Below are 57,236 nucleotides of genomic sequence, written 5' to 3'. Positions count from 1 at the left end.
ATTCTCCCGGATGGCGCGGAGCGTTACCAGATCCTCGAACAGTTCGGTATCCGAACGCGCCCGGCGTATGCGGTCCATGCAGACCTCGGCGGGCGCATCGATCAGCAGAGTCAGGTGGGGGTGTATCGCCCTGGCGTTGATCGACTCTATCCAGTCCAGTTCGCCGGGCATCTCCCGCCACTGGTAGGCGAAGGACGAGAGAAAGTAACGGTCGCACAGCACGGGGATTCCCCGTTGAATGTTGGACTCGATTTCCGACTTGACGTGGTCGATCCGGTCGGCGGCGAACAGCAGCGCGTGACAGATGCCGTCGAGTTCCACCCGGCGTTGAAGGGCTTCTTTCAGCAGCCTGCCTATGGGGCGGTTCGTAGGTTCCCCCGTGGTATGGACGGGACATCCGTAACGCGTTTCCATCCACTGGTGAAGCTGCTTCAACTGGGTCGTCTTGCCCGCGCCGTCGATCCCTTCGATCACGATGAATGGCGCGCCGGCGTCCCCGCCGTCGCCGCGGACCTCCTTCCCCGTCATGAATACCCCCATGGACGGAGCAGGTCCCGCCATCCCCGCGCTTCTTCCAGTACGTCCTCGTCCGCTTTATCGTATCGTTTCAGCGTCTCTCTCAGTCCGGTGCTGAACAGCACGCCGACGGCCCCGACGCCCAGGAACAGCAGGCCGACGCCGCTGGCCAGGCTGAAGGCCATGGCAACGGACCCGCAAAACAACAGCATGAAGGCGTACCGCGGGTTGTCTACGACCAGGAATACGCCCGACCGGACGATCTGCCTTACCGGGGTTTTACTCCGCTGCATGAGCGGGAGGACGTAAACGGCCGTCATGCAGACGAAGACGATCAGCCACATCATCACGCCGCCCAGGATCGCGCCCACCCAGGGCCATGCGTCTATGAGCCGTACGTAGAAAAGCACATTGGCCGCAAGGAGCAACAGGACGCCTGCGTACAGTCCGCAGATGCTGAAGTTCCGGCCGAGGTCCTCCCGCGTGTGGGAGAAGAAATCCCGTATGCCGGTTTCTTCGTAGGCGGCGATCCGTCCGGTGACGCGGAACAGTCCGGCGAAGGCGAGAGGAAGGGTAACCAGCGGCAGGGCAAGCAACAGCCACAGGATGTTGATCACGATCAGCGTTCCCAGGTAATCATAGGTATTCCAGAACCACTTTCTGAACAGTCCGGGTTCCTTGTCCGGCATAAACGGCGTACCCCGTTACGCGGCTTCCGGCCGGCCGCCGCGGCTTGCGAAGCCCGAATCCGCGAGTCGGCCCGGTCGAGTGCCGCGGTTCGCGAAGCCCGATTCCAAAGGCCGGCTCGGACTGCCACAATGGTTCGCGAAGCCCGATTCCAAAGGCCGGCTCGGACTGCCACAATGGTTCGCGAAGCCCGATTCCAAAGGCCGGCTCGGACTGCTCGACAACGCCTGCATGGTACAGGCTCACCCCTGAAATCGCAACTGTTTTCTTGGTGACAAAAATCCTTGACTTGACTGGCGGACCACGCTATATTGCCGCAATCTACAATCGGTAGTCGAAAGGGTTCCACATCAGACATTGGATCGAAATGACAGCCGTTAACTCCTCCCGGTCATCCCGTTTCAACTATTGGTGGAAGCAGAGCGATCTGTTTACCTGGTGGCCTTTTTATGGGACGAGGCGGCATGTCATGCGAAGCGGCGCCTGATTGAAGTAGATTCATCACTTCGTTGATTTGACCGGCCTCTACCCTTACAAGGTAGCGGCCTTTTTTGTTTTATATGGTGAATCAACGAAGGCCGCACAGGGTTGGGGATGCACCATAACCGAACCACGGAGAACGGGATCTGACGATGCGTGTTACCCATATCCATCTCGAAGCCATCGAATACCAGACCGAGGGCGGCGTTTCGGTCAAGCGTTACGCCCAGCACCTCTCGCCGGACGAAGCCATCGAGCCCGTGGTCGACGGCCTCGATTCGCATCCGGGCGCCTTGTTCGCGTCGGGTTATGAATATCCCGGAAGGTATACCCGGTGGGACATGGGGTTCGTCGATCCGCCGATCCGGATCGAATCCCGGAAGAACTCGTTTCATGTCCTGGCCTTGAATGCGCGGGGTAAGGTGTTGCTGCCTGCGATTCATGGGCAGATCGAAGGGTTGCGGGTAACGGATACCCTTTCCCGCCAGGAAGACCGCATCAGCGGCGAAGTGCTTCTGCCCGACGCGTATTTCCCGGAAGAACAGCGCAGCAGACAACCCTCCATATTTTCGATCCTGCGCGGAATCATCGGTCTGTTCTCCTGTCCGGACGAGCACCATCTCGGCCTTTACGGCGCCTTCGGTTACGATCTTGCGTTTCAATTCGAACCGATGGACTACCGCCTGCGCCGGCCGGCGGACCAGCGGGACCTGGTGCTGTACCTGCCCGACCGGCTGGTGACCATCGATCACAATCGCGAGGTGGCCATCCGGTACGATTACGAGTTCGAAACGGGCGGCGAATCCACGCAGGACCTGCCCCGGGAGGGCGCCGTTCAACCCTATCGGGGAGGTCGCGCCGCGACGGGCAGGGAATTCGAGAAGGGCGCGTATGGGGATGTCGTCCGCAAGGCGCACGAATACTTCAGGAGAGGCGATTTGTTCGAGGTCGTGCCCAGCCAGACCTTTTACGAATCATGCCCCGACCCGCCTTCCGAGATCTTCCGGCGCCTCAGGGAGCGGAACCCCGCGCCGTACGCCACGCTCGTAAACCTGGGACAGCGGGAATACCTGGTCGGCGCTTCACCCGAGATGTTCGTCCGGGGTGAGGGCATCCGCATCGAGACCTGTCCTATTGCAGGCACGGTAAGCCGGGGGAACGACGCGCTGAGCGACGCCGACCAGATCCTCAAGCTGCTGAGTTCGGAGAAAGAGGACTCGGAACTGACCATGTGTACGGACGTGGACCGGAACGACAAGTCGCGGGTATGCGTGCCCGGAAGCGTCCGCGTCATCGGCCGTCGGCAGATCGAGATGTACTCGAGGGTGATACACACGGTCGATCACGTGGAAGGCATTCTGCGGCCGGAGTATGATGCCCTGGACGCCTTCCTCTCCCACGCCTGGGCGGTCACCGTTACGGGCGCGCCGAAAATCTGGGCCATGCGGTTCATCGAAAATCACGAAAGGTCCTGCCGCGCGTGGTACGGCGGGGCGATAGGCTTCCTGGGGTTCGACGGGAACATGAACACGGGCCTGACGCTTCGGACCATTCGCATTAAGGACGGTATTGCCGAGGTAAGAGCCGGAAGCACGCTGCTGATGGACTCCAGTCCCGAGGACGAGGAGCGCGAGACCGAACTCAAGGCCATGGCGTTCATCGATGCGATCAGGCGTCCCCGCGGATCAGGAGGGGGGACACAGCATCCCGGTTCCGCGGAAGACTCGGGTGTGGGGAAACGGGTGTTTCTGGTGGACTACGAAGATTCATTCGTGCATACCCTGGCCAACTATCTTCGTCAGACCGGCGCCGACGTATTGACGGTCAGAACCGGGTTCTCGCGGTCCCGCCTGACGGACCTCATGGATGCCTACGATCCGGACCTGGTGTTTCTGTCGCCCGGCCCCGGCCAACCGTCGGATTTCGACGTGGCGCTGGCCATCGACGCCGCGCTGGAACGGTCGCTGCCGGTATTCGGCGTCTGCCTCGGGCTCCAGGGCATCGTAGAGTATTTCGGCGGAACGCTGGGAGAACTGCCCTATCCCGTGCACGGGAAAGAATCACGCGTGATCGTTAGGGGCGGGCGGGCCGGGGCACTATTCGAAGGGTTTCCCCCTTCATTCACCGTGGGCCGGTATCATTCGCTGTACGCCGAGCGGGAACGACTGCCGCTGGATCTTTCGGTCACGGCAGAATCGGACGACGGGATCGTCATGGCCGTCGAGCACCGCACGCTGCCGGTGGCGGCGGTCCAGTTTCATCCCGAGTCCATTATGACGCTCAAAGACAGAATCGGCCTTCGTCTCATCGGCAACCTCTTCAGGAAACTGGTTCCCGTGGCTGATAAGGTAGACGCCGGCCGGGAGGGCAACCCGTGAACCGGCCTGATGTCACCCGACGGGGTTAAGGAATTCATGGTTCAACAAGCGATAGCTAAAGCCATCGAGGGCGTTTCGCTGACCGAGGCGGAAGCGATGGAGGTCATGGAAGGCATCATGTCCGGCGACGCGACGCCGGCGCAGATCGGCGCCTTGCTGGTCGCCTTTCGTCTGAAGGGCGAGACGATCGAGGAAGTCACCGGCTTCGCCCGGGTCATGCGCGCCAGGGCCACGCGGATCGACTGCCGCGCCTACCCCATCGTGGACACCTGCGGTACGGGAGGCGACGGGAAGCATACCTTCAACATATCGACGGCGGCGGCCTTCGTGGCCGCGGCCGGTGGCGCCTTCATCGCCAAGCACGGCGGCCGCGCGGCATCCAGCAAGGCGGGCAGCGCCGACGTTCTGACGGCCCTTGGCGTGAATATCGAGATACCGCCCGAACAAGTGTCGGCTTGCATCGATGAAATAGGCATCGGTTTCATGTTCGCCCCCGCCCTCCATTCGGCCATGCGTTTCGCCAGCGGGCCGCGCAGGGAACTCGGCGTGCGGACGGTGCTCAACCTCCTGGGACCGCTGACCAATCCGGCCGGTACGACGGCGCAGGTCATGGGCGTGTACGACGGAAGCGTCGTCCAGACCGCGGCGCACGTACTGAACAACCTGGGGGCGGAGCGCGCCTTCGTGGTGCACAGCGCGGACGGACTGGACGAAATCACGATCACGGCGTCCACCCACGTGGCGGAAGTCCGGGACGGCACGGTCAGGACCTACGATGTCGCGCCGGAAGACTTCGGCCTGCCACGGGCTTCCATCGAGGATTTGAAAGGCGGCGAGGTAGATGAGAACGCGGCGATCATCCGGACCGTCCTGGCCGGAGAAGAGGGTCCCCGCAGGGACATCGTCCTGCTCAATGCCGCCGCGGCGATCGTTGCCGGCGGCCGGGCGGAGGATTTCGACGAAGGTATCGCCAGGGCGGCCCGGGCGATCGACTCCGGCGCGGCCCTGGAAAAGCTCGACGCGTTGATCAGGATGACCAACGAATAGGCAACCGGAACTCGACTGGAGTGAGGAGTGCGACAGGTAAGCGTGGCAGCCATGGATATTCTGAACCAGATCGTAGCGCACAAGATACGTGAGGTCGAGGACCGCAAGAGCCGCAATCCGTTGCCCCTTGTCGAGCCCGGGCGCCGCGTGGACCTTCGGCCCTTCGACCAGGCGTTGAAGCAGGGGGACGGTATCGGAGTCATCGCCGAATTCAAAAAGGCTTCGCCGTCTAAAGGCGCGATACGTCCCGATGCGATCCCCGATGAGATCGGGCCGGTATACGCGGCTCACGGAGCCTCGGCCATTTCGGTGTTGACGGACACGCGGTTCTTCCAGGGGTGCGACGAGGACCTGGTGGCGCTTCGCCGGAGCGTGCCGGTGCCGGTGTTGCGCAAGGAATTCATTGTGGACGAATACCAGGTCCACGAAACCGCGTCCATGGGCGCGGACGCCCTGCTGCTGATCGTTGCGGTCCTGGACGACGCCCGCCTGAAAGCCCTGCAGCAGACCGCGGCGGCATACGGCCTGCACTGCCTGGTGGAAGTACACGACGAGCGGGAGCTGGACCGGGCCCTGGAAGCCGGAAGCCGCATCATCGGCGTCAACAACCGGGACCTGAAGGATTTCACGGTTTCGCTGGATACTTCACTGGGCCTGAGACCGCGCATTCCCGATGGGATCGTCACCGTCGGCGAGAGCGGGATCTACACACGGGAGGACGTCCTGCTCCTGCAGCAGGCGGGATTCGACGCCGTACTCGTGGGCGAGTCCCTGATGGCGGCGGACGGGATTGGTCACCAACTGGACGCCCTGCTGGGCCGGGTGCCTGCGCGAACAGGACGCGGGGCCTGAGTGATCTCTCTGCGGATAGAACTATGAACACGGTCAAGATCAAGATTTGCGGCATCACGAACGAAGCGGACGCCGCCACAGCGGTCGATGCGGGCGCGGACGCCCTGGGATTCATTTTCTACGCAGGCAGCCCCCGATACGTGGAGCCGGAGCGGGCCGCGGCAATCGTGGACGGCCTGCCGCCTTTCGTCGTCCCGGTAGGCGTACTCGTGAACGCGACGGTCGACGAGGTTGACGAAGTCTGCGGGTACACGGGCGTCCAGGTCGCACAGCTTCATGGCGACGAATCGCCGGGCTTTTGCAGCAAACTGGACCGTCCCGTCATCAAGGCCCTTCGCGTCAGGGACGAATCCTGGAAGTCCGATGCCGCGGCCTATGCCGTCGGCGCGGTGTTGCTCGATACTTTCGCCGAAGACCGGTACGGCGGTACGGGCGTTCCATTCGACTGGCGCCTCGTGGAAGGCAGTCCCCACCGCATCATACTGAGCGGCGGACTGAATCCGCGGAACGTGGCGGATGCCGTGCGGAGCGTGCGGCCCTACGCCGTGGACACGGGAAGCGGCGTGGAACGGGAACCGGGCCTCAAGGACCACGGAAAGATCCGGGCCTTTGTGGAGGCCGCGAGGGGCGCGACATGATCACGCGAAACGAAGCCAGCCCCCCCGGGCTTGCTATTTCCGGTTCGACCCGCGTGGTAGGCGTATGCGGCAGGGGCATCGGGTACACCCTTTCGCCGGCCATGCACAACGCCGCCTTTCGGCATTGCGGACTGGACTACGTGTATGTAACCTTCGAAATCGCGGCGACCGCCGTTCGGCAGGCGGTGGACGGGATCCGGGGACTCGGGCTGGCGGGCGTCAACGTGACCAAGCCGCTCAAGACCGACGTGCTGCCCTTCCTGGACGAGGTGTCCGACGAGGCCCGGAGGATCGGTTCGGTCAATACCATCGTCAATCGTTCGGGCCGGCTCGCCGGCGCTTCGACGGACGGCGCCGGAATGCTGCGGGCGCTTGAGGACAAGGGGATCGACATCAGGGATTCGAAGGTGCTGATCCTGGGCGCGGGCGGTGCGGCCCGCGCGGCCTGCGATCTGGCGAAGCAGGCGGGCGCCGGTTCGATTGCCATAGCCGCGCGCAACGCGTCACGGGCCCGTGACACCGCACAACTGGGAGACGCTTCGGTGGTCTCCCTGTCGTCGCACGAACTGGGTCCGGCGCTCGGGAACGCCGACCTGGTCATCAACGCGATCCCCACGGACCTGACCCTGGATGGGGACTGGTTCAAAGCGGACCAGTTCGTCTACGACACGCGTTACGACCAGGAGGAAACCGCGTTGATCCGGTGCGCCCGGTCCCGGGGCGCGGGGGCGTCGAACGGTATCGATATGCTGCTGTTTCAGGGTGCGGCGTCCTTTGAAATCTGGACTGGCCGGCCGGCGCCGGTCGAGGTGATGAGAAGCGCCCTGGAAGATCAGTTGCTGTGCCGGGCAGGCCGGGAAGAAACCGGTCATACGGGGCAACCGGTATAACGATAGAGCGGAGGCCCAGAGGCCGCCCACCCGGATACACCGGCCGGCGGCGTTGAAAAGCGTGACGGTCCGGCGCTGATCGGACCGGGAACCCCGAAATCTGGAGACGGCATGTTACGATACCTGACCGCAGGAGAATCTCACGGACCGGCAATATCCGCGATCCTCGAAGGACTGCCCGCGGGGGTTCCGGTCGCGGCGGACGAGATCAACCGCGACCTGAAACGGCGCCAGGGCGGATATGGGCGGGGCCGCAGAATGCAGATCGAGACCGATACGATCGAAATCCGGGGCGGCGTGCGCCACGGAAAGACCATGGGCGGCCCGGTTTCCCTGGTAGTGCAGAACCAGGACTGGAAGAACTGGACGGACGTGATGTCGATCGAGGAGGCCGATGGACCGGTAAGGCGCCAGGTGACACGGCCCCGGCCGGGACATGCCGACCTGGCGGGCGGACTGAAATACGACCGCCGCGACCTGCGGGACATCCTGGAGCGGGCCAGCGCCCGGGAGACGACCATGCGGGTGGCGGTCGGCGCGATCGCCCGGTCGTTGCTGTCGGAGTTCGGTATCCATGTGCTCAGCCACGTCGTCCGTATCGGACAGGTGGACGCGGACGTGAGCGGACTTTCCAACGAAGAAATCCGGGATAGGGCCGAGGCGTCGCCCGTGCGCTGCGCCGATGCGGACGCCGCGCAGAAGATGATCGGAGAAATCGACCGGGCGAAGTCCCTCAAGGACACGATCGGCGGCGTCTTCGAGGTCAAGGTGTTGAGTGTGCCCCCCGGTCTGGGCAGCCACGTGCAGTGGGACCGCAAGCTCGACGGACGACTGGCCCAGGCGGTCATGAGCATCCAGGCCGTGAAGGGCGTAGAGATCGGATTGGGCTTCGGGGTGACCCGGGTCCTCGGTTCCGAGGTCCATGACGAGATCTTCTACGGCGGCGACCGATTCTGCCGAAAGACGAACCGGGCCGGCGGCATCGAGGGCGGCATGACCGAAGGCGAGGAAATCGTCGTCCGCGGCGCCCTCAAGCCCATCGCGACCCTGATGCGCACCATCATGTCGGTGGATATCGAGACCAAGGAAGCCTTCGATTCCGCCAAGGAGCGTTCGGACGTCTGCACCGTACCCGCGGCCGGCGTGATCGGCGAAGCGGTGGTGGCCTTCGTCATCGCCGACGCCATGCAGGAGAAATTCGGCGGTGACAGTCTGGAGGAGATGAAGCGGAACTACCTGGGCTACAAGGACCAGTTGGCCCGTTACTAGTGGATCATCCAGATCTCTACCGAAAGCGCGCGCGACCGTCGGACTACACGGACTGAGGTGCGCATGACAGGCAGGTTAGACGTGGGGAAAACAGAACGGAAGAAAGCGGGCGGTATCGTCCTGATCGGCTTCATGGGCACCGGGAAGACGGCGGTGGGCCGACGGCTGGCAGGCGTACTCGGCGTGCCCTTCGTGGATACCGACACCCTGATCGAGGAGAAGACCGCGACGAGTATTCCGACGCTCTTCAAGACGCGGGGCGAGACCGGCTTCCGGGCGATCGAGAAAGAGGTCATTCACGGCCTCGCCGATGGGGAGCGCCGGGTGATCGCCACGGGCGGGGGAGCAGTACTCGATCCGGACAACTTCGATATGCTCAAATCCCTCGGCTCGGTCATTCACCTGAGCGCGCGGGCGTCGACGATCCTGGCACGCACGAAAGGCGACGCCGGGGTGCGGCCCCTTCTGGCCGGTGACGATCCGCTGGAGCGGATCCGGTCGCTTCAACGGGAGCGCGCGCCGGCCTACGCCCGGGCTGACCACGAAGTAGATACGTCACGTCATACGCTAGACGAGACCGTGGAGATGGTCATGGCATGGACCGGAAACAGCGAGCGCGTGATCCGGGTGGACCTGGAGACCGACAGCTACGATATCGTGATCGGGCCCGAGTGTCTCGACCGCCTGGGCTCCCTGATGAGATCGTTCGACCTGACCGATCGCGCGCTGGTCGTAACCCATCCGGGTATCTCGGAACGCTATGGAGAACGGACGACGGACTCCCTGCGGTCGGCCGGCTTCGAACCGGACCTGGTCGAGGTGCCGGAAGGCGAGGCGCAGAAATCGCTGCAGTGGGCCGAGAAGCTCTACGACGCGATGCTGTCCCACCGCATGGACCGCCGTTCCCCCGTCGTCGCGCTGGGCGGCGGGGTGATCGGGGACCTGACCGGCTTCGCCGCGGCCACCTTCCTGCGCGGCATACCGTTCATACAGGCGCCTACTTCCCTCCTGGCCCAGGTGGACGCCAGCGTGGGCGGCAAGGTCGCCGTGGACCACCGGCGCGGGAAGAACCTGATCGGCGCGTTCTACCAGCCCCTGCTCGTACTGGCCAGCCTGGATACGCTCGACAGCCTGCCGGACCGGGAACTGCGCGCGGGCATGGCGGAAGTGATCAAGTATGGGGTCATTGCAGACGCCGGTCTTTTCGTCTATATTGAGGGTCGCCTTGACGAGATACTCGGGCGGGACCACGGCGCCCTGGCGCACCTGGTGGCCCGTTCCTGCGAGATCAAGGCGGAAGTAGTCGCCGCTGACGAGCGCGAACTGGGGCGGCGGGCCATACTCAACTTCGGCCATACCATGGGCCATGCCATCGAGACGCAGACCGGCATGCTGCACGGGGAGGCCATTGCGATCGGCATGGTCTACGCGGCCCGCGTGGCGGAACGCATGGACATGCTGGACGGCAGGAGCGTCCGACGCCTCGCCGACCTTGTCAGGCGAGTGGGGCTGCCCATCCGTTGCGACGGACTGGACGTCTCCGGGACCATCGAAACCATGAAGTTCGACAAGAAGTCGGTCGGGGGCCGCCTGCGTTTCATCCTGCCGAACCGGATAGGGGAGGTGGCCATCCGCGACGATGTACCCGAAGAATACATCCGGTCTGTCCTGACCTCGGGAACCTGAACCAAGGCGTTTTCACGCGAAATCGATCCGGAATCATGAAAATACTCGTGCTGCACGGTCCGAATCTGAACATGCTGGGCGTCCGGGAGCCGGAGGTCTACGGTACCGATACGCTGGATGACATCAACCGGTCCCTCCGGTCGGCCGCGGCGGGACGGGGAGTCGAGTTGCGCATTCTTCAGTCCAATCACGAAGGCGTGCTGGTGGACGAGATTCAGCAGGCCCTCGGGTGGGCGGACGGGATCCTGATCAACCCCGGCGCGTACACGCACACGAGCATCGCCCTGCGCGATGCGATCGTCGCCGTGGGCCTGCCCGTCGTGGAGGTCCATATGTCCGATATCCACGCCCGGGAAAGTTTCCGGCACCATTCCTATATCGAACCGGTGGCGATCGGTCAGATTTGCGGACACGGCAGCGACAGCTATCGGCTGGGCCTGGAAGCCCTGGTGAATCACGTCGCGAATGGGAGCAAAGCGTGACAGCAACCGTACTGCCCGACGAAAGAGGGCATTTCGGAATCTTCGGCGGCCGCTACGTCCCGGAAACGCTGATGACGGCCCTCGACGAACTCCTCGAGGTGTATGAAACCGCGAAGGGAGACCCGGAATTCGAGGCTGAATTCCGCTACTACCTGGGAGATTACGTGGGCCGGCCTTCCCCGCTGTACTACGCGGAACGGCTGACGGAGACCCTCGGCGGCGCGCGGGTTTATCTCAAGCGGGAAGATCTGAACCACACGGGCGCCCACAAGATCAACAACACCATCGGCCAGATCCTGTTGACCCGGCGCATGAAGAAACCCCGGATCATCGCCGAGACCGGGGCCGGGCAGCACGGCGTGGCCACGGCGACCGTGGCCGCCCGTTTCGGGTTGGAATGCGACGTCTACATGGGGACCGAGGACATGGAACGCCAGGCGCTGAACGTATTCCGCATGCGCCTCATGGGGAGCCGGGTCATCGGCGTCGACGCGGGAAGCCGCACGCTCAAGGACGCGCTGAACGAGGCCCTGCGCGACTGGGCGACGAATGTACGTCATACCCACTACATCATCGGGTCGGTGGCGGGGCCTCATCCCTTCCCCATGATGGTACGTGATTTCCAGTCGGTCATCGGCCGCGAAGCCCGCGAGCAGATCCTCGAAAAAGAAGGCCGGCTGCCGGACGTGCTCGTCGCCTGTGTGGGGGGCGGCAGCAACGCCATAGGACTCTTTCATCCCTTTCTCGACGACGACGTCCGACTGGTCGGCGTGGAAGGCGCGGGGCACGGGCTCGATACGGGCATGCACGCCGCGACGCTCGGCGTGGGATCGCCGGGTGTATTGCACGGCGCCATGAGCTACACGGGACAGGACGCGAATGGCCAGATCCAGGTCGCTCACTCCATTTCCGCGGGACTGGACTACCCCGGGGTGGGACCCGAGCACAGCTACCTGAAAGACGCCGGCCGGGCGGAATACGTCAGCGTCACCGACGACGAGGCGCTGGAGGCCTTCGAGCTGCTGTCCAGGGTCGAAGGCATCATACCCGCCCTGGAAAGCGCCCACGCCATCGGCCATATCGCCCGGATCGCCCCGGAGATGGGCCGGGAGCAGGTCATTGTCGCCGGGCTGTCGGGCCGCGGGGACAAGGACGTCCAGCAAGTCTGCGGATTCATGGACCCTGAGAGCATGGAGCGTTGAATGAACCGCATTGAGGAGACCTTCGCGTCGCTCAAGTCCGCGGATCGCAAGGCACTGATTCCGTACGTCATGGCGGGGGACCCCGACCTGGAAACGACCGCCGCGCTGGTCGTGGAAATGGACCGCCGGGGCGCCGACCTGGTCGAACTGGGCGTTCCCTTCTCGGATCCTATCGCGGACGGTCCCACGATTCAGCGGGCCGCGCTAAGAGCCCTGGACCACGGCACGACCCTTCGGGACATCGTCGATACGGTCGGATCCATTCGGGAGCGGTCCGCCATACCGATCGTCCTGATGACCTATTACAACCCGGTGCTCGCGTACGGGATCGAGGCCCTCTGCCGGGATGCGGCCCGCGCGGGCGTGGACGGTCTGATCGTGCCCGACCTGCCGCCGGAAGAAGGCGCCGAACTGTCCGACGCCTGCCGGCGGCACGGACTCACCGTCGTCTTCCTGGTGGCGCCCACGAGCACGGCGACACGGATCGAACTGGTGAACCGGCATACCACGGGATTCGTCTACTGCGTCTCCCTGACCGGCGTCACGGGCGCCCGGGGAAAACTTGCGGACGGGGTGAACGAGTTCATGGCGCAGGTGCGGTCCCGCACGGACCGGCCCCTTGGACTGGGGTTCGGCATATCGTCGCCGGAACAGGCCGATGAGGCCTCCCGGCTGGCCGACGGGGTCATCGTGGGCAGCGCCATCATCAACGTGATGGAAGAACACGCCGGCGGACCGGACTTGCTCCGGCTCGTGGGCGAATACGTGGCTTCACTGAGAGCCGGCATAGACGGCAAGACCCCGGTGACCGCACCGGAGTAACCGCGGCGGGTACGAATTACATCTGTCGCCCGAGATCACAGGAAATGACGATGACAGAGATTTCAGTCAAACCGGGAGATGCGTGTGGGAGTCCAGGAGACCGTCCCGGTCTTCGCGACTCCCACGTATTTCATCCACCGTTTCATGCTTTCGTCGGGTAATGTTCAGCATGTTCCATCCCGGGAGAAACTATGGTACGAGGCATTCGTGGCGCGATAACCGCTGAATCGAACACCTCCGAAGCTATTTGCGAGGCATCGCGCCGGTTGCTTACAACGATCGTCGAACGAAACCGCATCGAATTGGAACAGATCATCAGCGTGTTTTTTTCATCGACGAAGGATCTCGACGCGCAGACCCCCGCTTACGGCGTGCGCCAGATGGGTTGGTCCGCGATTCCCCTGTTCTGCACGCAGGAGATGGAGGTTCCCGGAAGTCTTCCCGGGTGCATACGGGTGCTGGTTCATGTAAACACGGAAAAACCGCAGGGTGAAATACGGCATGTGTACCTGGACGGCGCCGTCGTGCTCCGGCCGGACATTGTCGAGGGAGGTTGAAATGGTGGTTGTAATGAAACTCGGGGCTACGGAAGAACAGAAGGAACATGTCCGGGAAACCATCCGGACCTTCGGCTGTAAACCACGGGATATACAGGGCGACGAAATGTCCATTATCTGCGTCATCGGCAATACCCTGAGTCTTTCACCGGAACAGTTTGAAATTCTGGACGGAGTGGACCGGGTCCAGCGTATCCAGCGGCCCTACAAGCTGGTGAGCCGGGAGGTACAGCCGCACAAGACCAGGTTTCAGGTGGGCAATGTTACCGTCGGCGGCGACGGCATCACCATCATCGCCGGTCCTTGTTCCGTGGAATCCTACGACCAGTTTCTGACCGCGGCGCAGCACGCGCGGGCGGCGGGGGCCCACATCATACGGGGCGGAGCGTTCAAGCCGAGGACTTCCCCGTACAGTTTTCAGGGCCTCGGGAAGGAAGGTCTCGAGATCATGGCCCGGGTCAGCGAGGAAACGGGTCTGCCGACCATCTCGGAGGTGATGGAACCGGAGACGGAACCCATGGTGTCGGAGTACGTGGACATGCTGCAGATCGGCGCCAGGAACATGCAGAACTACCCGCTGCTGAATGCGGTGGGACAGAGTTCCAGGCCCGTCATGCTCAAGCGGGGCATGTCCGCCACGCTCGAGGAGATGCTGCTGGCGGCCGAGTACATCCTGGCGGCGGGGAACCACAACGTCGTCCTGTGCGAACGGGGCATACGGACGTTTGAAACGTGGACGCGGAATACGCTCGACATCTCGGCCGTGCCCGTGTTGCAGAAATACACCCATCTGCCCGTGTTCATCGACCCGAGCCACGGGACCGGCAACGCGGATTTCGTGGGACCGGCGTCCCGGGCGGCCGTGGCGGTCGGCGCCGACGGGCTCATGATCGAAATGCATCCGACCCCGGAGCGCGCGCTATCCGACGGGGACCAGTCCCTGACGCCGGAAGCGCTGACCTCCCTGATTCCGGAACTGCAGGCGGTCGCGGCGGCAGTGAACCGTACCATCGGCTGAGTTGGGTTATGCGAATCACCATCATCGGCGTGGGCCTGCTGGGCGGATCTTTCGGCATGGCGGTCCGGAAGGCGGGAGCGGCGGACCACGTCGCGGGCGTCGACCTCGATCGGGCCACGCTGGACCGGGCCCGGGCCCGCGGCGCTATTGACGTGGGGTACCTCGAACCGGCCGAGGGCGTGGCCGGGGCCGATATGGTCGTCCTCGCCACGCCCGTGCGATCCATCTTGGAGATGCTGCCCGTCCTGGCACCGATACTCGGCCGCGAGACGATCCTCTTCGACCTGGGCAGCACGAAGGAAGCCATCGTCTCCACCGTCGCGGGTCTGGCCGGCATCAGGCGGTACGTCGGCGGCCATCCCATGGCGGGTACCGAGCACTCCGGCATCGAACACGCCGATGAGGGGTTGTTGCGGGGGGCGACTTTCGCCCTGGTTCCGCCGCCTGCGGTGGACGAAGGGGCCGTCGATCTGCTCACGGGCCTGGTTCGCCGGATCGGAGCCCGCCCCGTCGTCATTTCCGCCGAACGCCACGACCGGATCGTCTCCATCACCAGCCATCTTCCCTACCTGTTGTCCGTCGTGCTGGCCCTCGCCGCGGAAGACATGGCGCGTGGGGAAAGCCGGACGGGGGAGTTTACCGCGTCAGGATTCCGGGACACCACCCGCCTGGCCGCGTCCAACGTGCGCGTGATGGCCGACATCTGCCTGACCAACAGGGGACCCTTGCTGAACGCCGTTGGGGAAGCCAGGCGGTTGCTGGACGACCTGGCGGCGCAGATCGAACAGGGAAACGAAACGGAACTGGTGAGGATGTTGACGGATGCGAAGGACGGCCGGACCTCGGTGTCCGGCGAAAGGAGAACGGATTGAAGAAGTACAGGACCGGCTTCCAGGGTGAACTGGGAGCCTTTAGCGAGATGGCGGTGCTCGAGTATTTCGGCGACGGGGCGGAACCCGTGCCCCACGGGTGGTTCGACGACGTTTTCCGGGCCGTGGAGCAGGGCCGCTGCGACTACGGGATGCTGCCCATCGAAAACACGCTGGCGGGCAGCATTCACGTCAACTACGACCTGATGCAGGAGCACGATCTGCAGATTGTCGGCGAGATCGTACTTCGCATCGTCCACAACCTGATGGCGAAACCGGGTGTCCGGCGGGAGGAACTCCGGCGGGTGCAGTCCCATACCAAGGCGCTGGAGCAGTGCGTGCGGTTTTTTCGGGAGCATCCTTCGTTGAAACCCGAAACCGTGTACGATACCGGCGGCGCGGCCAAGATGCTCTGCGAGGGAGCGGCCCGGGACGTCGGTGTCATCGCGAGCACCCGGGCGGCAGAGCGCTACGGCCTGGAAATCCTGGAGAACGGGATTGAGGACAACACCCAGAACTATACCCGTTTCCTGGTCCTGGGGCGGGAAGCGGAACCATCGGAAGGCGAGCGCTTGAAGACATCTATCGTCTTCTCGGTTCCCCACGAGCCCGGCATGCTGTTCAAGGCCATGAGCGTCTTTGCGTTGCGGGACATCTCCATCAACAAGATCGAATCGCGGCCCCTGGTCGGATCCCCCTGGGAATACCTGTTCTACCTGGATTTCGAGGGGCACGCGGAGAGCCTGCTCTGCAGCCGGGCGCTCAACCATCTCCGGGAGATTACGACCAACTTCAAGCTGCTGGGATCCTACGCCGAAGGCAGGATTGCGGATCGGGGCTGAGAGGACCGCGTCATCCGCGGTCGGGCGCTTCTGGAGAGTCGGCCTGCCTGAGTTCCAGTTTGGGCTCGACGAAGAGCGTCTTTTCCCGGGTGAAGACGACCTGTCCGGGCGCGCCGTTCTTCATCTTCCTGACGTAACGGCGTTCCGTGTAGTCCACTGGCACCGTGGTGGACCCCCGGCCCTTGCTGAAGTACGCGGTGAGGCACGCCGCCTCATAAAGGGTCTTCCGGCTCGGCATCTGGGTTTTGTCCACCCGTCGCAGAATCACGTGGGAACCGCCGAGGTCCCGCGCGTGGAGCCAGATGTCGTCCGGCGCCGCCGCTTTGGTGAGCGCTTCGTTTTCCCGGCTGTTTCGGCCCACGAGCAGCAGGTGTCCGCCGGAGGTCAGGTACCTCCTAGGGTGAACGTCCACCCTGGCCTTCTTGCGCGATCGCTTTGCGGTGTCGGGTTTGCGGGGCGCCTTGACCAGGTCCAGCTTGATACAGGCTCTGTGGGCCTGCTCCAGCGTTTTCTCGTCCGTGCCGCGCTCCAGCATATCGCGGATGCCCGAAACGTCTTCCAGGCGTTTTCGCGCCCGGGCGATCCGCTGGGCCACCGCCTTCCGACCGTCTCTGGCCTTTCGCGCCTGCCGGAAGTACCACCGGGCGTTTTCAGATGGCGACAGGGCGGGCTTCAGCGGTATGGCGATTTCCTCCCGGCTCCCGCTGAAATAGTCTTCGACAATGGCTTCCGTCAAGCCCGCTTTCAGCCGGCCCATGTGAGACGTGATCAAGTCGCCGTACCTGCGGTATTCCTCCTCCCGCTCCACGTGTTCCTGGTCGCGCGCCAGGTTTCCCGTCAATCGTTCCAGGCGCCGTATTTCGTCCCGCAAGGCGCGCTGGACCTTCATCTCAAGCTGCTTCCTCGCATCTTCCGCCATCCGCTCTTCGTAAAACCGAACCGCGGCGGCACTGATGGATTCGTGGCATTCGACCTGTTCCTCCGGCAGGGAGTGGATCGGGACCGCTGAGAGTAACCGGGCCCGGCCATCCGGCGATCTTCCGAGGCAGGGCGTCCAGTCCTTGGACTGGACACGGCGGACGAGATCCCGCAGGCTGCGCCAGATCCGGCCGACGCGGGCGTCCGCGTCCGAATCGGCAAGGTCCGACGGTTCCGCCAGGCCCCCATGGGCCAGGACCTCCAGGGCCATTTCCCTGGAAAGCCCCGCAAACGTGCCGGCCAGATGCCGCGCCAGATCTTCCGGAGTCGACAGGCGGCCCGTTCCTTCCAGCAGTTCCCGCGTGGCTTCGCTCAGCGGCGTTTTCTTCATGGGCGGCGGAGACGCGTAGGTCTCGCCCGGAACCAGTTCTCTGCCGGTCCCCCGGATACGCCTCAGGGTCTCCAGGATAACCCGGTCCGGTTCGGTAAGGAACACCAGGATGCCCCGGTTTCCGATGAGTTCGGCGATCAGGCGGTAGCGGCGGGGACCGGCCGAAGACCGGCCCAGGCAGCGTAGGTCCACCACCCGTTCGAAGGGCGCCGCCCCGATCTTCTCCAGCTTACCGGGGATGAGGTGATCACGCAGTACGGTGAGCAGAGCGGACGAAGCCGCGCTCTTTTTCGCGGGATCCGACAAATGTACCCGGGTGAAACCCGGTTGGACCGAGAGAGACAGCAACCGTCTGCCTGACCCGTTCTTCAACACGAAGCCTATTTCCATGGGCGCGTATTGGTCAATGGCCACAATACGCGCACCTTCCAGGTCCCTGCATTCATCTATCACGGCCTGCAACGCCAGGGCGTCCATGACGTTCAATCCCCTGTCCGGTGTCCGGTGCGGTTGTTACGTGTGCAAAGGCGTTCTTCGACGCGGAGTTATCCTGGTTCCCCCTTTTTCATAATATAACCGGACCGGTGCGTCAAGCGTCGTGAATCTTCGATTCGGCGCACCGAAAAGTAGAGAAACCACCTCCGGGCGTCCGCCAATATCTTATTGACAAATCGTTGTTTAGCGTGTACTTTCATGGTTCTTGAAAATGGGCTGAAACGGGGATCCAGGGGCTTCGAATGATATGCAGCATGACCGGCTACGGCGCCGGAGAATCGGACCTTGCCGGCGTCCGCACCGTCGTCGAACTGCGTTCAGTTAACGGCCGATACTGCGACATAGCGGTAAGGTTGCCCAGGTCTCTGGGGTCGCTCGAGGGCCGCGTGCGTGCCTATGTGCAGGAACACGTGACCCGGGGCAACGTTTCCGTGTCCGTTCGGTGCGACGATGGCGATACGGGCGCGCATGCGGTGCGAATCGACGTGGAGGCCGGGAAGAAGTACTGCGACGCGCTGAGGGAACTCAAGGAGCAACTTGGCGTTTCGGGCGATGTGTCCCTCGATATGGTCGCCGCTTATCCGGGCCTGGTGACGCCGGAAAACGAAGAAGTCGATCCGTCCGAGCGCTGGACGGGGATGGAAGCCGCCCTGGTGAAAGCGCTGGCCGCTTTCAAGGAGATGAAGAGGAGCGAGGGCAGGGCCCTCGAAACAGACTTGCGTATCCGGGTCGAAGCCATACTGGCCATACTGCGCGCGATCGAGGACCGGGCGCCGGACCGGGTGGTCGAGTACCGGGAACGCTTGAACAACCGGCTCGTCGACCTGCTGGATGAACGTCAGCTCGATCCGCAGCGGGTGGCCATGGAAATAACCCTGTTTGCGGAGCGCATCGACGTGACCGAGGAATGCGTCCGCCTGAGAACCCACTGCGATGCGTTTATGGAAGCGCTCGAGGCCGACGGGAGTGCGGGAAGACGTCTCAACTTCCTGATACAGGAGATGAACCGGGAGATCAACACCATCGGGTCGAAGGGGAATGACACGGAAATCAGTCATTCCGTCATCCAGGCCAAGGAAGAACTCGAGAAGGTTCGTGAACAGGTGCAGAATATTGAGTGATTTCGTTCCACTCTCCCGTTCGGCTTCCAAGGGGTTCTGCCTGGTCCTGTCCGCGCCGTCAGGCACGGGGAAAACCACGATTGGCGAGTTGCTCACCTCCGGAGATTCGACCATCGTCAGGTCGATATCCATGACGACCCGGACGAAGCGGTCGAACGAGGAAGATGGCGTAGATTACCATTTCGTCAGTACCGACGAATTCAAGGCGAAGATCCGTCAGGGCACCTTTCTCGAATGGGCGGAAGTATACGACGGTGTGCTTTACGGCACCCCGCGGGAGACTGTAGAGCGGGTCATTCGATCCGGGGCGGTGGCCCTGCTGGTCATCGATGTTCAGGGCGGACGGGCCGTCAAGGCCATATTCCCCGAGGCCGTTCTCGTCTTTCTTGTACCACCTTCCCTGGACAGCCTGTCAAGGCGGTTGAAACAACGGGGCCTGGAAACGGATGAACAGATACAGAAAAGGCTGATCAAGGCGCGTACCGAAATGAAGTACCTTCCCGCTTATGACTACGGGGTGGACAATGACGAGGGAAAGCAGCAGTCAACCGTCGACGCCATTCGAGGGATCATAGCCGCCGAACGGCGTCGCATCAGTCGATGGGAGCCGCAATGAATACCAGAAGATCAGCGCAGTACATATCCCAGGAACGCATGAGGGATGCCGCCGAGAACATCTACGAAGCCGTCATGGTTACCGCCCTGGAAGCCCGGCGAATCAATCTCCACAACAAGATGCTGGGTACGCAGGAAGACCGTGCCGAAAAAGTGACGACCATCGCGCTGGACCGCCTGCTCGGCGACGAGTTGCGCTATGACTACCAGTCGGCCGGGAACGACGAGGCCGAAGCGTAAAACAGGGGTTCCCGATGTCCAGGTTGAAAGGTCGCCGGATAGTCCTGGGGGTGACGGGCAGCATTTCGGCCTACAAGGCGGCGGAAGTAGCCCGCGGACTCGTTCAGGAGAAGGCGGACGTCCGCGTGGTCATGACGCGTGAAGCCGGCGCCTTCGTGGGGGCCGTAACGTTCAGCGCCTTGACCGCGCATCCCGTGGCTGTCGAGCAGTTTCCCGAAGCCGGCGCGTCCGGTGAAGAGCACATCGATCTCGCGGTCTGGGCCGATGCGGTGGCCATAGTGCCCGCCACGGCCAATATCATCGGAAAGATGGCGAACGGCCTGGGGGACGACCTGCTCTCCACCGTGATGCTCGCCTGTGAAGCGCCCTGCTGCCTGGCGCCGGCCATGAATTTCCGCATGTGGAGAAACGAGGCCGTCCAGGCGAATCTCGAACGGCTCAGAAGCCGGGGCGTTCACGTCGTCGATCCGGAATTCGGCGTGCTGGCCAATGGAGAAACGGGTGACGGCAGGCTGGCGGGCCCGGACCGTATCGTGGAGGCGATCGCCATCCTTGCCGATCCCGACCCGGACCTGGCCGGATGCAACGTGCTGGTGAGCGCGGGACCCACCGAGGAGGATATCGATCCGGTCCGGTGCATTACGAACCGTTCCAGCGGAAAGATGGGTTTCGCCGTCGCGCGGGCCGCGGCGCGCCGCGGCGCGTCGGTCACGCTGGTCTCGGGACCGACGAGCCTCCAGGACCCGTACGGGATCACCGTGGAACGCGTTCGGTCCGCCGATGAGATGCACGAGGCCGTCCTGCGGAACCGCGGAGGACAGGATGCCGTAATCATGGCGGCGGCGGTGGCTGATTACCGGCCCGGCGTCCAGGCCGGGAGGAAGATGAAGAAGGCGGAGGAGCGTCTTACGCTGGAAATGACGCGGACCACGGATATCCTGAAGGAAGTGGCCGCCGACAGGCCGCCCGTGCTGATCGGCTTTGCGGCCGAGACCCATGACGGCCTCGATTTCGCGCGCAGAAAACGGGCGGAGAAGGACCTGGACCTGGTGGTTTACAATGATATCACGAAGGAAGGCGCCGGGTTCGGTACGGATACCAATATCGTCACCCTTGTCCACCGCGACGGCCGCGAGGAGACGCTGCCCTTGCAGTCCAAGTCCGGCGTGGCGGACCGTATCATGGACGAGGTCGCCGCGCTGCTCAGAAACCGGGAAGGCGTCCCCGCATGAGCCGACAAGCGCTGCTGGCCGGCCTGATACGCAAGACCGCCGAGGTCGTGAAACAGGAGGGAGAGCAGGGGCTGGAGTCGCTCTACATGCCGGCTGGACTGGAAGCGTCGCTCCCGATGCCGGAACGGGATCGCCGGCCTGTCCCGGATGCCCGGGCCGGATCTCGCGACGTCCGGGCCGGTTCGCTCGACGCCCTGTATGAAAAGTACCACCGGTGTACGGCCTGCGCGCTCGGACACAAGCGCAAACACTTCGTATTCGGCTCCGGCAACGAAAACGCCGACGTGATGTTCGTGGGCGAAGCGCCCGGAGCCCATGAAGACGAACAGGGCCAGCCCTTCGTGGGGGCGGCGGGCAAGCTGCTGACCCGCATACTCAACGCCATCGACTTTACCCGGGACGAGGTGTACATCACCAACATCCTGAAATGCCGTCCGCCAAACAACCGGGACCCGCAACCCGATGAGATCGACGCCTGCGACGCCATACTCAAGGAACAGATCCGTCTCGTCCGGCCCCGGCTGATCTGTGCCCTCGGACGTGTCGCCGCCCAGGCCCTGCTCAAGCAGAACAGCTCGATACGATCCCTGCGCGGAAGGTTTCACGACTATCACGGCGTGAAGCTCCTGGTGACGTACCACCCGTCCGGCCTCTTGCATAATCCGGCCTACAAACGGCCGACCTGGGAGGATGTACAGATGTTGCGGAAGGAATACGATCGCATCGTCCAGTCTGATACGAAGGCGACTTAGGAGCAAGAGCCCATGAATACCCGGAGCGACGGGGCGGAACGACTTCCGCCGCAGGCCGTGGAGGCGGAGGCGGCTGTTCTGGGGGCCATGCTGCTGGAGCAGGACGCCATATTGACCGTCGTCGAGATCCTCGACGATACGGCGTTCTACCGGGAAGCACACCGCAAGATCTACAACGCCGTCATCGCCCTGTACGACCGGAACGAACCTAACGACCTGATCACGCTGAGCGAAGAACTGGAAAAGCGGCAGGAACTGGCCTCCGTGGGGGGCTCCTTCTACCTTACCGGGTTGGTGGACAGCATTTCGACGGCGGCCAACGTGGAATACCACGCCCGGATCGTGCTCGAAAAATCCCAGGCCCGCAAGCTGATCAACGTGACCACTCAGATCGCCTCCCGGGCGTATGAATCGTCGGAAAACACCGCGGACCTGCTGGATGAGGCCGAGCAGATGGTGTTTTCCCTGTCCCAGCGTAACGCCCGCAGCGGGTTCACCCAGCTCAATCCCATCCTGCACGATACCTTCGAGAACATCGAAAAACTCCACGAGCAGGATAGTACCGTGACCGGGGTACCCACGGGGTTTACCCGGCTGGACGAAATGACCGCCGGTTTTCAACGCGGGGACCTGGTCATCATCGCGGCCCGGCCGGCCATGGGGAAGACGGCGCTCTGCCTGAATATCATCCGCCACATCGCGGTGGAGGCCCAGGTCGGCGTCGGCCTGTTCAGCCTCGAGATGACCAGCCACCAGCTGGCCCAGCGGATGTTATGCAGCGAAGCGCGGGTGGACTCCCACCTGATGCGGACCGGCCGGCTTCCGGGAGACGCCTGGTCGAACCTGAGCATCGCGGTGGGGGCCCTCGCCACCGCCCCCGTGTATATCGACGAGACTCCGGCGTTGTCGGTCACCGAAATGCGTTCCCGGGCGCGGAGGCTCATGTCCGAGCATAAGGACATCGGTCTGCTGGCCGTCGACTACATGCAGCTGATGCGGGGCCCGAATAACGTGGAGAACAGGCAGCAGGAGATATCCGCCATCTCCCGGAACCTGAAGGCCCTGGCCAAGGAACTGAATGTCCCCATCGTCGCCCTCTCGCAGCTCTCCCGGGCGGTAGAAACCCGCGGAGGGGATGGACGGCCTCAGCTGTCGGACCTCAGGGAATCGGGTGCGATCGAGCAGGACGCCGACGTGGTACTGTTCATCTACAGGCCCGCCCGCTACGGGGAAGGAGAGGAGCACGAGGAGAACCACGCGGAAATCATCATCGGCAAGCAGCGCAACGGTCCCGTAGGTACGGTGAACCTGGTTTTCGTGGACCGATTCGCCCGCTTTGAAAACCCCGACCTGTTCCACGAAGATCCAGGTTGACTGTTCTTCACCCGGTACGTCCGTTACCCACACATGATCGAAATCATCCACCTGAGAAAGGCCTTCGGCAAATCGGTGCTGAAGGACGTCAACCTGACCATCGAATCCGGGGAGACCATGGTCATCATCGGCCGGAGCGGATGCGGCAAGAGCGTGCTGCTCAAGCACATCACCGGATTGCTGCACCCGGACGGCGGAACGCTGCTGGTGGACGGCAGGGACGTGACCAGGCTGTACGGAACGGAGTTGGACGAAATCCGGAAGCGGTTCGGTTTCCTGTTCCAGGGCGGCGCCCTCTTCGATTCCATGACGGTGGGCGAGAACGTGGGGATCGCCCTGAAGGTACACACCGACCGGACCGAAGCGGAGATCGGCGAACGGGTCCGTACCTGCCTCCAGATGGTCGGCCTGTCCGACGTGGAGGAACAGAAGCCGGCGGAGCTTTCGGGCGGCATGCGCAAGAGGGTGGGACTCGCCAGGGCGATCGCCATGAATCCGGAGTACATTCTCTACGACGAACCAACCACGGGCCTGGATCCCATCATGGCGGACATCATCAACGACCTGATCCTGGACATGAACCAGCGGCTGTCGGTGACGGCGATCGCGGTGACCCACGACATGATCAGCGCGTACAAGATCGCGGACCGCATCGCCATGCTGCATGACGGGGTGATCCACATGGTGGGGACGCCCGATGAAATCAGAAACTGCGACGACCCGCTGGTCCAGCAGTTCATTCTCGGCCGCGGCGAGGGCCCCATAAAATCACTGGAATAGTCATGGATAACTCGACAGGAGGACTACGGGTCTACCGGTATGGCGTCGCTGGATTTTAACCTGCTCGCCGCGGATCCGGCTTCCCGGGCGCGGGCCGGTCGCATGAAGACCCCCCACGGCGAGATCCGCACGCCGGTGTTCATGCCCGTGGGGACCCAGGCGACGGTGAAGACGCTGACGCCGGAGGAACTCGAAGCCGCTGGCGCGCAGATCATACTCGGCAACACCTACCACCTGTTTCTCCGGCCCGGGCATGCATTGATCCGGGAGATGGGCGGGCTGCACGGCTTCATGAACTGGCGGCGGCCCCTGTTGACGGACAGCGGAGGCTACCAGGTGTTCAGCCTTTCGGACCTCAAGTCCATCCAGGAAGAGGGGGTGACCTTTCAGTCGCACATCGACGGCTCTCGGCACCTGTTCACGCCGGAGTCCGTCATGGAGATCGAGACGGCGCTCGGCGCCGATATCATCGCGCCCCTCGACGAGTGTCCGTCCTATCCCTGCGACTACGGTTACGCGAAGGATTCCGCCGCCCTGACGCTGCGATGGGCCGATCGGTCCCGGAAGCGTTTCGACGAACTGGAGGGAGAAAGAGCGCATCCCCAGGCGCTGTTCGGCATCGTGCAGGGAAGCGTGTACGAAGACCTCCGGGTCGACTGCGCGCGGTCGCTGGTGGACCGGGGATTCGACGCCTATGCCATCGGAGGGATGTCGATCGGGGAGCCGAAGCCGGCCATGGCGGACCTGATCGACGCCACCGTCGAGCACCTGCCGGAAGACCGGCCCCGTTACCTGATGGGCGCGGGGACGCCGGAAGACCTCGTCGACGCCGTGGGACGGGGCATCGACATGTTCGACTGCGTCATTCCCACCCGCGAGGGCCGGAACGGCGCGCTGTACACCCGCTCCGGCCGCATCAATATCTACAACGCCCGCTTCAGGGCCGACGCCGGACCGATCGATGCATCCTGTTCCTGTTATGCCTGCCGGACTTTCAGCCGGTCGTACGTCCGGCACCTTTACCGCGCGGGAGAAATACTGGGTCCGAGAATGGGGACCCTCCACAACATCCACTTCTATGTCGGCCTGGTCTCCGAGATGGGAAGAGCCATCCTGGAAGGCCGTTTCGGCGCGTGGAGCAGGTCGTTTTTGACCGTGTATCGCAGTGAGACGGAAAGAAAGGAGTATCCCCAGTGATTCAAGATGCCTTTGCCATGGGTCCCGGCGGCGGCGGAGACGCTTCCGGACCGGGTTTCCTGATCTCCATGATCCCCATCCTGTTGATGTTCGCGATCATCTACCTGTTGCTGATCCGGCCCCAGCAGAAGAGACAGCGGGAACACCAGGCCATGCTGGACGCCCTGCAGAACGGGGACAAGGTGGTGACGCAGGGCGGGATCATCGGTGTCGTTACCGGCCTGAAGGCGGACGTGGTCACGGTGCGCATCGCCGATGACGTCCGGATCGATCTGCAACGGAGCGCCATATCCCGGCTGATCAGCAGCAAGAAGGGAAACAAAGAAGAATAGGAAGCAGTCATGGCGGTCAGGCCCATACGCATATACGGCGACCCGATCCTCCGGGAGAAAGCGCGCCCGGTGGAGGAGACGACCGCGGCACTTCGCCGTCTCGCGGAGGACATGATCGACACCATGATCGAAGCGGAGGGCATCGGGCTGGCCGCTCCGCAGGTCGGCGAGACCGTCCGCATGTACGTCGTCAATCTCGGGGCCATCGGTCCCGGGCTCTTCCGGGACCGCGGGGGGCCGTCTCTGGAGGGAGACCCGGACCACCTGGTGCTGGTGAATCCGCGTGTCGTCAAGCGGGAAGGCGCGCAGACGGCCGACGAAGGGTGCCTGAGTATCCCGGAACTGTACGAGAAGGTAACCCGGCCCGAGGTCGTGCGCGTCGAGGCGGCGGACTTGGACGGACGCCCCCTGGAGATCGAGGGCAGCGGACTGCTGGCCCGGGTCCTGGTCCACGAATACGACCACCTCGAAGGCGTTCTTTTCATCGATCACATCGGCAAGCTCCGCCAACAGTTCATCCGCGGCAAACTGCGGAAACTGAAGGAGAGCGGCCAGGCGGTCTGACATGCGCGTGGTCTACATGGGTACGCCCGATTTCGCCGTGCCGTGCCTGGAAGCGTTGATCGGTCGGGCGGAACACGAGGTGGCCGGTATCGTCACCGCGCCCGACCGGCCGAAGGGCCGCGGGTTGAAGACCGTTTCATCGCCGGTGAAGGATGCGGCCCTGCGGCACGGCATTCCCCTCTGGCAGCCGGACAGGCTGCGCGATCCGGGCTTCCTGCACGCCCTGCGGGCCCTGGAGGCCGATCTTTTTGTGGTCGTGGCCTTCCGCATCCTGCCCTCCGGACTGCTGGATATCCCTCCGAGAGGCTCGGTAAACCTCCATCCTTCCCTGCTTCCCAGGTACCGCGGCGCGGCGCCCATCCAGTGGGCGGTGATGAGCGGGGACGAGGAAACGGGCGTTACCACGTTCCTGGTGGAAAGGCAGGTGGACGCGGGGGACATCCTCTGCCAGGAGACCGTGCCGATCGGACCGGAAGAAACCGCCGGCGAACTGCACGATCGCCTGTCCCGTATCGGCGCGGCCCTGCTCCTGCGTACGCTGGACCTGCTGGCGGCCGACGGCATCAGGCCGCGGCCCCAGACGGGCGACGCGACGCCGGCGCCCAGGATTGCCCGGGAGGACGGCCGCATAGACTGGAGGCTGCCGGCCCGTGCCATACACAACAGGGTGCGGGGCCTGAACCCGGTTCCCATGGCCTTCACCACCTGGCGGGGGAAGAATCTCCGCGTCATAACGAGCCGTACCGTGTGCCTTGGGGAGGACGGCGGAGGTGAACCGGGCGGGATCGTCTACGCCGACGAACGCCGGGGCGTCACCGTTCAGACCGGCGACGGCGGCCTGGAACTGGTCAGGGTACAGCCCGAGGGGCGAAGCCGGATCGATGGAGCGGAATTCCTGCGGGGATACCGTCCCGCGGTCGGGGACCGGTTCGGCGCGCCGGATGCGGAGTCTGGTTGATGGCGGGCCCGCCCGGCGCACGCGAGATCGCCCTGAAGGCGCTGTATCGCGCGGAGACCGGGGACGTCCTGCCGCGGGAGGCCCTCGACGCCCTCTTCCGGCGGTACGCGTGCAGCGACCGGGACAGGGCCCTGGCGACCGAGTTGGTGTACGGCGCGATCCGCTGGCGGCGGCGCCTGGACTGGATGCTCGGTCAACTGATGCGCGGAAACCCGGACTCGTTGACGGCCTGGATTCGCCATATCCTGCGCATGGGCCTGTATCAGTTGATGATGATGGACCGGATCCCCGACGCGGTCGCCACCCATGAGTCGGTCCAGCTGGCCAGGCGGTACGGACACGAGGGCACCGTCCGTCTGACCAACGCCATCCTCAGGACGGCCCTTCGAAAGCGGGACCGGCTGGAGCGGCCGGTATGCGGGGAAGACCCCGTCACGGAACTCGGCGTCGCGCATTCCTATCCGGCGTGGTTGGCGAAGCGATGGGTCGCGCGGTACGGCGTGGAGGCCGCCGCCGCCCTCATGAGGGCGGGGAACCGGACGCCCCCTATTATCATCCGGGTCAACACTTTGCGGTCCACGCCACGGGATCTCGCCGGGACATTGGAACGGCACGGGGGATCTCGCCGGGACATTGGAACGGCACGGGATCCACGTGGAACCGGGCCGCTGGCTCGGCGATTACCTGTCGATCCGGCACGCGGGCGACCTCCGCCGCCTGCCTGCCCACGAAGCGGGTTTGTTCCAGGTACAGGACGAAAGCGGGGGCCTCGCGGTGCGCCTTCTCGACCCGAAACCGGACGAGACCATTGTCGATTTATGTTGCGCTCCGGGGGGAAAAACAACATATATTGCGCAAATTGTCGGCGCGGGCGGCAGGGTAATCGCCTGCGATACGTCACCGCATCGACTCCGCCGGGTGGAGGAAAACCGGCGGCGAATGGGGTTGGGGCAGGTGCGTCTTGTCGGCATGGATGGCCGGTCGCCCGGGGTGAATCTGGCGGCCGACCGCGTCCTGGTGGACGCCCCTTGTTCCGGACTCGGCACGCTCGCGCGCCGGCCCGATCTGAGATGGCGGCGAAAAGCCGAGGACATAGGCCGGCTCCGCAACGAACAACTGGCGCTGCTGGAAAGCGGCGCCGGGCTGGTGAAGCCGGGCGGCGTATTGGTGTACAGCACCTGCACCATTGAGCCGGAAGAGAATGAAGAGGTCGTGGCCGCGTTTTGCGCCAGACATCCCGGGTTCCGTTTGGAGAAACCCGGAGACTGGCCCGGAGACCTGGCCGGGGTACTGGACGGCGCGGGCAGAATCGCCACGCTGCCTTCCACCCACGGCGTCGACGGGAGTTTCGCGGCGAGGCTGAGAAGAGACGGCTGACCGCATCGGGCGGCGAGGCTGAGAAGAGACGGCTGACCGCATCGGAGAAAACCGTGTTTGAAGAACTTTCCGGCCGCATGGAGGGGATCGTCAGAAAACTCCGCGGCCAGGGCAAGCTGACGGAAAAGAACATCGACGACAGTCTCCGGCAGGTGCGCCGCGCCCTGCTGGAGGCCGATGTGAATTTCAAGGTGGCCCGCGCCTTCATCGACACGGTCAAGGAGAAGGCGCTGGGGCAGGGCGTTTTGAGGAACCTGTCCCCGGGACAGCAGATGGTGGGGGTCGTCCACCAGGAACTGGTATCCCTGATGGGCGAGGAAGCCGTGGGGATCGCCTTTGCGGAAACGCCCCCGACCATTGTCATGATGGCCGGTCTGCAGGGATCCGGAAAGACGACGGCCACGGGCAAGCTGGCCCATCACTTCATCCAGGCGGGCCGCCGTCCCCTGCTGGCCGCGGCCGACGTCTACCGGCCCGCGGCGATAAAACAGCTGCAGGTGCTGGGCGAGCAGCTGGGCGTGCCGGTCGTATCCCTCGGGGACGGCCGGTCTCCCGAGGCGATCTGCCGGATTGCCGTGGACCGGGCCAGGCGGGAGGACTGCGACGTGGTCATCCTGGATACGGCGGGCCGTCTGCACGTCGACGAAGAGATGATGGACGAATTGTGCGGCATTCGCGGGACGGTCCATCCCCACGAAATCCTCCTGGTCGTGGACGGGATGACGGGCCAGGACGCGGTCAACGTGGCGGAAGCCTTTGACCGGCGCCTCGACATCGACGGCTGCATCCTGACGAAAATGGACGGGGACGCCCGGGGCGGCGCGGCGCTGTCCATACGGCAGATCACCCGCAAGCCCATCAAGTTCATGGGGGTCGGCGAGAAGCTGGACGCCCTGGAAGTGTTCCATCCCGAACGGATGGCGTCCCGGATCCTGGGGATGGGCGACGTGGTGTCGCTGGTCGAACGCGCGCAGGCCGCCATAGAGGTGGAGGAAGCCCGCAAGCTGGAAGCGAAGCTGCGCAAGCAGACCTTCGACCTCGAAGATTTCCGGTCGCAGCTCCAGCAACTGGGGAAAATGGGTTCCATACAGGAGCTGGTCGAGATGATGCCCGGCGTCAACAAGAAGGCGTTGAAAGGCATGGATATGGATGAGAAAGCGCTCGTGCGAATGGACGCCATTCTGAGTTCCATGACCAGGCAGGAAAGGGCGCGCCCCGTGGTGATCAACGGCAGCAGGCGACGGCGTATCGCGCGGGGAAGCGGAACGAGCGTGCAGGAGGTGAATCAATTACTGAAACAATACAACATGATGCAGAAGATGATGAAACAGTTGAACCGGCCGGGCGCCCTCGAGCAACTCGGTCATAAGATGTTGCCGTTCAGGTAGCTAAAGGAGCGAAACATGGCAGTGGCCATTCGGCTTCGCCGCACGGGAGCCAAGAAAAGACCTTTTTACCGTATCGTCGTAACGGATGACAGGGCCCGCCTGGGCGGGAAGTATATCGAAAGCCTGGGCTACTACAACCCCATATCGCCGGAACAGCTGGAGATGGACGTGGACAAGGCCGTCGACTGGCTCAACCGCGGCGCCCGGCCGAGCGACACGGTGCGGTCGCTTCTGGTGAAGAGCGGCGCGATTCAGAAGTGGCGCGGCGGAGAGCAGGCGGAGGCCGACGCGGCCGAGTGACCGGAAGCGGATCGGCCGCCGGTGCGCCGGGGCGGGGCGTAAGTGAGCGCAGACTGGATCAATATCGGATTCATCCGCAAACCCCACGGCCTCAAGGGCTACGTCCGCGTGGAAGGGTTGTCGGACGCCCCGGGCCGGTTCGAGGATCTGGACCGGATCGGCGTGGAACTCAGGGACGGCCGCCGGGAGTCGCTCGAAATCGAGCGCTGCAGGCAGGACGGGAACAGCTGGTTGATGAAGTTCCTCGGGGTCGATTCGGCGGAAAACGCGGAGCGGCTTCGCAGCGCGTACATCCAGGTGCCCGAAGAGGCCGTCGCCCCGTTGCCCGAGGACGCGTACTATGTGTTTGAACTCGAGGGCTGCGCGGTCGTTTCCGATGAGGGTGAGGAGATCGGAGTCGTCAGGGAAGTGATGTCCATGCCGGCGAACGACGTGTTCGTCGTGGATACGCCGGCGGGCGAGGCGATGATTCCGGCGGTCCGGGACATCGTGGTGGAACTCAGTCCCGAGGAATCGAGAATCGTCATACGAAAGATCCCGGGGCTGATCTCGTAGCGGTATAGACTATGCGTATCGACATTCTAACAGCCTTTCCGGGCGTATTCGCGGGTCCCTTCGGCGAGAGTATCGTGGGCCGGGCGTGCAGGCGGGACATGGTGGACATCTTCATCCATGACCTCCGTGCGTTTACGACGGACCGGCACAAGACCATCGACGACTACGCCTACGGCGGGAGTCCGGGCATGGTGCTCAAACCGGAGCCCATATTCCGGGGTGTCCGCCATATCCGGCGGCAGGCGGACCAGGCGGATCAGGCGGACCAGGCGAACGAGGTGGAACGGGCGGGCCGGTCGCGAACCGTGCTGCTGTCGGCCCGGGGCCGGCCGTTTGTGCAGGAGACCGCCAGGTCCTTCGCGGAACTTGGCCAGCTGGTCCTCATCTGCGGGCACTACAAGGGCGTCGACGAACGGGTGGCGACGGGCCTGGGCGCAGAGGAATATTCCGTGGGTGATTTCGTCGTCACCGGCGGCGAGATACCGGCCATGATGATCGCGGACGCCGTAGTCCGTCTCATTCCCGGCGCCCTGGGCGAGCCGGAGAACTACCAGGAATGGCGCGTGCCCGAGGTGTTGCTTTCCGGGCATCATGAGCGCATCGAAAGATGGGAAAGGCAGGACGCCCTGAAGAAGACTTTCCAGCATCGTCCCGAATTGCTGGAAACCGTGGAATTGACTGGAGAGGACGTGACTTATCTGAAAACCCTTCAACGGAACGGGAACGGGCGGCACTAAGGCCCGGGATCGTTCGAAAGGACGGAAGCTACAGCCATGAACGCACTAGACACGATCACCCAGGACCAGTTGCGGACCGACCTGCCGGAGTTCCGAGCCGGAGACACCGTACGGGTCGAGGTCAAGGTCCGCGAAGGCGACAAGGAACGCGTACAGCTTTTCCAGGGCGTCGTCATTCAGCGGTCCGGCCACGGCATCGGCGAAACGATCACGGTCCGCAAGATTTCGCAGGGTATTGGCGTCGAGCGCATCTTCCCGCTGCATTCGCCGGCGATCGGAAAACTCCAGGTGTTGCGCCGGGGCAAGGTACGGCAGTCACGGATCTATTACCTGAGGAAGTTGAAGGGCAAGGCCGCCCGTATCGCCGAGCGGCGCAATTGAGCATATCGATGGACGATGCGGAACGGAAAAGACTCCGGTCCATTTCCGTCCTGGAACGCTCCCTCCTCGACCGCGGCGTACGACACGCTGCCGGGGTGGACGAGGCAGGGAGGGGCGCCCTGGCCGGTCCCGTGATCGCGGCGGCCGTTATTCTGCCGGATGATGCGCTGATACCGGGCCTCGACGATTCGAAACGCCTCACTCCTGCGAAAAGGGATGCGCTTTACGACGAAATCACGGCCCTGGCCACGGCAGTCGGAGTGGGCCGTTCCGCCGCGTCCATGATCGACACCGTGAACATACGCCGCGCGAATCTCCTCGCCATGAAGGATGCCGTGGAAGCCCTTTCACCGGTCCCCGGCCATCTGCTCATCGACGGGATCGACACCATCGACTGGCAGGGCCCCCAGACCGCGGTGGCAGGAGGAGACGCGCGCAGTCTTTCCATCGCCGCAGCGTCCATTATCGCGAAAGTGACCCGCGACCGCATCATGGTCGCGTGCGACCCGGATTATCCGGAATACGGATTCGCCAGGCACAAGGGCTACGGCACGGCGGCGCACCTGGCCGCGCTAGAAATCCACGGTCCGTCCGACGTGCATCGTCGTTCCTTCCTCCGGAAAAGACGCCGGATCGCCACGGCCTGAAACCAGTCTGCCCCTGTTCGTTTCGCCGGCGGACCAACCCGCTTTAACCCGAACAGCAAACCTGAATCGCCATGTCAGAATCGACGCATACCCGCGGTTCGCGAGGCGAATCCATCGCGGAAGCGTTTCTCCGCCGGAAGGGCCATGCCATACTCGCCAGGAACTACCGGGATTCCGTATCCCGGTGTGAAATCGATATCGTGACCCGGGACGGGGAGGAACTCGTCTTCGTGGAAGTCAAGGCCGGGACGGGCCAGCGGTTCGGCGATCCGCAATCCTGGGTAGGCTCGCGGAAGCAACAGCACGTTGCCCGGGCCGCCCGTCGTTTTCTGCAGGAACGCAACTGGCACGAGTTTCCGTGCCGCTTCGACGTCATCGGGATCGACCTGTCGGGGAAACCACCCCGGATAACCCATATAGAGCGCGCATTCTGGAGTACGGTATGATGCCTGTTCTTCTCCCGGCGAGCGCTGGTTGGCGGCACGCCCCTCACAGCAGCACAGGCAGGCACGCCCCCCGCGGCAGCACAGGCAGGCGCGCCCTTCGCGGCAACACAGGCGGGTACGCGCCAGGCGGCATGTCATGCTGAATTTCCGAAACACGTTGAAAGTCCTCGCGGCGGCCTGCTTCCTGCTCTGGATTGTCGATGGTTGCCTGCTCATACAGTCCGAATCCCCCCGTTCCGCACTGTCTCCCGCCACAGGGCCCGCGGCGTCGCCCGGACCGGGTCCCGAGTTCCCGCCGCGCTACACCGGCGCCATACACGTCCATTCCACCTACTCCGACGGCGGCGGCACGGTAGCGGATATCGTCCGGGCCGGACAGGACGCGGGACTGGATTTCCTGTTCCTGACTGATCACGATACGCTTCAGCCCCGGTTCGACGGCCACCAGGGGTACCATGGCGGACTGCTCCTGCTCGTCGGCGAGGAAGTCAACACCAGCGCGGGACACCTGCTGGCCCTCGGCGTGGGGAGGGACGTGGAGCAGGCCGGCCCCCTGGGACTCCCCGCGCTGATCGAAGAGATTTCGGAAGCAGGGGGACTCTCCATCGCCGCCCATCCCACGGGACGGCGGCCCTGGACCGACTGGACGGTGGAGAAGATGGACGGCCTGGAGTTGCTTAACGCGAACAGCGACTGGCGCGACGACAGCGTGCTGGAACTGTTGCGTGCCCTCGTATTCCTGCCTTTCCTGCCCGACGGCGTTTTCAACAGCCTCATCGACCGTCCCGACGAAGCCATCCGGCTCTGGATGCATCGCGCGCAGCGTCAGCCGGTGACCGTGATCGGCAGCGTGGACGCCCACGAGCGCATACCGCTCTGGGGCGAGCGCCACTTGTCCTTCCCCACCTACGAGCGCATGTTCGGATTGATCAGGACCTACGTGATCACCGGTACGGAACTGACCGGCGATGCCGGGGCAGACGAAGCGATCCTGGTGGACGCGCTCCGCCGCGCAAGCTGCTACGTGGTGATGGAAGGCTACGAACCGGCCCCCGGGTTTTCCTTCGAACTCGCCATGGGACCGGACAGAGTATCCATGGGGTCCAGTGTCGGTTTCAAGGCAGGAGAACGGTTGCACGTGACCGCGCCGTCATCGGGCCCGGTGCGCATCCGGTTGTACAGAGACGAGGTCCCCCTGATCGAGACCGAAGGCCATGAGCTGTTCGTGGAGATTCCCGGTCCGGGGGTCTATCACGCCGAAGTCTACCAGCTGCGCGGCACCCTGCTGCGCGGCGAGCGTCAGCGGCTCTGGATCATCTCGAACGCCATCCGGGTGGAGTAGTCCGCACGCCGGGCCGCTGCACTCCGGCTCGCTGCCGCACGCCGGCCCGCTGCCCGCCTTCATTCCTGGCCGCTTTAACGCACCGCCGCCACCTTCCAGTCCAGTTTCCGCCCCGCGTACATGGGGATGACTTCCCCGTATCGCTCGGGGATGGCCGCCCCGGTCTTCTCGAACACCACGGTTTTTTCCGGGGGCGTGACCCCGTAGATCCGCTTCGCGTTGTCCGAGACGAAGGCCTGCAGCCGGTCCAGCGCGCCGTGTTCTTCGAAGAGTCCGACGAGCATCTGCAGGGCGATGGGGGCGGTGAAGACTCCCGCTGCGCAGCCGGAGCACTCTTTCTTGTCGACCGGGTGGGGCGCGGAATCGCTGCCGAAGACGAGCCCGGGGTGGGCTTCGAGGGCCAGCGCGAGGAGCGCGTCGCGATCCTCCGGCCGCTTCGCGATGGGCTTGCAGAACAGATGGGGGTTGAACAGCCCACCCGCCACGTCGTCCAGGGTGATGAGCAGGTGCTGCAGGGTGACGGTCGCCGACAGGTTTTCGTGGCGGTCCAGGAGCGCGGCAGCCTCCCGGGTCGTGATATGTTCCATGACGATGGCCAGCCGGGGAAAGCGCGTGGCCAGGTCTTCGTAGACGGGAAGGAACGCGCGCTCGCGGTCCATGACGAAGTCCGTCGATTCACCGTGTACCATCAGCCGGATGCCCAGGTCCTGCATCAGGGCCAGGGTGTCCTCCACGTCGCGGAGGTCGCCGACCCCTTCGTCGCTGTGGGTGGTGATGCCCTCCGGATACAGTTTGACGCCGATGATACGGTCCTTCATCGAAGCCAGTTCGCTTTCGGTATAGGGCCGCATGAACAGGGTCATATAGGGTTCGAAGGCGTGGCCGCCCACGGCCTCCCGGACTTCCCGTCCGTACCGTTCCAGCCGGTCGAGATTGTCCACGGGGGGCACCAGGTTGGGCATGATCACGCCGCCCGCGAAGGTCTCCGCGCTCAGCGGCGCCACGCGCCTCAACATGGCGCCTTCGCGGAAGTGGATGTGCATGTCCAGGGGGGAATGGAGGGAGAAGGAACGGTTCGACATGGGATGAGAAGGCCTCGGTATAATGCCGGGTGTTTACGGGGCGGGATCGAAGAAAGGCAGATCCACGATTTCGGCGCCGGCCAGGCCGCCGTTCACCACTACACCCACCGGTCCGCCCGACTCCCTGTATCTCCGCCGGACGAATCCCAGCGCGATGATGCCCTGTACCGCGCGGCCATGAACCGCCGTGGTGATCCAGCCGGCGTCTTTGCCGTCCTTCTGAATCGGGGCATTCCGTTCGGGCAGCGTTTCTCCTTCTATGGCGAGGCCCGACAGCAATCGGTTGGGGCGTCCCCGGTGTTCCATCATCACGACCGGTTCCTGGCCGATGTAGCACCCCTTGGCAAAACTGACCGCCCGGTCCTTCACCGCTTCGTTGGGAATGATGCGGTCGTCCAGTTCCGCCGTGCAGCGGGGGATGCCCGCTTCCACGCGAAGCACCTCGAGCGTATCGAAGCCAATGGGGACGCAGGAGGCGTCTCCCTCGCCGCCAAGCAATGCCTTCCAGATTTCATCCGCGCTTTCGGCGGGGACGTACACGTCGTAGTCCCGTTCACCCGTACGGCGGGACCGCGCCACGGTAACGGGCAGGCCGTTCCATTCGATCTCCACGTGTCCGCAGGGTGGCAGCGGGTCCACGGGGCCGGCCAGACTCTGCAGGCAGGCCTCCGCCTTGCGGCCGTACACGCCGATTAATCCGTACCGGGCGGTGACCTCCTCGATTTCGACGGCGTCAATGAGGGCATAGCGGTCTAGCGTGTCCCGCAGGACGCCCGCCATCCCCGGTTCCACGTCGATAAGCAGGTCGTCCGCACGTACATAGACCGTCATGTCCGAGATGATCTTCCCCTGGGGCGTCAGCATGCAGGCGTAGACGCCCTCGCCGGCGCCGAGTTGTTCCACGTCGTTGGTCACCACGCGGTGCAGGAAGTTTTGCCGGTCTGCGCCGGTCATGCGCAACTTGCCACGCTGGGAAAGGTCGCACAGGCCGGCCGCGGTCCGGACCGACCGGTATTCGGCGGCGGCGTTCCCGTAGTGGAGTACGGCCGGCCGGCCCTGGAAGTCGCCGGCGACCGCGCCGAGTTGGTCATGGCTTATGGTCGATTCATGCATCTGTACACCAGGCGTCGAATCAGGGTTCCGAAAGATGGGGATGCACCGAAAAAACGCTATGTATCAATGCGCGGGACCCCTGTTTATGTCAATCTATATTTTCGGTGCGCGGAGGGCCTTTTGGGTTGACACTCCGCGGGGTTTTCGTTATGCTGAACGCGTTATGCGCGGCGTGCCGAAAGCGCCGTACTGCCCGTCATCTCCCCGTCATTCGGATCGGAAAGGATCGCGGTGCCCGCTGTCTCGCTGGAACAACTCGTATCGCTCTGCAAACGCCGAGGAATCATCTACCCGGGCTCCGAAATCTACGGCGGGTTGCAGGGACTGTACGATTACGGCCCGGTGGGCGTCGAGATGAAGAACAACATCGTGGATTCCTGGTGGCGGCGCAACGTCTATGAACGGGATGACATGGAGGGGCTCGACAGCGCCATCCTGATGAATCCGCTGACCTGGAGGTATTCGGGTCACGAGGAGACCTTCGTCGACCCCCTGGTGGACTGCCGCAAGTGCCAGGGCCGGTGGCGCGCCGACCAGGTGGACGGTTCCTGCCCTGCTTGCGGTTCCACGGACCTGACCGAGCCGCGGCCCTTCAACCTGATGTTCAAGACCCAGGTGGGTCCGGTCTCGGAAGAAGACGCCTACGCATACCTGCGTCCGGAAACGGCCCAGGGCATATTCGTCAATTTCAACAACGTGCTGACCACCACGGCGCGCAAGCTGCCCTTCGGCATCGCCCAGGTGGGCAAGGGGTTCCGCAACGAGATCAATCCCCGCAATTTCCTGTTCCGCGTGCGTGAGTTCGACATGCTGGAGATTGAATACTTCGTCCATCCCGGCACGGAGGACGCGTGGCAGGACCGGTGGCTGGAAGACCGGCTCGACTGGTGGGAACACATCGGCGTACCCCGCGGCGCCATCCGGATTCACGACGTGCCGCGGGAGGACCTCGCCCATTACTCCAAGAAGACCTACGACCTGATGTACGGGTATCCCACCCTCGGCTACGAGGAGCTCGAGGGCATCGCCAGCCGGACGGATTTCGACCTGGGCTCCCACACGCGGTACCAGGAGCAGTACGAACTCACGGCGCAGGTGGCGGAAAACCCGTCCAGCACGACGCGGCTATCCTATTTCGATCCGCAGACGAACCGCCACGTGATCCCCTTCGTGGTCGAGCCGTCGGCGGGGGTCGGCCGGTGCCTGCTGGCCGTCCTCAGCGAAGCCTATGACGAACCCATGGTCAAGGCGCCGCCGGAGGACAAGGCCTCCGGGATCGGCAGCGGGCTCGAAGCGTTCAACGCCGCCGTTTCGGGAAACACGAAGCTGCCGGCCGACGCGCGGGACGCCCTGCTCTCCTTCGGTGAGTCCATTTCGAGCGAACTGCCCGAAAGCATGCCGCGCATCGACGCGCTCCTGGCCATGCCGGGCGCCGACCGGATCAAGGAAGGCAAGGCGCTGAGGAACCTGTCCCAGAAGGTCATCGGCGACCACTACCGGACGGTATTGCGGCTCAAGCCCCACCTGGCCCCGGTCAAGGTGGCGGTCTTTCCGCTGAAGCGGACCGACGACCGGCTCGCGTCCACGGCCCGGGATATCCGCAAGGCGCTGCAGTCCGGGGGCAGGATACGCACGGTATACGACGACACGGGCGCCATCGGTAAACTCTACCGGCGCCAGGACGAAATCGGCACCCCGCTGTGCGTCACGGTCGATTTCCAGACGATCGACGACCGTACGGTGACGGTCCGCGACCGGGATACCATGGCGCAGGACCGGGTGCCCATCGACGAGTTGAAGGATTACGTAGAGGAAAAGCTGGCTTCGTGAGCCGGACCGTCCGCTGAGGCGGTGAACGGACCGCCCCGGCGGCGCGCGAGACGAGAAAGGAGCAATACATGGCACGCAACGTCAACGTGGGCCTGGTGGGTTATTCATTCATGGGCAAGGCGCACAGCCACGCCTTCAAGGACATGTCCTTCTTCTTTCCGGATGCGGCCGGCGTGCCGGTCATGAAAGCCATCTGCGGCCGGAACGAGGAGAACGTCAGGGGCGCGGCCGCCGAGTTCGGCTGGGAGGGCTACGAGACCGACTGGAAGACCCTGATCGCCCGGGACGACATCGATCTGGTCGACGTATCGACGCCGGGCGACAGCCACGCGGAGATCGCCATTACCGCCGCCGAAGCGGGCAAGCACGTCTTTTGCGAGAAACCACTGGCCAACAGCCTCGCGGAAGCCCGGGCCATGGCCGACGCCGTGAACCGGGCGGGCGTGAAGAGCATGGTGGCCTACAACTACCGCCGGGTGCCCGCGGTCGCGCTGGCCAAGCGGCTCATCGAAGAAGGGCGCATCGGCGAGGTGTATCACTGGCGCGCCGTCTATCTGCAGGACTGGATCATGGATCCCGACTTCCCGCTGGTGTGGCGCCTGCAGAAGGAGAAGGCCGGCTCGGGGCCCCACGGCGACCTGAACGCCCACATCATCGACCTGGCCCGGTATCTCATCGGCGAGATCACCGAGGTCACCGGCATGCAGGAGACCTTCATCAAGGAGCGTCCCATCGTCGACGAGATCGATTCGGCCCTGGGCGCCAGCGCCGGGACTTCCACCCGCAGGGGACCGGTGACCGTGGACGATACGACCCTGGCGCTGGCCCGGTTCGAGAACGGCGCCGTGGGCTCCTTCGAAGCCACGCGGTTCGCCGGCGGGCGGCGGAACGGAAACCGTTTCGAGATCAACGGCAGCAAGGGTTCCATCGCCTTCAACCTGGAGAAGATGAACGAGCTTCAGTACTACAACCGGGAAGACGAGGACCACGTGCAGGGCTTCCGCGAGATCATCGTGACCGAAGGCGTCCACCCCTACATGGACCGGTGGTGGCCGCCCGGGCACATCATCGGCTGGGAACACACCTTCATCCACGAGGTGTACGATCTCATGCAGGCCATCGCCGGCGCCGACGACAACCTCCATCCGGATTTCGACGAGGGCGTCCGGGACCAGGCCGTGCTGGAAGCCGTCTCGCTGTCGGCGGAAAACGGTGCCTGGGTCAGGATCGCCGACCTGTAGGCCGCCGCCCCGTGCATTAGCTACCGGCGCGGGATGGAGAGGCGGACCCGCGTCGCAAATGAAACAGAAAGGAGCAACCGATCATGTCCCGTCCCGTAACGCTTTTTACCGGCCAGTGGGCGGACCTCACCCTTGAAACCCTCGCCGAGAAGGCGGCGGGATGGGGGTTCGACGGTCTCGAGCTGGCCTGCTGGGGTGACCATTTCGACGTCAATCAGGGCGCCGGGAGCAAGGCGTACTGCGAAGACCGCAGGGCGCTGCTCGAAAAGCACGGCCTGCAGATATTCTCCATCAGCAATCATCTCGCCGGACAGGCGGTCTGCGATCTGATCGATTCCCGTCACGAGGCGATCCTGCCGCCCCATGTCTGGGGAGACGGGGACCCGGAAGGCGTGCGCCGCCGCGCCGCCGAAGAGATGAAGCAGACCGCCCGGGCGGCCGCGAACATGGGCCTCGACGTGGTCAACGGGTTCACCGGTTCGTCGATCTGGCACCTGCTCTATTCCTTCCCGCCCGTGGACCCGTCGTCCATCGACGCGGGATTCGATGATTTCGCGGCGCGCTGGAATCCGATCCTGGACGTGTTCGACGAGGTCGGCGTGAGGTATGGCCTGGAAGTGCATCCCACGGAGATCGCCTTCGACATCTCGTCCGCCCAGCGCGCGCTGGACGCCCTGGGCAACCGCGAGGCCTTCGGATTCAACTACGATCCCAGCCACTTCGGCTACCAGGGCGTGAACTACGTGGACTTCATCCGGACCTTCCGCGATCGCATCTACCACGTGCACATGAAAGACGTCTGGTGGTCGGAACGCCCGACCCGGGCCGGGGTGTTCGGCGGGCACGTCAATTTCGGCCATCCCGACCGCTACTGGGATTTCCGGTCGCTCGGCCGCGGCAGCATCGATTTCGAGGAGATCATCCGCGCGCTGAACGAGATCGGGTACCAGGGCCCCCTCTCCATCGAGTGGGAAGACAGCGGTATGGACCGTGAGCATGGCGCCGAGGAAGCCTGCGACTTCACGAAGGGCGTCGACTTTCCGCCGTCCGACGTGGCCTTCGACGCCGCCTTCGCGGAAGAATGACCGATTGGCCTGCGGGCAACCTGCGGCGCCGGACCGCATGGACGGCAGGCAGCCCATGGTCCGGCGGTGCGTGGTAAACTTGAGGGGTCGATGCGTCGACGGATACACGCCCTTATCTGCACCGCGGCGTTTTTCATCGCGGCCTGCGGATCGCCGGGTGACGGATCCGGCGCCGGAACGCAGGCGTCGCGCGTCAATTCGGTGGGCCGGGAGCTGCCGGCCGACGCCGCGCCCCTGGGCGAGCAGTACATCCGGCTGAGCATGCTGGAGCCGTCCACCCTGGACGTGGGCATATCCCTCTTTGACGCCCAGTTCAACGCCTTCCTCTTCGAATCCCTGCTGGTCTTCGACGAAGACATGGAGATCAGGGGCGCGGCGGCCGAGTCCTGGTCCGTAGCGGACGACCACGTGACCTGGACTTTCAGGATCCGCGCGGGCGCGAAGTGGAGCGACGGCCGGCCGGTGACCGCCCACGATTTCGCGTGGTCCTTCCGCCGGCTGCTCGATCCCGCCAACGCCAACATCTTCGCCTACTTCTACTATCCGATCAAGGGCGCCCGGGCCTTCAACTCGGGGCAGACAAGCGATGCGTCGACCGTCGGCGTCAGGGCCGTGGACGACCGAACGCTGGTGATCGAAACCGAAGAACCCTGTTCCTATTTCCCCTACATACTCACCTTTTTTACCTCCGTGCCGGCGCCCCGGTGGCAGGTGGAAAAGTACGGGATACAGTGGTCCGAACCGGAATACTGCGTGTCCAATTCCACCTGGCGTCTCGCGACCTGGGACAAGAGCGTCGGCATGACCTATACGCTCAATCCCCACTACAACGGACCGTGGAAGGGATACCTCGAACGCATTGAGTTCACCTTCATCCTTCCGGGCTGGCGGGGCCTGCCCGCCTATGAAAACGGTGAATTCGACCGGATCGCCGTATTGGGCCCCGACTATCACCACGCGCGTATGGATCCCGCCCTGAGCCGCGAGCTGATCACCTACCCCAACTTCGGCACCTACTATACGATCTTCAGGACAACCGAGCCTCCCTACAATAACGTCCGGCTGCGCCAGGCCCTCGCCCACGCCATCGACCGTGAGGCCATCTGCAACGTCGTCCTGGGCGGCGGCGCCACGCCCGCCTACGGCATGCTGCCGAAAGGGTTTCCCGGTTACCAGGTGGAGCGGATCCGGAAGTACCAGGCCTTCGATCCAGAGCTGGCACGGCAGAGACTGGCGGAGGCGGGCTATCCCGGCGGCAAGGGACTTCCCCCGCTCGAACTCTGGGTGCGGGGCCAGCCGCCGACGCCGGACGAATGGAACGTGGTGGTCGCCATGCAGCAGATGTTCCGGGAACACCTGGGGATCAGAGTGAATCTCCGTCAGCAGTCCACCAACGCCTTCAACGCCTTCATGCGCGACCACGAGATCCCGTGGGGATTTCTCTGGTTCAACATGGACTACCCGGACCCCAGCGACATGATCGCCGTGCCGTGGCGCTCCCAGCCCGCGGGATCGGGCCGGCAGGACTGGCAACACGATGGTTTCGATCGCCTGGTGGATGCCGCCGCGCGGGTATTCGACGAGGACAGACGCGTCGCCATGTACCAGGATGCCGAGGTGATCCTGGCCGAGGAAGCCGCGGGCGTATTCCTGCACAACATGGTCAACGCGACCCTGGTCAAGCCCTGGGTCATGGGCATCGGGGAAAACCGGTTCGGCGACCGCAGGTGGAGCGGTTTCGCGCCGGCCTTCGCCACCCTGTACATCGGGGAACGCGGAGAAGCGTCCGGGCGGAGATAGGGACCGGGGCGGTGGTAGACGTCGGGCCGGAGGCGGGGTTCGGTGCTGAAGGGCTCGTCGCAGGAGGGCTCGATGCTGGAGTGCGCGGAGCCGGAGGCGGAGATCAGGGGAAGGGGTCCAGATCGAAACCGGATTCCGGCCGGATCCGTTCCGCGCCTTCCGGCCAGTCCACGGGCCATTTCCATCCCGGAATCTCCAGGCTTTCCGCGCGGACCCGGTGTGCGGCGGCCCGCCGGTGCTCGCCCGGCGGCGCCGTGCTGACCGCCGAACTGTGGAGCATGGTGGGGTAGTAGAAGGTGACGCTGCCCTCGCCCGCCGTGCAGTCGATGGCCTCGTGTTCGTGGGCGGCGACATAGTCCGCCAGCCCGCCCGGTCCGCCCGGCCTGGCTGCCAGTTCGAGAGGCCCTTCGAGATAGGATCCGGGGAGGACCTTCATGGCGCCGTTCTCGATGGTCTGCGGATCCACGTTGATGCGCACGATGATGGTCTTCCGGAAGTAGTCTTCCTTCCATTCGATATCGCCGGGCCGGACGTGCACGTGGCCGAACTGGGTCCAGTATCCCGTGAGGTCGGTGTCCCCGTCGTCCGGCGGATCGACGATGAAGAAGGTATCCTGGTGCCACCCGATCTCGGCGTCCCCGCCGGCCACCTTGTCGAACATCGTGCCGATGCTCGCGTGCCGGACCGGCTCTCCCAGCGCGCGCTCCAGCACACGGACGATGGCGGGATGCCGCGAGAACCGGAGCCCGCCTTCGCAAACGGCATAGAGTTCCCACAGCAGCCAGACCGTGTCCCTCGACTTGCCCAGAAGCTTGTCGGTCGGCCGCCCCTTGTAGGTCGCGACGCGGCTCGCTTCCTCGATGGTCCGGTCCAGGAGGGTCCGGAACTCCGCCGTCTCTTCCTGTGAAAACACGCCTTCGACGGTTACGATGCCCCGGGTCTTCAGGACATCCACCGCGTCCTGCAAAGTAAGGACGGTATTCCCGTGGTTCACGGACAGCTCCTTTCATGCACCGGGATGCTGACGGACTAGCGGTTCAGCCTGAGCGTTACGTCCTCCGTCTCCCACCCCGTTCGTATCTCCACGGTATCCGGGTGGACCATGGACCGTTCGGCGGGAACGAAGGGCATCGCGGAACCGAAATCATATCGTCCGTTTCCGTTCGCGTCGCGATAGGCCTGCAGGATGTACCGGCCTGGCAGGACGTTGTCAAACCGAAAATCACCCGGTCCGGCCAGTTCGATCTCCGACGAGGGGGCCGCGTCCCGTACGCCGTAAAGGGCGATCTCCACGGGCCCCGTGATCGCGGGGTCTTCATCTTCGAACCGCCCCGACAGTGTACCGTAACTCTCGGGATTGATGGTAGAGAAGGCGTAAGCGAGCGTATCGGGACGGTCGCCCGTGGCCTGCAGCGGCAGGTCGAACCCGTTTTTAACCAGGCCGGCCAGTACGAGGATCTCGTACTCGGCACTCGGCTGAAGCAGGGTATCGGGCCGCATCGCGGCGACCGTGGGGTTAATCCATCGAATCCCCCCGCCTGCCTCCAGGCCCGTGGAGTCCAACAGGACCACGGCCCCTTCCTCCATGAACACGGGCTCGCTGAAAGAGAACAGGAGCTCGGTGGACTGCGCGATATCCCGCGAACGGTTGCCCGGTTGAACCTCCAGGAGTCTCGGCCGCGGCGGGTTCTCTGTGGACGACCCGGTGAATTCGGCGGTGTTTTCCGTCGAGTCGATGGGTTCCCCCCAGGTGTTTTCCAGTCCGTTCACGGTCAGGAGATACGCCCTGTCGCGGACCTGGGGCGCCGTGGTGAGCACGATAGTCGCCGGGTCCGCCGGATCCTGGTACGCGGACGTGACCTCGAGGCTTTCTTCCTTCTCCACGCTGGTGATAACGTAGGCGTCGAGGTCCTGGACCTGGTCTCCGCGGGGTGCTTCGCTCAAGAAAACACTCAGTTCACGCATGTGGGAGGTCCGGACGGATGTCACGTGCATGGCGGCGGTGTCGTTTACGGCCATGCGGAACCACATTGGACCGTCCGCCATTTCCTCTTCAGACAGGACGACGTCTCGTGTCGGTACCCCGACCGGATCCACATCCGCGTCATAGAGACGGTCTCTGCCCTGGTCCAGAAAGGCGAAGAAACGGTAACGGTCGGTCGAGAGATGAGTAAAAGTAAAGGTACCGTCCCGGCCGGCCTGGATCAGGTAGTCCGGGGTCGTACCGGCCGGGTCTGGATCGGGCTTTCCGGAGAGGCTGTAGGCCCAGATGTAAGCATTCCTGGCAGGCCGGCCTTCGTGGACCACCAGGCCGCTGACCTCCCCCTCTTCGATGTTCGGGCCGGTCGACAGCGCATATACATAGGTGGAATCCATACGGTTCCCCCGCATGTCCCTGATGCCGGTGCCCCCGCATGTCCCTGATGCCGGTGCCCACCGGAATGATGTAGGTTCTCTCGCTCAGAATGGGCTCCTCGAACCGAACCGTAATCTCGTTGCCCCGCCAGTTCGCTTCGGCTTCGAATTCGACGATGGGCGCAATGAAAAGATTGCCCTCGATGGAACGGGGCTGGATGCGTTCGTTGAAGGTCAGCTTCGGGGAAACGTCCAACGGTACGTGGGTCGAGCCCGCCGGTGGATCGGTTTCCACCACGTAGGGCGGAAAGCGGTCCCGGGGGCCGCCGGGGGGCATGCCTTCGCGGGCGCAGGCCAGGGCGGTCATGCCGAACGAGACCATCAAAGCGAGAATGACCGGCGTCCGGTTCATAAATCAGGCGCGGGGATGCGCGTCGTCGTACGTCTTCTTGAGGCGGTCGAGGGCGACGTGGGTATAGACTTGCGTGGTAGAAAGCCGTTCGTGGCCGAGCAGTTCCTTGACAGCCAGCAGATCCGCTCCGGCGTCAAGCAGGTGCGTAGCGGTCGTATGACGGAGAACGTGGGGCGTCAGCCCCTGCTGGCTTATCCTGAGGCCATATCTTCCCAGGATGTACTGGACCCCGCGGCCCGTCAGCCTGCGGCCGTGTTGGTTAAGCAGCAGCGCGGTCGTATCTTCCCGCTCCGTTCTGATCAGCAGGGGACGGGCGTCCATATAGGATGCCAGCGCGGACAGCGCCTGCCCGCCCAGCGGTACGATGCGTTCCTTGTCCCCCTTCCCGATCACCCGGATTCGCTCTTCCGTCAGTTCGATCGCGCCGATGTCGAGTCCGACGAGTTCCGACAGCCGCATGCCGGCCCCGTAGAGCAGTTCCAGGATGACCGCGTCCCGCAGTCCGAGCACCTGGCTGCGGTCGGGCTGGCCGAGCAACGCTTCCACCTGGTTCCGGTCCAGGAACCGGGGCAGGTGACGGTCCCATTTCGGCGTGGTAAGATAGACGCACGGATTCGAGGCAACGACCCCTTCCCGGCAGAGGAAGTGAAAGAAGGACCGCACGGCCGCGAAACGGCGCGCGATGGTCCGCCTGCTGAAACCTTCCCGGTGCAGGTGGTGGAGGAATGCCCGCACATCGGACTTGTCGATGGAATCCGGTGCCGGCGTGCCGGTGCCGGTGTGGTCGGAGAGGAAAGACAGGAACTGGGCCAGGTCTCCGGCATAGGCCGACCGGGTGTGCCGGGAGTAGTTTCGCTCGATTTCGAGATGCTCAAGGAATTCGCCGACCTCTTTTTCCATGATCGGTCACGCCTCCTGGAACCTCTGGTCCGCATGGTCCGCATGGTCCGCATGGTCCGCATGGTCCGCATGGTCCGCATGGTCCGCATGGTCCGAACCGGCGGGTACCGGCTCGGCGGGCCGGGTCCGGTGCTTGCATTTCGGACACTGCAGCGCCGACCGGCCGGACCTTTCCTGTTTTTCGACCATGAGGGGATAATCGCAGCGGGGACAGCGGTGATCGACCGGGGTGTCCCACACCACGAACCGGCACTTCGGGTAGTTGCTGCAACCGAAGAAATTGCGGCCCTTCTGCGACCGGCGCGCCGTCAGGAACCCCCCGCAACCTTCTTCCGGGCAGTTGACGCCGAGGTTGACCGGCCGCGTCTGCCGGCAGCGCGGATATCCGCTGCACGCCAGGAACGGGCCGTACCGCCCGGTTTTCACGACCATTTTCTGACCGCACTTATCGCATACTTCGTCGGAGTTCAGGCCGGCGTTCTCGCCGTCGTTAATCGGTCTGGTGTTCCTGCACGCGGGAAATCCCCCGCACGCCATGAAACGGCCGTTGCGCCCCCACCTGATGATCATGGACTTGCCGCACTTCTCGCAGGTCTCGTCCGTTTCCTCCGTCAGCGTGCTTTTCAGTTCCGATCGCTGGGCGTTAACGGACTGAAGCCGCGCATTGAAGGGCTGGTAGAAATCCACCAGGGTGCCGGTCCAGTCCAGCTCGCCCGTTTCAATGCGGTCCAGCGCGTCTTCCATCCTGGCCGTGAACGCCACGTCGAACAGGTCCGGGAAGGCCATGACCAGGATACGGTTTACGGCCATGCCCAAGTCCGTGGGCGTGAATCGGCCCTGCTTCATGGCCGCGTACTTGCGCATGCGCAGCGTGCTGATGATCTGGGCATACGTGCTGGGCCGGCCGATCTGCCGGACCTCGAGTTCCTTGACGAGGCTCGCCTCCGTGTACCTGGGCGGAGGCTGGGTGAAATGCTGCTTCGGCTCGAGTTTCTCCAGGGCGAGTTTTTCGTCTTTCCGCAACTCAGGCAGGGATTTCTCGTCCTCTTTCTGTTCAGCGTCTTCGTCGACAGGTTCTTCGTAAGCCTTCAGGAACCCCGCGAAGGTCGGCACGGTACCCGTGGCGCGAAACAGGTACTTCCCGGTCCGGACGTCCACGGTGGTAACGTCGAAACGGGCCGCCCGCATCTGGGAGGCCACAAAACGCAGCCAGATCAGTTCGTACAGCTTGTACTGGTCCGGCGTCAGGAAGGACTTGAGCTTTTCCGGGCTGCGGTCCACCGCTGTGGGCCGGATCGCTTCGTGGGCGTCCTGGACTCCCGGCTTGGTCTTGAATCTGCGAGGCTTGGGGGGCACGTACTCGGCGCCGTAGACTTCGGCGATCAGGCCTCGGACGGCCTCGACCGCTTCATCCACGATGCGGGTCGAGTCCGTCCTCATGTAGGTAATCAGCCCTATGGCCCCCTCGTCCCCCAGCTCGATGCCTTCGTAGAGTTGCTGGGCGATCATCATGGTCTTCTGGGTGGTGAACCGAAGGCGCCTGGCCGCGTCCTGCTGCAGGGTGCTGGTGATGAAGGGCGGATAGGGATTGCGCTGCGTGCGCTTCCTGGTGATGTCGTCGATCTCGAAGGCCTTCCCGCGCAGGTCGTCGATCAGGCCCCGGGCCGCCTCCTCGTCGGGGATATGGAGCTTCTCCCCGCCGGAACGGATCAGTTTCACCGGGAATACGGCGTCCCGCTCCGACCGGAGGTGAGCCGCTATGGACCAGTACTCTTCGACTTCGAACTTCTCGATCTCGGTTTCCCGTTCGCAAATCAGCCTCAGCGCCACCGACTGTACCCGGCCCGCGCTCAATCCTCCGGTGATCGTCTTCCAGAGAAAGGGGCTGACCTGGTATCCGACGAGACGGTCCATGACGCGGCGCGCCTGCTGGGCGTTGACTTTCTGCATGTCGATGGGGACGGGCTTGTCTATGGCCGTCCGCACCGCCTGAGGCGTTACTTCGTGGAAGAGGACCCTTCCGACTTCCTTCTTGCCGCTGCCCAACTGGCTGGCCACGTGCCAGGCTATGGCTTCGCCTTCCCGGTCGGGGTCCGTCGCCAGGAAGATATGATCGGCCGACCGCGCCGCGCTGCGCAGCTCCTTTACGACCTTTTCCTTCTCCGGAATCGTGACATACTCGGGCTTGAAGCCATTTTGGACGTCGACCCCCAGGCTCTTGGGCGGCAGGTCCCTGACATGGCCCACGGACGCCATGATCTCGAAATCCTTGCCCAGGTACTTTTTAATCGTACGGGCCTTGGCCGGAGATTCCACGATAACAAGTGATTTGGGCATGTTTGTGCGTAGTCGCGCTGGGGATGATGGAGGGGCTGTCTCTAGTTTCCGATTATGCCGTCTTCGAGGTCGTCGGGCAACCAGATCATGACCTGGCCGGATTCCGATTCAAGCAGGATCGGGGCGGCGATGGTTTTGATGTCATCCCGGGTGACGGAACGGGCGCCCGTCAGCATGGCCCGTTCGATGATCAGCTCGGTCTGCGTATCGTTGATCAGGCCCAGTTCGCGAAGCTCCAGCAGGTAGCCGTACGCGTCCGGCTGGATCATCAGCTGTTCCACGGCGTGCAGAATCCGGTTGGGTTTGGGCTGGAGCGGCTTGGTCGGATCGACCACGACTTCCGCCTGCGCCTGGAGGCGGTCGAACAGCCAGGCAAAGGCCGTGTTGACCTCCTGCTGGGTATAGCCGTGACCGACCAGCGTCTGGGAAACATCGGCGATGTCGTTGAAGCGGCCCTTTTCATCCTGCATGTGCTTCATGAGGAAAACGATGATTTCCATCACTTTTTCCATGATGCCCTCCTGAAGGAATGCGAAGACGGTAACAGGACCGGGCCGGCCAACTACCCCTTGCGGCACGCCGTGTTTCCAGCTTTACGATTTGCAAATCTAATCTTCCGGGGGGTTGCATGCAAGTGCTTTTTCCCGGACCGGGATGCGGTCACGACGCTTCGAATACCCTGCCGATTTCATCCCGGTCGAAGGCCGGGAGATCGACGAGCGATCCATTTCTTCTGAGTCGAATCCCGAAATCGGGAGGCCGTACGGACCCGATCGCGGTGGCCGGGATGCCGGCTTCCGAGAGGCGCGCGACGACAGGCTCCGCGTGGTCCGGATCCACCACGATGAGCAGGGCGCCCGATGCGATGACGCCAAGGGGATCCAGGCCATAGAACGTGCAAAGGGCGTCCGATTCGGGCAGGAGGGGCACCCGGTCCTCCTCGATGAGCATGCCGACCCCGGAAGCAACGGCGATTTCCCGTAATCCGGAAGCCAGTCCGCCCTCCGTCGGATCGTGCATGGCGTGGACGCCGCCGGTTTCCATCGCGATACGGGCTTCCCTGACCACGCTGAGGCCGGGCCGCCTGAGGTACCGGCGGCACGTCTCGAGGAAGTCGTCGGAGAAGCGGGCCCTGAGCTCGTCTCCATTTTCCATGGCGATCAGGGCCGTCGCCTCGATGGCGATTCCCTTGGTCAGCAGGATCTGGTCGCCGGCGCGGGCGCCGGATCCGGAAACGTATCCGTCGGGAGTCGTCTCCCCCAGCATCTGCCCGATCAGCAGCGGCCGGTCCAGGCCGTGGGTTATTTCGGTATGTCCGCCGCAGAGCGTAACGCCGAGCTCGGCGCAGGCGTCGGACAGTCCGGCGAAAATGCGGTCCACCAGTTCGGGGCTCGTTTTCGCTTCCGGGAGCAGTATGGTCGTGAGGAACCACCGGGGCGCCGCGCCCATGGCGGCGACGTCGTTGGCGTTTATGTTAACGGCGTACCAGCCGATCTCTTCGGTGGCGAAGGTGATGGGGTCCGTCTTCGTTACGAGTACGCTGGAGCCGAATGAGATGACCGCCGCGTCCCGGCCGATACCCGGGCCCACGAGCACTCTGGGGTCGGTACCGGAAGCATGGCGGCGCAGTATGCGGTCCAGATCATCCGCGGGCAGCTTGCCGACCGGGTAGTAGGGAGGCATGTTTCGCTGATCGGAGTGGAGGGGTCGAACCCCGCGCGCCTTGTGCGTTCCTGTGGCCGCGGCCGGGCCGACCGGATTCGACAGGGCCCGGCCGGACTAATCCCGCCGCTTCCGCTGGGCGCGCAGCGCTTCTTTGAGTATCTTGCCCGGCTTGAACTTGGCCTTTCGCCGGGCCGGAACCTCGATGGTGTAACCGGTCCGCGGATTGCGTGCCGCCGGCTTCGGACGGGTATTCTTGATTTCCAGGGCGCCGAATCCCCTGATCTCGATCCGGTTGCCTTCGACCAGGTTTTCCCGCATGATTTCGAAAAGCGCGTCGATCACGGGATAGATCTGCGTCTTCTTCAGTCCCAGCGTCTCGCTGATTTCATTGACCAGTTCTCTGCGCGTCGTGGTCATGTAGGTTCCTCGGCCCGGAATCCGCGTTTCTGGCGGGCGATTACGGCCGGCCGTATAGTTGGTGCAACTTGTCCACGCGCTCTTCGTCTATGGTGTTGACCCGGCCGAGCATGCGGGCTACGAGGGCGATCCGTGCGCAGTGTTCCATGGTTTCCATCTTGTGATATGCCGCGACGATATCCGGCCCCAGGGTCAGCGCGCCATGGTTTTCCAGCAGGACCGCGTCATAATCCCGCACGTATTGTCTGAGCGATTCGACCAGTTCCATCGTCCCCGGCGTCCCGTAGGGCGCTATGGGTACGAACCCGAGGGAGACGATCACCTCGGGCAAAAGGGTGTCGGGCAGATTTTCGCCGGCCACGGCAAACCCCGTCGCCGTCGGCGGATGGGCGTGGGCCACGGCGTGTACGTCCGGACGCTCGCGGTACACCATCAGGTGCATTTTCATCTCGGACGACGGCACGTAGTTTCCGGAGATCACCCTTCCGTCATAGTCGACGACGATTAGCTTTTCGGGGGTCAGGAACCCTTTGCTGACACCGGTCATGGTGATCAGCAGACGGTCTTCGGACAGCCGTACGCTGAGGTTTCCGTCATTCGAGGCTACGTACCCCCGGTCATACATCCGCTTGCCGACGTGGATCACGTCGGAGATGGCTTGCTCAGGATGCAAGATAGCTCATTTCCATGTGAATGAGTACGGACTTCAGTGGTACGGCTTCGAATATATCCGGCCCGCCGTTCACGTACAAGTATTATTATTTCCACGAGTTATAAGTCGGGCCTCACGATGCGCGCCACGTCCGGAACCTGAAGTTATAAGTCGGGCCTCGCGATGCGCGCCACATCCGGAATCCGGCATTTCTCCACGCCGCGCATGTCGATCCGGATACCGTCCCGGCAGCAGTCGACAAGCAGCGCCGGGGTCCCTTTCAACCAGCGCCGCGCCAGGTCTCCGGGCCGCATCCCCGCGGGCCGGACCGATACCGCGAAGCTGGCCATGCCGTCGCCGGGGAGGCGGTACGTCGTAAGATGCGCCTGTCCTTCGATCACGGAACACGCCGCATGGTGCCGGCCGTTTTCCGACAGACGATCCAGAAGCTGCCGGGCCCGGGCGCCTACCTCATCACGGGATGCGGCCAGCATGTGGGCGGCCGGATGGCACTCGAGGTCGCAACGGCTGTCGGCCAGTTCAGCCAGCCTCGCCTCCAGTCCCGCCCGCACGTGCCGGGAGGCCTGCACCGAGGGCCACAGGCCGTGTCTTCTCATACGCGCTATGACGCGGCGGCTTCCGATCAGCAGGCCGCAGGGCGGTCCGCCGATCAGGCCGCCGCCGGCCATGACGATCAACGGTGTGCCGCATCGGACGGCTTCCGCGACGGAACACGCGGACGGATACGCGGCGGAAGGGACCGGGCGCAACGTCGTATCGCCGGCGAGGTGAAGTACCGTGGCGCCGGAATCCGCTCCGGCCCGAACGATTTCTTCCTGTCCGGCTTCTTCGGTGAAACCTCGAAGGGCGTATGTAGACGGACGGGCCGTGACGATCAGCGCGGTCCGGTCGCGCACGACGGAAAGGTAGTCGGACAACCGGGTCTTGTTGGTGGCGCCCGTCTCGACCACGCTGGCGCCCGCGAACTGGCAGACCGCCACCGGATTCACGGGGCGCCTGTCGTAAGGTGCGTCGATCAGCCCCGACTGGCCGCGGTTGATGACGACTTCCGCCCCTTCCGCGAGGGATCGTACCGCCAGAAGGAAGGCGGCGGAGACGGAACGGGCGACCAGGGCGTCTTCGGCGCCGGTCAACTCGCGCAGCAGCCTCGCGGTGCGGCCGGTGTCCTCGAATGCCGCGAGCGTGAGCGCCAACTTCGAAGCCCTCCGGGCGGCCGTCCCGGCGTACCGGTCCCGCGTCAGTGGATGGAAGAGGATGCCGGAGGCATTGATCAGGTCCCCGTCCGCTGGACGGACTTCGCTCTCCAGGAGTGCGGCGACTCCTTCGGCGAGGGTCCCCGGCGCCAGCCAGGCCGACTGGCACGCCTCCGCCTCTTGCGGACGGAACCGGAGCCTGTCCCGCGTGTCGCGCAGCACCTTGCGGATCGCGGTATCGATCTGCCGGTCCTCGAATCGGTCGCGCAGCGCCCTGATGCCGGACTGGCGTTGCAGCGCGTGCACGGAGGGCAGGCGGGCGAGCAGAAGTCTCAGGTCTTCCCGACCGGGTTTCATGCAGGGTTCCTTCCCCGGGTGACAGCCTCCAGCGCGGACTCCGTGTGGCGCCCCGTTACATGATCGCCACTGGCGCGCAGCGACCGTATGTCGCGGGCGATCCGGTCCAGGTCGCCGGGACGGTCCACGTCGTGCCAGGTCGGGAGTTCATGGCAGGACAGCCCACATGCCCGGATCGCCGCCCGGGTCTGTCGCAAAACGCGGTCCGTGCCCCAGTGAATGGACTCGAACAGGCTGGCGTAACGGCCGGCGGCCCTCCCCCCGTGTCCCGATCTCCCCGGTCCGCCCGGTCCGCCGGGTCTGCGCAGTCCGCGCAGTCCGATCAGGTAGTAGCCCCCGTCGGCGGCGGGTCCCAGTACGACATCGTGACGGTCCAGCGAATCAAAGGCTTCTTCGACGAAAGCGTGGGGGAGGAGGGGGCTGTCGCCACCCAGCACGACCGTTTTGTCCCACCCCTTTTTCAGGAACACCGCGAAGGCGTTCGACAACCGTTCCCCGAGATGGCCGCCTTGCTGGCCGAACCAGTTCACGTCGGGACCGCCCGGTCCGCCCGGTCCGCCGGGTCTGCGCAGGGCGGACTGCAGTTCCGCCAGCCCGTCATCCGGTGTCCAGGCGACGAAGAGGGATGTGCCGGTGACCCTTTGCGCAAGATGAAGCGTGTCCAGGATGAAGGCGGAATAGAGTTCCGCCGCCTCGCCCATCGAAACCCGCGGGGTCAACCGGGTTTTCACCGTCCCGGGCCTCGGAGCTTTCATAAACAGGACGAGTGCGTTCGGCATGGGCGTGTGCTGGACAGGAGGCTGAGGGGAAGGCCGGATCCGCCGGGAGGCGGCAAGGCGTTGATACGATGGGTTTCCGTAGATTTCATGCATACTACCCGGCGGAACGCGGCGTGTCAATTAAAACGCTTATTTATCAATCATTTAACCTGTTCCCGATCTGCTTCAGGCCAACGATTAACCTTGACACGCAAGGCGAACGGAGATTATTTTCGGCGTTCTTACCGGTCGTCAGGTCCCCCGATTCATCGGAGCGGAGTCAGGCAAGGACGCGTTGCGCGGCGTCGTCAGGTCCGACCCATGGAATATGGCCATGTGGGATGAAGTCAAGGCAGTCATCGAGTCGAATCAGTCCTTCGTAATCTCCAGTCACGTCAATCCCGACGGGGACTCGATCGGGTCCGCCCTGGGGGTCTACGAGTGTCTGAAGGCCCTGGGGAAGGACGCCGTCGTCGCCATGAACGACGCCATCCCCGATGCCTATGCCTGGCTGGACCCCGATGGGGATATCCTCGCGCCCGCCGCGGATGCGGACATCGAGCGCCTGGGTTCCGTGGACGTGGTCGTCATCGTGGACGCCAACGGGTGGGACCGGCTGGGGCGTCTGCGGAAGCCGCTGGAGGAATCGGCGGCGGCCAAGGTCGTGATCGACCACCATCCCTACAGCGAACTGATTACGCCGGTCTCGGTGATCGAGACGAAGGCGTCTTCCACGGCCGAACTCGTCTACGATCTGATCGACTCGATGGGCGCGCCGCTTACGGCGCGGGCGGCGGACGCCCTGTACACGGGCATACTGACCGACACCGTGTCCTTCCGATTCGCCAGGAGCGCGCCGTGCGCCCACATCGTCGCGGCCCGGCTTCTGTCCGCCGGCGTCGATCCGTCCCGGGTCTACGACCAGATATACCATCGCAACACCGGAGCCCGCACCCGTCTCATGGGCCGCGCGCTTTCGGATATACAGTTCACCGGGTGCGGCCGCATCGCCTGGCTGACCGTAACACGGGCCATGATCGAGGAAACCGGCGCGTTGTCATCGGATACCAGCGGTTTCGTGGACGTGACCATGACCATTGCCGGAATTGAAATCGGGATCATTTTCGTGGAAGCCCGGGACGGCTCGGTCCAGATCAGCTTGCGGTCCCGCCCGGAAATCGACGTCAACCAGATCGCCGTCGGCCTGGGCGGCGGGGGCCATAAGAACGCCGCGGGCGCCGTGTTCGACGGTACGCTCGGGCAGGCTGTCGAGGCCGTCACGGCGGCCGCCGTCGCCGCACTCTAGCGCGGAAGTCCTTCCCCTCGGCCCACCGACCGTCGAACCCTTCGAAATATGATGCTCCTCACCCGAAAAGCCCGGTTCTCGGCGGCGCACCTGTGCCGGAACCCGGAATGGCCGGAAGCCAGGAACAGGCGGGTATACGGTGCCTGCGCCATCGGCAGCGGCCATGGCCACGACTACGTGGCCGAATTCACCTTCGGGGGGGCGGTCGACCCCCGGACCGGCGTCGTCCTGAACCTGACCGAAGTCAAGCGTCGACTGGGCGACGTGATCGAACCGCTGGACCTGAGCCACCTGAACCATGACCACGGGGCGCTGGGCGGTCCGGCGCCTACCAGCGAAAGACTCGCCCGCCATCTCTGGCATGCGCTGGGAAGCGGAACCGGCCCTTGCAGGCTTACGAGCGTCCGGCTCCATGAAAGCCGGACCAGGAACATTGAATACACCGGAGACGACAGCATGGTCTACGTCACGAGAAGCGTCGAGTTCAACGCCGCCCACCGCCTGCACAGTATAAGGTTGAGCGACGAAGAGAACGTGCGTATATTCGGTAAGTGCAACAATCCGCACGGACACGGCCATAACTACGAGCTGGCCGTGACGGTCCGGGGACCGGTGGACGAAGCGACGGGAACGGTCATCGACATGGGGCGTTTCGATGACATCCTCCGGCAGGAAGTCGTGGATCGTTACGATCACCGGCATCTGAACCACGACCTGGAGGAGTTCCGGACGGTCAATCCGACCTCGGAGGAGTTGCTCAGAGCGATCTGGAAGCGGCTGCTTCCGTATTTCGAGAACCCTTCGCTCTATCGGATTCGCCTGGTGGAGACATCCAAGAACGCCTTCGAGTACTTTGGCGAAGAGGAGCGGTAACCACGATGGACCCGATCGAGGGATTGACGCGGTCGCTGCTCGCGGAAATCGGCGAGAATCCGGACCGTGACGGACTCAGGCGGACTCCCCACCGCGTGGCCCAGTCCCTGCGTTTTCTGACCCAGGGCTATCAAAAAAGCATTGAAACCGTCATAAATAACGCTATCTATGAGGAAGACTACGATGAGATGGTGCTGGTAAAGGACATCGAGTTCTTTTCGTTGTGCGAGCATCATCTTCTGCCGTTTTTCGGCCAGTGCCATATCGCTTACATTCCCAACGGCAAGATCATCGGACTGGGCAAGATCCCCCGCATCGTGGACGTATTCTCGCGGCGTCTCCAGCTGCAGGAACGCCTGACCTCTCAAATTGCCCAGACCCTTCAGACCTGCCTCGATCCCCTGGGGGTGGCCGTTGTCATGGAAGCGGGCCACCTCTGCATGATGATGCGCGGCGTGGAGAAACAGCACTCCAAGGCGACGACGAGCGCCATGCTCGGGGTGTTCCGGGACGATCGCAGTACCCGGATGGAATTCCTCGACCTGACCAGATCGAAGCACGGCGGGTAGCGCAGCGCCCGGCACGGCGTTGCGTGCATGCCGAACCGCCCAGACCGACAGGGACGTCCTGATGGATAAAGACCAACTCGTGAATCGGCTCGCGGACGCGCTGGGCCGGGAGAACGTCATCGACGCCCCGGACCAGCTGATCGTCTACGAATGCGACGGGCTGACCATCGACCGGAACGCCCCCCACGCCGTGGTCTACCCGACCACGACGGAGGAGGTGGCGGCCGTTGTCCGGATCCTTCACGACGCGAGGGTGCCCTTCGTGGCGCGCGGTGCGGGCACCGGGCTGAGCGGCGGAAGCCTGCCGCCGGACGGCGGGGTCATGATCGCGCTGACCAGGATGAACCGCATCGTGGAGGTGGACTTCCGGAACCAGCGGGCGCTCGTGGAGGCCGGGGTGGTCAACCTGCACCTGTCGAAGGAAGTCGGACCGCGGGGATACCATTTCGTGCCCGACCCCTCGAGCCAGTACGCCTGTACCATCGGCGGGAACATCGCCGAGAACTCGGGCGGCCCCCACACCCTGAAATACGGCGTGACGACCAACCACACCCTGGGCGTGGAGGTGGTGCTGCCGGACGGGCAGGTCACGTGGTTCGGCGGCAAGGCGGACGACGCCGTGGGTTATGACCTGCGCGGGCTCCTCATCGGCTCCGAGGGCATGCTGGGCATCGTCACGCGGGCCTGGGTCAAGCTGACCCGCCTCCCGCAGGCGTGGCGGACTTTCCTGGCGGTTTTCGACACGGTGGAGGATGCGTCCCGCGCAGTCGCCGGCGTCGTGGCCCGCGGGATCGTTCCATCGGCCCTCGAGATGATCGACAAGGTCGCCATCGGCGCCATCGAGGCGGCCTACCACTTCGGTTTTCCCCTGGACGCCGAAGCCGTGCTGATCA

General features: G+C 64.0%; 57 protein-coding genes (1 of these 57 running past the window's edge). 42 read left to right on the top strand and 15 right to left on the bottom strand.

Annotated features, from left to right (window positions below; all coding sequences use genetic code 11):
* Positions 1–561, bottom strand: partial view of a dTMP kinase gene (gene tmk, locus OXG98_05265; protein MCY3771414.1) — the 5' portion only. The gene continues 135 nt to the left of window position 1, outside the view; only the first 561 of its 696 coding nucleotides appear in the window; its start codon is at positions 559–561; its stop codon lies off the left edge, out of view.
* Entirely contained in the window at positions 525–1,205 is a 681-nt protein-coding gene (locus tag OXG98_05260) for a hypothetical protein (GenBank protein ID MCY3771413.1), read from the bottom strand. Before OXG98_05260 ends, tmk begins: the two co-directional genes overlap by 37 nt.
* Positions 1,206–1,835: 630 nt before the next feature.
* Here OXG98_05260 and OXG98_05255 point away from each other — a divergent pair.
* From OXG98_05255 to pheA, 14 genes are all read left to right on the top strand, one after another.
* Positions 1,836–4,061: an anthranilate synthase component I gene (locus OXG98_05255; protein MCY3771412.1), complete on the top strand. Its 2,226-nt coding sequence runs from the start codon at positions 1,836–1,838 to the stop codon at positions 4,059–4,061.
* A gap of 36 nt (positions 4,062–4,097) precedes the next feature.
* Positions 4,098–5,108 carry an anthranilate phosphoribosyltransferase gene (trpD, locus tag OXG98_05250; GenBank protein ID MCY3771411.1) on the top strand — a complete coding sequence of 337 codons (1,011 nt, stop codon included), beginning with the start codon at positions 4,098–4,100 and terminating at the stop codon, positions 5,106–5,108.
* Positions 5,109–5,159: 51 nt separating this feature from the next.
* On the top strand, positions 5,160–5,960 hold the full coding sequence (gene trpC, locus OXG98_05245) for an indole-3-glycerol phosphate synthase TrpC (GenBank protein ID MCY3771410.1): 801 nt from the start codon (positions 5,160–5,162) through the stop codon (positions 5,958–5,960).
* 23 nt (positions 5,961–5,983) lie between these two features.
* Entirely contained in the window at positions 5,984–6,598 is a 615-nt protein-coding gene (locus tag OXG98_05240; protein ID MCY3771409.1) for a phosphoribosylanthranilate isomerase, read from the top strand.
* Positions 6,595–7,488 carry a shikimate dehydrogenase gene (aroE, locus tag OXG98_05235; protein MCY3771408.1) on the top strand — a complete coding sequence of 298 codons (894 nt, stop codon included), beginning with the start codon at positions 6,595–6,597 and terminating at the stop codon, positions 7,486–7,488. Before OXG98_05240 ends, aroE begins: the two co-directional genes overlap by 4 nt.
* Positions 7,489–7,599: 111 nt before the next feature.
* Positions 7,600–8,757, top strand: a complete 1,158-nt coding sequence (gene aroC / locus OXG98_05230) for a chorismate synthase (protein MCY3771407.1) — start codon at positions 7,600–7,602, stop codon at positions 8,755–8,757.
* A 63-nt stretch (positions 8,758–8,820) separates the two neighbouring features.
* Positions 8,821–10,443 carry a 3-dehydroquinate synthase gene (aroB, locus tag OXG98_05225; GenBank protein ID MCY3771406.1) on the top strand — a complete coding sequence of 541 codons (1,623 nt, stop codon included), beginning with the start codon at positions 8,821–8,823 and terminating at the stop codon, positions 10,441–10,443.
* A gap of 35 nt (positions 10,444–10,478) precedes the next feature.
* Complete coding sequence (gene aroQ, locus OXG98_05220) at positions 10,479–10,925, top strand: type II 3-dehydroquinate dehydratase (GenBank protein ID MCY3771405.1); 447 nt, start codon at positions 10,479–10,481, stop codon at positions 10,923–10,925.
* On the top strand, positions 10,922–12,127 hold the full coding sequence (gene trpB / locus OXG98_05215) for a tryptophan synthase subunit beta (GenBank protein MCY3771404.1): 1,206 nt from the start codon (positions 10,922–10,924) through the stop codon (positions 12,125–12,127). The genes aroQ and trpB overlap by 4 nt, the downstream gene beginning before the upstream one ends.
* Positions 12,128–12,949 (top strand): tryptophan synthase subunit alpha, encoded by an 822-nt coding sequence (gene trpA / locus OXG98_05210; protein ID MCY3771403.1) that lies wholly within the window; start codon positions 12,128–12,130, stop codon positions 12,947–12,949.
* A 191-nt stretch (positions 12,950–13,140) separates the two neighbouring features.
* Positions 13,141–13,506: a chorismate mutase gene (gene aroH / locus OXG98_05205; protein ID MCY3771402.1), complete on the top strand. Its 366-nt coding sequence runs from the start codon at positions 13,141–13,143 to the stop codon at positions 13,504–13,506.
* Position 13,507: 1 nt separating this feature from the next.
* Positions 13,508–14,524, top strand: a complete 1,017-nt coding sequence (gene aroF, locus OXG98_05200; protein MCY3771401.1) for a 3-deoxy-7-phosphoheptulonate synthase — start codon at positions 13,508–13,510, stop codon at positions 14,522–14,524.
* Positions 14,525–14,532: 8 nt separating this feature from the next.
* Complete coding sequence (locus OXG98_05195) at positions 14,533–15,396, top strand: prephenate dehydrogenase (GenBank protein MCY3771400.1); 864 nt, start codon at positions 14,533–14,535, stop codon at positions 15,394–15,396.
* Positions 15,393–16,235 carry a prephenate dehydratase gene (gene pheA / locus OXG98_05190; GenBank protein ID MCY3771399.1) on the top strand — a complete coding sequence of 281 codons (843 nt, stop codon included), beginning with the start codon at positions 15,393–15,395 and terminating at the stop codon, positions 16,233–16,235. The genes OXG98_05195 and pheA overlap by 4 nt, the downstream gene beginning before the upstream one ends.
* A gap of 10 nt (positions 16,236–16,245) precedes the next feature.
* Here the strand turns inward: pheA and OXG98_05185 are convergent, their stop codons facing one another.
* The gene (locus OXG98_05185) at positions 16,246–18,021 is read right to left on the bottom strand and encodes an NFACT family protein (protein MCY3771398.1); all 1,776 of its coding nucleotides are present in this window, start codon (positions 18,019–18,021) and stop codon (positions 16,246–16,248) included.
* A 260-nt stretch (positions 18,022–18,281) separates the two neighbouring features.
* Between OXG98_05185 and OXG98_05180 the strand changes: the two genes are divergently transcribed.
* The 20 genes from OXG98_05180 (at position 18,282) to OXG98_05085 (ending at position 34,377) form a co-directional block, all read left to right on the top strand.
* Complete coding sequence (locus OXG98_05180) at positions 18,282–19,160, top strand: YicC family protein (protein MCY3771397.1); 879 nt, start codon at positions 18,282–18,284, stop codon at positions 19,158–19,160.
* Positions 19,153–19,776, top strand: coding sequence for a guanylate kinase (gene gmk / locus OXG98_05175; protein ID MCY3771396.1), 624 nt, complete (start codon positions 19,153–19,155; stop codon positions 19,774–19,776). The genes OXG98_05180 and gmk overlap by 8 nt, the downstream gene beginning before the upstream one ends.
* A complete protein-coding gene (locus tag OXG98_05170) occupies positions 19,773–20,015 on the top strand; it encodes a hypothetical protein (GenBank protein MCY3771395.1) in 243 nt (80 codons plus the stop codon). The genes gmk and OXG98_05170 overlap by 4 nt, the downstream gene beginning before the upstream one ends.
* A gap of 14 nt (positions 20,016–20,029) precedes the next feature.
* Positions 20,030–21,247: a bifunctional phosphopantothenoylcysteine decarboxylase/phosphopantothenate--cysteine ligase CoaBC gene (coaBC, locus tag OXG98_05165; protein MCY3771394.1), complete on the top strand. Its 1,218-nt coding sequence runs from the start codon at positions 20,030–20,032 to the stop codon at positions 21,245–21,247.
* On the top strand, positions 21,244–21,999 hold the full coding sequence (locus tag OXG98_05160) for a uracil-DNA glycosylase (protein MCY3771393.1): 756 nt from the start codon (positions 21,244–21,246) through the stop codon (positions 21,997–21,999). Before coaBC ends, OXG98_05160 begins: the two co-directional genes overlap by 4 nt.
* A gap of 12 nt (positions 22,000–22,011) precedes the next feature.
* On the top strand, positions 22,012–23,373 hold the full coding sequence (dnaB, locus tag OXG98_05155) for a replicative DNA helicase (GenBank protein ID MCY3771392.1): 1,362 nt from the start codon (positions 22,012–22,014) through the stop codon (positions 23,371–23,373).
* 33 nt (positions 23,374–23,406) lie between these two features.
* Positions 23,407–24,153 (top strand): ABC transporter ATP-binding protein, encoded by a 747-nt coding sequence (locus OXG98_05150; GenBank protein ID MCY3771391.1) that lies wholly within the window; start codon positions 23,407–23,409, stop codon positions 24,151–24,153.
* Positions 24,154–24,192: 39 nt separating this feature from the next.
* The gene (gene tgt / locus OXG98_05145) at positions 24,193–25,350 is read left to right on the top strand and encodes a tRNA guanosine(34) transglycosylase Tgt (GenBank protein ID MCY3771390.1); all 1,158 of its coding nucleotides are present in this window, start codon (positions 24,193–24,195) and stop codon (positions 25,348–25,350) included.
* Positions 25,347–25,682 carry a preprotein translocase subunit YajC gene (yajC, locus tag OXG98_05140; protein MCY3771389.1) on the top strand — a complete coding sequence of 112 codons (336 nt, stop codon included), beginning with the start codon at positions 25,347–25,349 and terminating at the stop codon, positions 25,680–25,682. The genes tgt and yajC overlap by 4 nt, the downstream gene beginning before the upstream one ends.
* A 9-nt stretch (positions 25,683–25,691) precedes the next feature.
* The gene (gene def, locus OXG98_05135; GenBank protein MCY3771388.1) at positions 25,692–26,246 is read left to right on the top strand and encodes a peptide deformylase; all 555 of its coding nucleotides are present in this window, start codon (positions 25,692–25,694) and stop codon (positions 26,244–26,246) included.
* 1 nt (position 26,247) lies between these two features.
* Positions 26,248–27,204 (top strand): methionyl-tRNA formyltransferase, encoded by a 957-nt coding sequence (fmt, locus tag OXG98_05130; protein MCY3771387.1) that lies wholly within the window; start codon positions 26,248–26,250, stop codon positions 27,202–27,204.
* Positions 27,205–27,858: 654 nt separating this feature from the next.
* The gene (locus tag OXG98_05125) at positions 27,859–28,581 is read left to right on the top strand and encodes a hypothetical protein (GenBank protein MCY3771386.1); all 723 of its coding nucleotides are present in this window, start codon (positions 27,859–27,861) and stop codon (positions 28,579–28,581) included.
* Between the two features lie 53 nt (positions 28,582–28,634).
* On the top strand, positions 28,635–29,969 hold the full coding sequence (gene ffh, locus OXG98_05120) for a signal recognition particle protein (protein MCY3771385.1): 1,335 nt from the start codon (positions 28,635–28,637) through the stop codon (positions 29,967–29,969).
* Positions 29,970–29,984: 15 nt separating this feature from the next.
* Entirely contained in the window at positions 29,985–30,269 is a 285-nt protein-coding gene (gene rpsP / locus OXG98_05115) for a 30S ribosomal protein S16 (GenBank protein MCY3771384.1), read from the top strand.
* Between the two features lie 42 nt (positions 30,270–30,311).
* Positions 30,312–30,824: a ribosome maturation factor RimM gene (gene rimM / locus OXG98_05110; protein MCY3771383.1), complete on the top strand. Its 513-nt coding sequence runs from the start codon at positions 30,312–30,314 to the stop codon at positions 30,822–30,824.
* 11 nt (positions 30,825–30,835) lie between these two features.
* Entirely contained in the window at positions 30,836–31,561 is a 726-nt protein-coding gene (locus tag OXG98_05105; GenBank protein ID MCY3771382.1) for a tRNA (guanosine(37)-N1)-methyltransferase TrmD, read from the top strand.
* A 36-nt stretch (positions 31,562–31,597) separates the two neighbouring features.
* A complete protein-coding gene (rplS, locus tag OXG98_05100) occupies positions 31,598–31,942 on the top strand; it encodes a 50S ribosomal protein L19 (protein MCY3771381.1) in 345 nt (114 codons plus the stop codon).
* 8 nt (positions 31,943–31,950) lie between these two features.
* Positions 31,951–32,589, top strand: a complete 639-nt coding sequence (locus OXG98_05095) for a ribonuclease HII (protein ID MCY3771380.1) — start codon at positions 31,951–31,953, stop codon at positions 32,587–32,589.
* A 71-nt stretch (positions 32,590–32,660) separates the two neighbouring features.
* Positions 32,661–33,035, top strand: coding sequence for a YraN family protein (locus tag OXG98_05090; protein MCY3771379.1), 375 nt, complete (start codon positions 32,661–32,663; stop codon positions 33,033–33,035).
* Between the two features lie 136 nt (positions 33,036–33,171).
* A complete protein-coding gene (locus OXG98_05085; protein MCY3771378.1) occupies positions 33,172–34,377 on the top strand; it encodes a CehA/McbA family metallohydrolase in 1,206 nt (401 codons plus the stop codon).
* 74 nt (positions 34,378–34,451) lie between these two features.
* Here the strand turns inward: OXG98_05085 and pyrC are convergent, their stop codons facing one another.
* Positions 34,452–35,459 (bottom strand): dihydroorotase, encoded by a 1,008-nt coding sequence (pyrC, locus tag OXG98_05080; GenBank protein MCY3771377.1) that lies wholly within the window; start codon positions 35,457–35,459, stop codon positions 34,452–34,454.
* A 33-nt stretch (positions 35,460–35,492) separates the two neighbouring features.
* Positions 35,493–36,572, bottom strand: coding sequence for an aminomethyltransferase family protein (locus tag OXG98_05075; protein ID MCY3771376.1), 1,080 nt, complete (start codon positions 36,570–36,572; stop codon positions 35,493–35,495).
* Between the two features lie 231 nt (positions 36,573–36,803).
* On the opposite strand from OXG98_05075, the gene OXG98_05070 reads away from it, so the two are divergent.
* The 4 genes from OXG98_05070 (at position 36,804) to OXG98_05055 (ending at position 42,528) form a co-directional block, all read left to right on the top strand.
* Complete coding sequence (locus OXG98_05070) at positions 36,804–38,402, top strand: His/Gly/Thr/Pro-type tRNA ligase C-terminal domain-containing protein (GenBank protein MCY3771375.1); 1,599 nt, start codon at positions 36,804–36,806, stop codon at positions 38,400–38,402.
* Positions 38,403–38,470: 68 nt separating this feature from the next.
* On the top strand, positions 38,471–39,643 hold the full coding sequence (locus OXG98_05065) for a Gfo/Idh/MocA family oxidoreductase (protein ID MCY3771374.1): 1,173 nt from the start codon (positions 38,471–38,473) through the stop codon (positions 39,641–39,643).
* Between the two features lie 83 nt (positions 39,644–39,726).
* A complete protein-coding gene (locus OXG98_05060; protein ID MCY3771373.1) occupies positions 39,727–40,728 on the top strand; it encodes a sugar phosphate isomerase/epimerase in 1,002 nt (333 codons plus the stop codon).
* A gap of 90 nt (positions 40,729–40,818) precedes the next feature.
* Positions 40,819–42,528 carry a peptide ABC transporter substrate-binding protein gene (locus OXG98_05055; protein MCY3771372.1) on the top strand — a complete coding sequence of 570 codons (1,710 nt, stop codon included), beginning with the start codon at positions 40,819–40,821 and terminating at the stop codon, positions 42,526–42,528.
* A gap of 103 nt (positions 42,529–42,631) precedes the next feature.
* On the opposite strand, the gene OXG98_05050 is transcribed toward OXG98_05055, so the two are convergent.
* From OXG98_05050 to OXG98_05005, 10 genes are all read right to left on the bottom strand, one after another.
* Positions 42,632–43,522 (bottom strand): phytanoyl-CoA dioxygenase family protein, encoded by an 891-nt coding sequence (locus OXG98_05050; protein ID MCY3771371.1) that lies wholly within the window; start codon positions 43,520–43,522, stop codon positions 42,632–42,634.
* Between the two features lie 35 nt (positions 43,523–43,557).
* Positions 43,558–44,904: a hypothetical protein gene (locus OXG98_05045; GenBank protein MCY3771370.1), complete on the bottom strand. Its 1,347-nt coding sequence runs from the start codon at positions 44,902–44,904 to the stop codon at positions 43,558–43,560.
* 394 nt (positions 44,905–45,298) lie between these two features.
* The gene (locus OXG98_05040) at positions 45,299–46,195 is read right to left on the bottom strand and encodes a tyrosine recombinase XerC (GenBank protein MCY3771369.1); all 897 of its coding nucleotides are present in this window, start codon (positions 46,193–46,195) and stop codon (positions 45,299–45,301) included.
* A gap of 6 nt (positions 46,196–46,201) precedes the next feature.
* Positions 46,202–48,532 (bottom strand): type I DNA topoisomerase, encoded by a 2,331-nt coding sequence (topA, locus tag OXG98_05035; GenBank protein MCY3771368.1) that lies wholly within the window; start codon positions 48,530–48,532, stop codon positions 46,202–46,204.
* Positions 48,533–48,573: 41 nt separating this feature from the next.
* Positions 48,574–49,044: a DUF494 family protein gene (locus OXG98_05030; GenBank protein MCY3771367.1), complete on the bottom strand. Its 471-nt coding sequence runs from the start codon at positions 49,042–49,044 to the stop codon at positions 48,574–48,576.
* A 148-nt stretch (positions 49,045–49,192) separates the two neighbouring features.
* A complete protein-coding gene (locus OXG98_05025; protein MCY3771366.1) occupies positions 49,193–50,215 on the bottom strand; it encodes an AIR synthase family protein in 1,023 nt (340 codons plus the stop codon).
* Positions 50,216–50,311: 96 nt separating this feature from the next.
* Positions 50,312–50,614, bottom strand: coding sequence for an integration host factor subunit beta (locus tag OXG98_05020; protein MCY3771365.1), 303 nt, complete (start codon positions 50,612–50,614; stop codon positions 50,312–50,314).
* 40 nt (positions 50,615–50,654) lie between these two features.
* A complete protein-coding gene (locus tag OXG98_05015) occupies positions 50,655–51,287 on the bottom strand; it encodes a class II aldolase/adducin family protein (GenBank protein MCY3771364.1) in 633 nt (210 codons plus the stop codon).
* Positions 51,288–51,430: 143 nt separating this feature from the next.
* Positions 51,431–52,837 carry a hypothetical protein gene (locus OXG98_05010; GenBank protein MCY3771363.1) on the bottom strand — a complete coding sequence of 469 codons (1,407 nt, stop codon included), beginning with the start codon at positions 52,835–52,837 and terminating at the stop codon, positions 51,431–51,433.
* On the bottom strand, positions 52,834–53,616 hold the full coding sequence (locus OXG98_05005) for a TIGR04282 family arsenosugar biosynthesis glycosyltransferase (GenBank protein MCY3771362.1): 783 nt from the start codon (positions 53,614–53,616) through the stop codon (positions 52,834–52,836). The genes OXG98_05010 and OXG98_05005 overlap by 4 nt, the downstream gene beginning before the upstream one ends.
* A gap of 313 nt (positions 53,617–53,929) precedes the next feature.
* On the opposite strand from OXG98_05005, the gene OXG98_05000 reads away from it, so the two are divergent.
* The 4 genes from OXG98_05000 to OXG98_04985 all read left to right on the top strand — a co-directional run.
* Positions 53,930–54,901 (top strand): bifunctional oligoribonuclease/PAP phosphatase NrnA, encoded by a 972-nt coding sequence (locus OXG98_05000; GenBank protein ID MCY3771361.1) that lies wholly within the window; start codon positions 53,930–53,932, stop codon positions 54,899–54,901.
* Between the two features lie 48 nt (positions 54,902–54,949).
* Positions 54,950–55,774, top strand: coding sequence for a 6-carboxytetrahydropterin synthase (locus tag OXG98_04995; protein MCY3771360.1), 825 nt, complete (start codon positions 54,950–54,952; stop codon positions 55,772–55,774).
* Positions 55,775–55,779: 5 nt separating this feature from the next.
* Positions 55,780–56,343 carry a GTP cyclohydrolase I FolE gene (gene folE / locus OXG98_04990; GenBank protein MCY3771359.1) on the top strand — a complete coding sequence of 188 codons (564 nt, stop codon included), beginning with the start codon at positions 55,780–55,782 and terminating at the stop codon, positions 56,341–56,343.
* 61 nt (positions 56,344–56,404) lie between these two features.
* Positions 56,405–57,236: FAD-binding protein (locus tag OXG98_04985; GenBank protein MCY3771358.1), on the top strand; the 832-nt coding region annotated here is incomplete at its 3' end.

The sequence above is a fragment of the Gemmatimonadota bacterium genome (genome assembly GCA_026706345.1).
Classification (GTDB): domain Bacteria; phylum JAAXHH01; class JAAXHH01; order JAAXHH01; family JAAXHH01; genus JAAXHH01.
This window is presented reverse-complemented; position numbering and strand designations above follow the sequence as displayed.

What these genes read in the sequence shown, in the direction of transcription:
- OXG98_05260 (MCY3771413.1), bottom strand. Translation starts at nt 1,205, where the DNA reads ATGCCGGACAAGGAACCCGGACTGTTCAGAAAGTGGTTCTGGAATACC.
- OXG98_05255 (MCY3771412.1), top strand. Translation starts at nt 1,836, where the DNA reads ATGCGTGTTACCCATATCCATCTCGAAGCCATCGAATACCAGACCGAG.
- trpD (MCY3771411.1), top strand. Translation starts at nt 4,098, where the DNA reads ATGGTTCAACAAGCGATAGCTAAAGCCATCGAGGGCGTTTCGCTGACC.
- trpC (MCY3771410.1), top strand. Translation starts at nt 5,160, where the DNA reads ATGGATATTCTGAACCAGATCGTAGCGCACAAGATACGTGAGGTCGAG.
- OXG98_05240 (MCY3771409.1), top strand. Translation starts at nt 5,984, where the DNA reads ATGAACACGGTCAAGATCAAGATTTGCGGCATCACGAACGAAGCGGAC.
- aroE (MCY3771408.1), top strand. Translation starts at nt 6,595, where the DNA reads ATGATCACGCGAAACGAAGCCAGCCCCCCCGGGCTTGCTATTTCCGGT.
- aroC (MCY3771407.1), top strand. Translation starts at nt 7,600, where the DNA reads ATGTTACGATACCTGACCGCAGGAGAATCTCACGGACCGGCAATATCC.
- aroB (MCY3771406.1), top strand. Translation starts at nt 8,821, where the DNA reads ATGACAGGCAGGTTAGACGTGGGGAAAACAGAACGGAAGAAAGCGGGC.
- aroQ (MCY3771405.1), top strand. Translation starts at nt 10,479, where the DNA reads ATGAAAATACTCGTGCTGCACGGTCCGAATCTGAACATGCTGGGCGTC.
- trpA (MCY3771403.1), top strand. Translation starts at nt 12,128, where the DNA reads ATGAACCGCATTGAGGAGACCTTCGCGTCGCTCAAGTCCGCGGATCGC.
- aroH (MCY3771402.1), top strand. Translation starts at nt 13,141, where the DNA reads ATGGTACGAGGCATTCGTGGCGCGATAACCGCTGAATCGAACACCTCC.
- aroF (MCY3771401.1), top strand. Translation starts at nt 13,508, where the DNA reads ATGGTGGTTGTAATGAAACTCGGGGCTACGGAAGAACAGAAGGAACAT.
- OXG98_05195 (MCY3771400.1), top strand. Translation starts at nt 14,533, where the DNA reads ATGCGAATCACCATCATCGGCGTGGGCCTGCTGGGCGGATCTTTCGGC.
- OXG98_05185 (MCY3771398.1), bottom strand. Translation starts at nt 18,021, where the DNA reads ATGGACGCCCTGGCGTTGCAGGCCGTGATAGATGAATGCAGGGACCTG.
- OXG98_05180 (MCY3771397.1), top strand. Translation starts at nt 18,282, where the DNA reads ATGATATGCAGCATGACCGGCTACGGCGCCGGAGAATCGGACCTTGCC.
- OXG98_05170 (MCY3771395.1), top strand. Translation starts at nt 19,773, where the DNA reads ATGAATACCAGAAGATCAGCGCAGTACATATCCCAGGAACGCATGAGG.
- coaBC (MCY3771394.1), top strand. Translation starts at nt 20,030, where the DNA reads ATGTCCAGGTTGAAAGGTCGCCGGATAGTCCTGGGGGTGACGGGCAGC.
- OXG98_05160 (MCY3771393.1), top strand. Translation starts at nt 21,244, where the DNA reads ATGAGCCGACAAGCGCTGCTGGCCGGCCTGATACGCAAGACCGCCGAG.
- dnaB (MCY3771392.1), top strand. Translation starts at nt 22,012, where the DNA reads ATGAATACCCGGAGCGACGGGGCGGAACGACTTCCGCCGCAGGCCGTG.
- OXG98_05150 (MCY3771391.1), top strand. Translation starts at nt 23,407, where the DNA reads ATGATCGAAATCATCCACCTGAGAAAGGCCTTCGGCAAATCGGTGCTG.
- tgt (MCY3771390.1), top strand. Translation starts at nt 24,193, where the DNA reads ATGGCGTCGCTGGATTTTAACCTGCTCGCCGCGGATCCGGCTTCCCGG.
- def (MCY3771388.1), top strand. Translation starts at nt 25,692, where the DNA reads ATGGCGGTCAGGCCCATACGCATATACGGCGACCCGATCCTCCGGGAG.
- fmt (MCY3771387.1), top strand. Translation starts at nt 26,248, where the DNA reads ATGCGCGTGGTCTACATGGGTACGCCCGATTTCGCCGTGCCGTGCCTG.
- rpsP (MCY3771384.1), top strand. Translation starts at nt 29,985, where the DNA reads ATGGCAGTGGCCATTCGGCTTCGCCGCACGGGAGCCAAGAAAAGACCT.
- OXG98_05105 (MCY3771382.1), top strand. Translation starts at nt 30,836, where the DNA reads ATGCGTATCGACATTCTAACAGCCTTTCCGGGCGTATTCGCGGGTCCC.
- rplS (MCY3771381.1), top strand. Translation starts at nt 31,598, where the DNA reads ATGAACGCACTAGACACGATCACCCAGGACCAGTTGCGGACCGACCTG.
- OXG98_05095 (MCY3771380.1), top strand. Translation starts at nt 31,951, where the DNA reads ATGGACGATGCGGAACGGAAAAGACTCCGGTCCATTTCCGTCCTGGAA.
- OXG98_05090 (MCY3771379.1), top strand. Translation starts at nt 32,661, where the DNA reads ATGTCAGAATCGACGCATACCCGCGGTTCGCGAGGCGAATCCATCGCG.
- OXG98_05085 (MCY3771378.1), top strand. Translation starts at nt 33,172, where the DNA reads ATGCTGAATTTCCGAAACACGTTGAAAGTCCTCGCGGCGGCCTGCTTC.
- pyrC (MCY3771377.1), bottom strand. Translation starts at nt 35,459, where the DNA reads ATGTCGAACCGTTCCTTCTCCCTCCATTCCCCCCTGGACATGCACATC.
- OXG98_05075 (MCY3771376.1), bottom strand. Translation starts at nt 36,572, where the DNA reads ATGCATGAATCGACCATAAGCCATGACCAACTCGGCGCGGTCGCCGGC.
- OXG98_05065 (MCY3771374.1), top strand. Translation starts at nt 38,471, where the DNA reads ATGGCACGCAACGTCAACGTGGGCCTGGTGGGTTATTCATTCATGGGC.
- OXG98_05060 (MCY3771373.1), top strand. Translation starts at nt 39,727, where the DNA reads ATGTCCCGTCCCGTAACGCTTTTTACCGGCCAGTGGGCGGACCTCACC.
- OXG98_05055 (MCY3771372.1), top strand. Translation starts at nt 40,819, where the DNA reads ATGCGTCGACGGATACACGCCCTTATCTGCACCGCGGCGTTTTTCATC.
- OXG98_05045 (MCY3771370.1), bottom strand. Translation starts at nt 44,904, where the DNA reads ATGGATTCCACCTATGTATATGCGCTGTCGACCGGCCCGAACATCGAA.
- OXG98_05040 (MCY3771369.1), bottom strand. Translation starts at nt 46,195, where the DNA reads ATGGAAAAAGAGGTCGGCGAATTCCTTGAGCATCTCGAAATCGAGCGA.
- topA (MCY3771368.1), bottom strand. Translation starts at nt 48,532, where the DNA reads ATGCCCAAATCACTTGTTATCGTGGAATCTCCGGCCAAGGCCCGTACG.
- OXG98_05030 (MCY3771367.1), bottom strand. Translation starts at nt 49,044, where the DNA reads ATGGAAAAAGTGATGGAAATCATCGTTTTCCTCATGAAGCACATGCAG.
- OXG98_05025 (MCY3771366.1), bottom strand. Translation starts at nt 50,215, where the DNA reads ATGCCTCCCTACTACCCGGTCGGCAAGCTGCCCGCGGATGATCTGGAC.
- OXG98_05020 (MCY3771365.1), bottom strand. Translation starts at nt 50,614, where the DNA reads ATGACCACGACGCGCAGAGAACTGGTCAATGAAATCAGCGAGACGCTG.
- OXG98_05010 (MCY3771363.1), bottom strand. Translation starts at nt 52,837, where the DNA reads ATGAAACCCGGTCGGGAAGACCTGAGACTTCTGCTCGCCCGCCTGCCC.
- OXG98_05005 (MCY3771362.1), bottom strand. Translation starts at nt 53,616, where the DNA reads ATGCCGAACGCACTCGTCCTGTTTATGAAAGCTCCGAGGCCCGGGACG.
- OXG98_05000 (MCY3771361.1), top strand. Translation starts at nt 53,930, where the DNA reads ATGTGGGATGAAGTCAAGGCAGTCATCGAGTCGAATCAGTCCTTCGTA.
- OXG98_04995 (MCY3771360.1), top strand. Translation starts at nt 54,950, where the DNA reads ATGATGCTCCTCACCCGAAAAGCCCGGTTCTCGGCGGCGCACCTGTGC.
- folE (MCY3771359.1), top strand. Translation starts at nt 55,780, where the DNA reads ATGGACCCGATCGAGGGATTGACGCGGTCGCTGCTCGCGGAAATCGGC.